The 52,366-nt window shown below is 60.5% G+C and carries 70 protein-coding genes and 1 pseudogene (2 of these 71 cut by a window edge); 32 read left to right on the top strand and 39 right to left on the bottom strand.

Going from position 1 to position 52,366, the window contains the following annotated elements:
- Both MB02_RS03955 and MB02_RS03960 read right to left on the bottom strand, forming a co-directional pair.
- Positions 1-254 carry the 5' portion of a DUF6306 domain-containing protein gene (locus MB02_RS03955; protein ID WP_067532862.1) on the bottom strand. The gene continues 238 nt to the left of window position 1, outside the view, so 254 of the gene's 492 nt are visible here — the first part of the coding sequence; it begins with the start codon at positions 252-254; its stop codon lies beyond the left edge, outside the window.
- Complete coding sequence (locus MB02_RS03960) at positions 251-1,099, bottom strand: LysR family transcriptional regulator (RefSeq protein WP_067532865.1); 849 nt, start codon at positions 1,097-1,099, stop codon at positions 251-253. Before MB02_RS03960 ends, MB02_RS03955 begins: the two co-directional genes overlap by 4 nt.
- 126 nt (positions 1,100-1,225) lie before the next feature.
- Between MB02_RS03960 and MB02_RS03965 the strand changes: the two genes are divergently transcribed.
- On the top strand, positions 1,226-1,588 hold the full coding sequence (locus MB02_RS03965) for a hypothetical protein (protein WP_156495405.1): 363 nt from the start codon (positions 1,226-1,228) through the stop codon (positions 1,586-1,588).
- Between the two features lie 9 nt (positions 1,589-1,597).
- Here MB02_RS03965 and MB02_RS03970 read toward each other — a convergent pair whose 3' ends face one another.
- Positions 1,598-1,918, bottom strand: coding sequence for a DMT family transporter (locus MB02_RS03970; protein WP_067532872.1), 321 nt, complete (start codon positions 1,916-1,918; stop codon positions 1,598-1,600).
- Positions 1,919-2,160: 242 nt separating this feature from the next.
- Between MB02_RS03970 and MB02_RS03975 the strand changes: the two genes are divergently transcribed.
- From MB02_RS03975 to MB02_RS03985, 3 genes are read left to right on the top strand one after another with little or no spacing between them, the layout of a single operon-like run.
- Positions 2,161-2,802, top strand: a complete 642-nt coding sequence (locus MB02_RS03975) for a peroxiredoxin (protein ID WP_067532875.1) — start codon at positions 2,161-2,163, stop codon at positions 2,800-2,802.
- A 5-nt stretch (positions 2,803-2,807) separates the two neighbouring features.
- On the top strand, positions 2,808-3,458 hold the full coding sequence (locus MB02_RS03980) for a carbonic anhydrase (RefSeq protein WP_082825954.1): 651 nt from the start codon (positions 2,808-2,810) through the stop codon (positions 3,456-3,458).
- Between the two features lie 35 nt (positions 3,459-3,493).
- Entirely contained in the window at positions 3,494-3,865 is a 372-nt protein-coding gene (locus MB02_RS03985; protein ID WP_235829415.1) for a hypothetical protein, read from the top strand.
- An 81-nt stretch (positions 3,866-3,946) separates the two neighbouring features.
- Here the strand turns inward: MB02_RS03985 and MB02_RS03990 are convergent, their stop codons facing one another.
- Positions 3,947-4,348, bottom strand: a complete 402-nt coding sequence (locus tag MB02_RS03990; RefSeq protein WP_328585412.1) for a YybH family protein — start codon at positions 4,346-4,348, stop codon at positions 3,947-3,949.
- Here MB02_RS03990 and MB02_RS03995 point away from each other — a divergent pair.
- The 3 genes from MB02_RS03995 (at position 4,277) to rnk (ending at position 7,426) form a co-directional block, all read left to right on the top strand.
- A complete protein-coding gene (locus MB02_RS03995; RefSeq protein ID WP_156495406.1) occupies positions 4,277-5,434 on the top strand; it encodes a DMT family transporter in 1,158 nt (385 codons plus the stop codon). The two genes, MB02_RS03990 and MB02_RS03995, sit on opposite strands and share 72 nt — an antisense overlap.
- Before the next feature lie 175 nt (positions 5,435-5,609).
- Entirely contained in the window at positions 5,610-6,647 is a 1,038-nt protein-coding gene (locus MB02_RS04000) for a rod shape-determining protein (RefSeq protein ID WP_067532878.1), read from the top strand.
- Positions 6,648-7,000: 353 nt separating this feature from the next.
- Positions 7,001-7,426: a nucleoside diphosphate kinase regulator gene (rnk, locus tag MB02_RS04005; RefSeq protein WP_067532881.1), complete on the top strand. Its 426-nt coding sequence runs from the start codon at positions 7,001-7,003 to the stop codon at positions 7,424-7,426.
- Between the two features lie 39 nt (positions 7,427-7,465).
- Here the strand turns inward: rnk and MB02_RS04010 are convergent, their stop codons facing one another.
- Genes MB02_RS04010 through MB02_RS04025 form a run of 4 tightly spaced genes read right to left on the bottom strand, consistent with a single transcriptional unit; the run spans position 7,466 to position 9,925 of the window.
- Entirely contained in the window at positions 7,466-7,930 is a 465-nt protein-coding gene (locus MB02_RS04010; protein WP_067532884.1) for a hypothetical protein, read from the bottom strand.
- Positions 7,931-7,941: 11 nt separating this feature from the next.
- Positions 7,942-9,153 carry an NO-inducible flavohemoprotein gene (gene hmpA / locus MB02_RS04015; RefSeq protein ID WP_067532887.1) on the bottom strand — a complete coding sequence of 404 codons (1,212 nt, stop codon included), beginning with the start codon at positions 9,151-9,153 and terminating at the stop codon, positions 7,942-7,944.
- 47 nt (positions 9,154-9,200) lie between these two features.
- A complete protein-coding gene (locus MB02_RS04020) occupies positions 9,201-9,479 on the bottom strand; it encodes a DUF1971 domain-containing protein (RefSeq protein WP_067532890.1) in 279 nt (92 codons plus the stop codon).
- A 2-nt stretch (positions 9,480-9,481) separates the two neighbouring features.
- Positions 9,482-9,925: a group III truncated hemoglobin gene (locus tag MB02_RS04025; RefSeq protein WP_067532893.1), complete on the bottom strand. Its 444-nt coding sequence runs from the start codon at positions 9,923-9,925 to the stop codon at positions 9,482-9,484.
- Positions 9,926-10,004: 79 nt separating this feature from the next.
- Between MB02_RS04025 and MB02_RS04030 the strand changes: the two genes are divergently transcribed.
- A complete protein-coding gene (locus MB02_RS04030) occupies positions 10,005-10,427 on the top strand; it encodes an Rrf2 family transcriptional regulator (RefSeq protein WP_067532896.1) in 423 nt (140 codons plus the stop codon).
- A gap of 50 nt (positions 10,428-10,477) precedes the next feature.
- Here MB02_RS04030 and MB02_RS04035 read toward each other — a convergent pair whose 3' ends face one another.
- Positions 10,478-10,741 (bottom strand): hypothetical protein, encoded by a 264-nt coding sequence (locus MB02_RS04035; protein ID WP_156495407.1) that lies wholly within the window; start codon positions 10,739-10,741, stop codon positions 10,478-10,480.
- A gap of 26 nt (positions 10,742-10,767) precedes the next feature.
- Between MB02_RS04035 and MB02_RS04040 the strand changes: the two genes are divergently transcribed.
- Positions 10,768-11,118 carry a hypothetical protein gene (locus MB02_RS04040; protein ID WP_067532902.1) on the top strand — a complete coding sequence of 117 codons (351 nt, stop codon included), beginning with the start codon at positions 10,768-10,770 and terminating at the stop codon, positions 11,116-11,118.
- A 414-nt stretch (positions 11,119-11,532) separates the two neighbouring features.
- On the opposite strand, the gene MB02_RS04050 is transcribed toward MB02_RS04040, so the two are convergent.
- Positions 11,533-11,844, bottom strand: coding sequence for a hypothetical protein (locus MB02_RS04050; RefSeq protein ID WP_067532908.1), 312 nt, complete (start codon positions 11,842-11,844; stop codon positions 11,533-11,535).
- An 833-nt stretch (positions 11,845-12,677) separates the two neighbouring features.
- On the opposite strand from MB02_RS04050, the gene MB02_RS04055 reads away from it, so the two are divergent.
- The 7 genes and pseudogenes from MB02_RS04055 (at position 12,678) to MB02_RS04085 (ending at position 16,916) form a co-directional block, all read left to right on the top strand.
- The gene (locus MB02_RS04055; RefSeq protein WP_156495408.1) at positions 12,678-13,064 is read left to right on the top strand and encodes a hypothetical protein; all 387 of its coding nucleotides are present in this window, start codon (positions 12,678-12,680) and stop codon (positions 13,062-13,064) included.
- Between the two features lie 235 nt (positions 13,065-13,299).
- On the top strand, positions 13,300-14,949 hold the full coding sequence (gene ybaL / locus MB02_RS04060; protein ID WP_067532914.1) for a YbaL family putative K(+) efflux transporter: 1,650 nt from the start codon (positions 13,300-13,302) through the stop codon (positions 14,947-14,949).
- Complete coding sequence (locus MB02_RS04065; protein ID WP_170304625.1) at positions 14,909-15,247, top strand: hypothetical protein; 339 nt, start codon at positions 14,909-14,911, stop codon at positions 15,245-15,247. The genes ybaL and MB02_RS04065 overlap by 41 nt, the downstream gene beginning before the upstream one ends.
- Positions 15,248-15,700: 453 nt before the next feature.
- Positions 15,701-15,748: pseudogene (locus MB02_RS18150) on the top strand (hypothetical protein); the annotation flags it as partial.
- A 202-nt stretch (positions 15,749-15,950) separates the two neighbouring features.
- On the top strand, positions 15,951-16,190 hold the full coding sequence (locus tag MB02_RS04075) for a hypothetical protein (RefSeq protein ID WP_067532924.1): 240 nt from the start codon (positions 15,951-15,953) through the stop codon (positions 16,188-16,190).
- 36 nt (positions 16,191-16,226) lie between these two features.
- A complete protein-coding gene (locus MB02_RS04080) occupies positions 16,227-16,487 on the top strand; it encodes a ribbon-helix-helix domain-containing protein (RefSeq protein WP_067532927.1) in 261 nt (86 codons plus the stop codon).
- Positions 16,488-16,490: 3 nt separating this feature from the next.
- Positions 16,491-16,916: a putative toxin-antitoxin system toxin component, PIN family gene (locus MB02_RS04085; protein ID WP_067532930.1), complete on the top strand. Its 426-nt coding sequence runs from the start codon at positions 16,491-16,493 to the stop codon at positions 16,914-16,916.
- Positions 16,917-17,173: 257 nt separating this feature from the next.
- Here MB02_RS04085 and MB02_RS04090 read toward each other — a convergent pair whose 3' ends face one another.
- Genes MB02_RS04090 through MB02_RS04125 form a run of 8 tightly spaced genes read right to left on the bottom strand, consistent with a single transcriptional unit; the run spans position 17,174 to position 22,636 of the window.
- Positions 17,174-18,301 (bottom strand): tyrosine-type recombinase/integrase, encoded by a 1,128-nt coding sequence (locus MB02_RS04090; RefSeq protein ID WP_082825956.1) that lies wholly within the window; start codon positions 18,299-18,301, stop codon positions 17,174-17,176.
- A complete protein-coding gene (locus tag MB02_RS18155) occupies positions 18,205-18,522 on the bottom strand; it encodes a helix-turn-helix domain-containing protein (RefSeq protein WP_067532936.1) in 318 nt (105 codons plus the stop codon). Before MB02_RS18155 ends, MB02_RS04090 begins: the two co-directional genes overlap by 97 nt.
- 2 nt (positions 18,523-18,524) lie before the next feature.
- Positions 18,525-18,836, bottom strand: coding sequence for a DUF736 domain-containing protein (locus tag MB02_RS04100; RefSeq protein WP_067532939.1), 312 nt, complete (start codon positions 18,834-18,836; stop codon positions 18,525-18,527).
- Entirely contained in the window at positions 18,833-19,054 is a 222-nt protein-coding gene (locus MB02_RS04105; RefSeq protein ID WP_067532942.1) for a DUF2274 domain-containing protein, read from the bottom strand. Before MB02_RS04105 ends, MB02_RS04100 begins: the two co-directional genes overlap by 4 nt.
- A 15-nt stretch (positions 19,055-19,069) precedes the next feature.
- Positions 19,070-20,371 carry a TrbI/VirB10 family protein gene (locus MB02_RS04110; RefSeq protein WP_067532945.1) on the bottom strand — a complete coding sequence of 434 codons (1,302 nt, stop codon included), beginning with the start codon at positions 20,369-20,371 and terminating at the stop codon, positions 19,070-19,072.
- Positions 20,368-21,348 carry a P-type conjugative transfer protein TrbG gene (gene trbG, locus MB02_RS04115; protein WP_067532948.1) on the bottom strand — a complete coding sequence of 327 codons (981 nt, stop codon included), beginning with the start codon at positions 21,346-21,348 and terminating at the stop codon, positions 20,368-20,370. Before trbG ends, MB02_RS04110 begins: the two co-directional genes overlap by 4 nt.
- Positions 21,345-22,145 carry a conjugal transfer protein TrbF gene (gene trbF / locus MB02_RS04120; protein ID WP_067532951.1) on the bottom strand — a complete coding sequence of 267 codons (801 nt, stop codon included), beginning with the start codon at positions 22,143-22,145 and terminating at the stop codon, positions 21,345-21,347. Before trbF ends, trbG begins: the two co-directional genes overlap by 4 nt.
- A gap of 5 nt (positions 22,146-22,150) precedes the next feature.
- A complete protein-coding gene (locus tag MB02_RS04125; protein ID WP_235829416.1) occupies positions 22,151-22,636 on the bottom strand; it encodes a hypothetical protein in 486 nt (161 codons plus the stop codon).
- Here MB02_RS04125 and MB02_RS17925 point away from each other — a divergent pair.
- Entirely contained in the window at positions 22,635-22,784 is a 150-nt protein-coding gene (locus MB02_RS17925) for a hypothetical protein (protein ID WP_235829417.1), read from the top strand. The two genes, MB02_RS04125 and MB02_RS17925, sit on opposite strands and share 2 nt — an antisense overlap.
- Positions 22,785-22,909: 125 nt before the next feature.
- Here the strand turns inward: MB02_RS17925 and MB02_RS04130 are convergent, their stop codons facing one another.
- From MB02_RS04130 to MB02_RS04140, 3 genes are all read right to left on the bottom strand, one after another.
- Positions 22,910-23,509, bottom strand: coding sequence for a S26 family signal peptidase (locus MB02_RS04130; RefSeq protein ID WP_067532954.1), 600 nt, complete (start codon positions 23,507-23,509; stop codon positions 22,910-22,912).
- The gene (locus MB02_RS04135) at positions 23,502-23,756 is read right to left on the bottom strand and encodes a helix-turn-helix transcriptional regulator (RefSeq protein ID WP_067532956.1); all 255 of its coding nucleotides are present in this window, start codon (positions 23,754-23,756) and stop codon (positions 23,502-23,504) included. Before MB02_RS04135 ends, MB02_RS04130 begins: the two co-directional genes overlap by 8 nt.
- A 175-nt stretch (positions 23,757-23,931) precedes the next feature.
- Positions 23,932-24,264: a DUF736 domain-containing protein gene (locus MB02_RS04140; RefSeq protein ID WP_030540676.1), complete on the bottom strand. Its 333-nt coding sequence runs from the start codon at positions 24,262-24,264 to the stop codon at positions 23,932-23,934.
- A 295-nt stretch (positions 24,265-24,559) separates the two neighbouring features.
- Between MB02_RS04140 and MB02_RS17610 the strand changes: the two genes are divergently transcribed.
- Positions 24,560-24,709 (top strand): hypothetical protein, encoded by a 150-nt coding sequence (locus MB02_RS17610; protein WP_156495409.1) that lies wholly within the window; start codon positions 24,560-24,562, stop codon positions 24,707-24,709.
- Here MB02_RS17610 and MB02_RS04145 read toward each other — a convergent pair.
- The 8 genes from MB02_RS04145 to MB02_RS04180 all read right to left on the bottom strand — a co-directional run bounded on the left by MB02_RS04145 (position 24,706) and on the right by MB02_RS04180 (position 32,744).
- Positions 24,706-24,960 carry a hypothetical protein gene (locus tag MB02_RS04145; RefSeq protein WP_067532967.1) on the bottom strand — a complete coding sequence of 85 codons (255 nt, stop codon included), beginning with the start codon at positions 24,958-24,960 and terminating at the stop codon, positions 24,706-24,708. The genes MB02_RS17610 and MB02_RS04145 overlap by 4 nt on opposite strands.
- A gap of 150 nt (positions 24,961-25,110) precedes the next feature.
- Positions 25,111-26,895, bottom strand: coding sequence for a ParB/RepB/Spo0J family partition protein (locus tag MB02_RS04150; protein WP_067532969.1), 1,785 nt, complete (start codon positions 26,893-26,895; stop codon positions 25,111-25,113).
- A gap of 102 nt (positions 26,896-26,997) precedes the next feature.
- Complete coding sequence (locus tag MB02_RS04155; protein WP_067532972.1) at positions 26,998-27,402, bottom strand: DUF2958 domain-containing protein; 405 nt, start codon at positions 27,400-27,402, stop codon at positions 26,998-27,000.
- On the bottom strand, positions 27,399-28,385 hold the full coding sequence (locus MB02_RS04160; RefSeq protein WP_067532975.1) for an ArdC family protein: 987 nt from the start codon (positions 28,383-28,385) through the stop codon (positions 27,399-27,401). The genes MB02_RS04155 and MB02_RS04160 overlap by 4 nt, the downstream gene beginning before the upstream one ends.
- A 457-nt stretch (positions 28,386-28,842) precedes the next feature.
- Positions 28,843-29,613, bottom strand: a complete 771-nt coding sequence (locus MB02_RS04165) for a DUF2285 domain-containing protein (protein ID WP_067532978.1) — start codon at positions 29,611-29,613, stop codon at positions 28,843-28,845.
- 271 nt (positions 29,614-29,884) lie between these two features.
- Positions 29,885-30,655: a sulfite exporter TauE/SafE family protein gene (locus tag MB02_RS04170; RefSeq protein ID WP_067532981.1), complete on the bottom strand. Its 771-nt coding sequence runs from the start codon at positions 30,653-30,655 to the stop codon at positions 29,885-29,887.
- A 48-nt stretch (positions 30,656-30,703) separates the two neighbouring features.
- Positions 30,704-31,354, bottom strand: coding sequence for an AraC family transcriptional regulator (locus MB02_RS04175; protein ID WP_067532983.1), 651 nt, complete (start codon positions 31,352-31,354; stop codon positions 30,704-30,706).
- 1 nt (position 31,355) lies between these two features.
- Complete coding sequence (locus tag MB02_RS04180) at positions 31,356-32,744, bottom strand: aminotransferase-like domain-containing protein (RefSeq protein ID WP_067534086.1); 1,389 nt, start codon at positions 32,742-32,744, stop codon at positions 31,356-31,358.
- Positions 32,745-32,831: 87 nt separating this feature from the next.
- Between MB02_RS04180 and MB02_RS04185 the strand changes: the two genes are divergently transcribed.
- From MB02_RS04185 to catB, 6 genes are all read left to right on the top strand, one after another.
- Positions 32,832-33,425: a LysE family translocator gene (locus MB02_RS04185; protein WP_067532986.1), complete on the top strand. Its 594-nt coding sequence runs from the start codon at positions 32,832-32,834 to the stop codon at positions 33,423-33,425.
- An 11-nt stretch (positions 33,426-33,436) separates the two neighbouring features.
- Complete coding sequence (locus tag MB02_RS04190) at positions 33,437-33,820, top strand: nuclear transport factor 2 family protein (RefSeq protein ID WP_082826001.1); 384 nt, start codon at positions 33,437-33,439, stop codon at positions 33,818-33,820.
- Positions 33,810-34,211, top strand: a complete 402-nt coding sequence (locus MB02_RS04195; protein ID WP_235829418.1) for a GFA family protein — start codon at positions 33,810-33,812, stop codon at positions 34,209-34,211. Before MB02_RS04190 ends, MB02_RS04195 begins: the two co-directional genes overlap by 11 nt.
- A gap of 16 nt (positions 34,212-34,227) precedes the next feature.
- A complete protein-coding gene (locus MB02_RS04200; protein ID WP_067532989.1) occupies positions 34,228-34,686 on the top strand; it encodes an RES family NAD+ phosphorylase in 459 nt (152 codons plus the stop codon).
- A gap of 48 nt (positions 34,687-34,734) precedes the next feature.
- The gene (locus MB02_RS04205; RefSeq protein ID WP_067532992.1) at positions 34,735-35,046 is read left to right on the top strand and encodes a cupin domain-containing protein; all 312 of its coding nucleotides are present in this window, start codon (positions 34,735-34,737) and stop codon (positions 35,044-35,046) included.
- Between the two features lie 239 nt (positions 35,047-35,285).
- Positions 35,286-35,924, top strand: coding sequence for a type B chloramphenicol O-acetyltransferase (gene catB, locus MB02_RS04210; protein WP_067534093.1), 639 nt, complete (start codon positions 35,286-35,288; stop codon positions 35,922-35,924).
- A gap of 53 nt (positions 35,925-35,977) precedes the next feature.
- On the opposite strand, the gene MB02_RS04215 is transcribed toward catB, so the two are convergent.
- Genes MB02_RS04215 through MB02_RS04235 form a run of 5 tightly spaced genes read right to left on the bottom strand, consistent with a single transcriptional unit; the run spans position 35,978 to position 38,884 of the window.
- Positions 35,978-36,583 (bottom strand): DJ-1/PfpI family protein, encoded by a 606-nt coding sequence (locus MB02_RS04215; RefSeq protein WP_067532994.1) that lies wholly within the window; start codon positions 36,581-36,583, stop codon positions 35,978-35,980.
- A 24-nt stretch (positions 36,584-36,607) separates the two neighbouring features.
- Positions 36,608-37,255, bottom strand: coding sequence for a LysE family translocator (locus tag MB02_RS04220; RefSeq protein ID WP_067532997.1), 648 nt, complete (start codon positions 37,253-37,255; stop codon positions 36,608-36,610).
- Positions 37,252-37,803 carry an RBBP9/YdeN family alpha/beta hydrolase gene (locus tag MB02_RS04225; protein WP_067533000.1) on the bottom strand — a complete coding sequence of 184 codons (552 nt, stop codon included), beginning with the start codon at positions 37,801-37,803 and terminating at the stop codon, positions 37,252-37,254. Before MB02_RS04225 ends, MB02_RS04220 begins: the two co-directional genes overlap by 4 nt.
- Complete coding sequence (locus MB02_RS04230; RefSeq protein ID WP_206598568.1) at positions 37,800-38,240, bottom strand: PaaI family thioesterase; 441 nt, start codon at positions 38,238-38,240, stop codon at positions 37,800-37,802. Before MB02_RS04230 ends, MB02_RS04225 begins: the two co-directional genes overlap by 4 nt.
- Positions 38,237-38,884, bottom strand: coding sequence for a 2-hydroxychromene-2-carboxylate isomerase (locus tag MB02_RS04235; RefSeq protein ID WP_067533005.1), 648 nt, complete (start codon positions 38,882-38,884; stop codon positions 38,237-38,239). Before MB02_RS04235 ends, MB02_RS04230 begins: the two co-directional genes overlap by 4 nt.
- A 73-nt stretch (positions 38,885-38,957) precedes the next feature.
- On the opposite strand from MB02_RS04235, the gene MB02_RS04240 reads away from it, so the two are divergent.
- The 3 genes from MB02_RS04240 to MB02_RS04250 are packed head-to-tail and all read left to right on the top strand — an operon-like array spanning position 38,958 to position 40,722.
- A complete protein-coding gene (locus tag MB02_RS04240) occupies positions 38,958-39,464 on the top strand; it encodes a cupin domain-containing protein (protein ID WP_067533008.1) in 507 nt (168 codons plus the stop codon).
- Positions 39,461-40,177 carry a 2OG-Fe dioxygenase family protein gene (locus MB02_RS04245; protein ID WP_067533011.1) on the top strand — a complete coding sequence of 239 codons (717 nt, stop codon included), beginning with the start codon at positions 39,461-39,463 and terminating at the stop codon, positions 40,175-40,177. The genes MB02_RS04240 and MB02_RS04245 overlap by 4 nt, the downstream gene beginning before the upstream one ends.
- An 8-nt stretch (positions 40,178-40,185) precedes the next feature.
- Positions 40,186-40,722 (top strand): AAA family ATPase, encoded by a 537-nt coding sequence (locus MB02_RS04250; protein WP_170304626.1) that lies wholly within the window; start codon positions 40,186-40,188, stop codon positions 40,720-40,722.
- A 100-nt stretch (positions 40,723-40,822) separates the two neighbouring features.
- On the opposite strand, the gene MB02_RS04255 is transcribed toward MB02_RS04250, so the two are convergent.
- Positions 40,823-41,596, bottom strand: coding sequence for an SDR family NAD(P)-dependent oxidoreductase (locus MB02_RS04255; RefSeq protein ID WP_067533016.1), 774 nt, complete (start codon positions 41,594-41,596; stop codon positions 40,823-40,825).
- A 273-nt stretch (positions 41,597-41,869) separates the two neighbouring features.
- On the opposite strand from MB02_RS04255, the gene MB02_RS04260 reads away from it, so the two are divergent.
- A complete protein-coding gene (locus MB02_RS04260; RefSeq protein ID WP_067533019.1) occupies positions 41,870-42,727 on the top strand; it encodes a helix-turn-helix domain-containing protein in 858 nt (285 codons plus the stop codon).
- 128 nt (positions 42,728-42,855) lie between these two features.
- Positions 42,856-44,076, top strand: coding sequence for a cytochrome P450 (locus tag MB02_RS04265; RefSeq protein ID WP_082825959.1), 1,221 nt, complete (start codon positions 42,856-42,858; stop codon positions 44,074-44,076).
- A 60-nt stretch (positions 44,077-44,136) separates the two neighbouring features.
- Here MB02_RS04265 and MB02_RS04270 read toward each other — a convergent pair whose 3' ends face one another.
- The gene (locus tag MB02_RS04270; protein WP_206598569.1) at positions 44,137-45,453 is read right to left on the bottom strand and encodes a spinster family MFS transporter; all 1,317 of its coding nucleotides are present in this window, start codon (positions 45,451-45,453) and stop codon (positions 44,137-44,139) included.
- Between the two features lie 211 nt (positions 45,454-45,664).
- Between MB02_RS04270 and MB02_RS04275 the strand changes: the two genes are divergently transcribed.
- Positions 45,665-46,567 (top strand): NAD-dependent epimerase/dehydratase family protein, encoded by a 903-nt coding sequence (locus tag MB02_RS04275; protein ID WP_067534098.1) that lies wholly within the window; start codon positions 45,665-45,667, stop codon positions 46,565-46,567.
- Between the two features lie 43 nt (positions 46,568-46,610).
- On the opposite strand, the gene MB02_RS04280 is transcribed toward MB02_RS04275, so the two are convergent.
- From MB02_RS04280 to MB02_RS04290, 3 genes are all read right to left on the bottom strand, one after another.
- Positions 46,611-47,465 carry an alpha/beta hydrolase gene (locus MB02_RS04280; RefSeq protein ID WP_067533025.1) on the bottom strand — a complete coding sequence of 285 codons (855 nt, stop codon included), beginning with the start codon at positions 47,463-47,465 and terminating at the stop codon, positions 46,611-46,613.
- Between the two features lie 8 nt (positions 47,466-47,473).
- Complete coding sequence (locus MB02_RS04285) at positions 47,474-48,565, bottom strand: Zn-dependent alcohol dehydrogenase (protein WP_067533028.1); 1,092 nt, start codon at positions 48,563-48,565, stop codon at positions 47,474-47,476.
- Positions 48,566-48,654: 89 nt separating this feature from the next.
- Positions 48,655-50,592: a flavin-containing monooxygenase gene (locus tag MB02_RS04290; RefSeq protein WP_067533031.1), complete on the bottom strand. Its 1,938-nt coding sequence runs from the start codon at positions 50,590-50,592 to the stop codon at positions 48,655-48,657.
- A 254-nt stretch (positions 50,593-50,846) separates the two neighbouring features.
- Here MB02_RS04290 and MB02_RS04295 point away from each other — a divergent pair, with 254 nt between their 5' ends.
- Together MB02_RS04295 and MB02_RS04300 are read left to right on the top strand one after the other, a co-directional pair.
- A complete protein-coding gene (locus tag MB02_RS04295) occupies positions 50,847-51,641 on the top strand; it encodes a hypothetical protein (protein ID WP_067533034.1) in 795 nt (264 codons plus the stop codon).
- A protein-coding gene (locus tag MB02_RS04300; protein ID WP_067533036.1) for an SDR family oxidoreductase crosses the window boundary here: on the top strand, positions 51,638-52,366 show its 5' portion. It continues 57 nt past the right edge of the window; only the first 729 of its 786 coding nucleotides appear in the window; the start codon lies at positions 51,638-51,640; its stop codon lies off the right edge, out of view. The genes MB02_RS04295 and MB02_RS04300 overlap by 4 nt, the downstream gene beginning before the upstream one ends.

Here is a 52,366-nt window from a genome sequence, read left to right on the forward strand (position 1 = left end):
CCACCAAGACGCCTGATCTGCCTCGTGAGCATGGCGCACCAATGCGCCTCGTCCTTGCGCACGTGCCGCATCAATTCCGTGTAGCCTACCGGATCCTTCGCCTTGCTGCTGTCCAGCGCGACACGTGCGCCCGCGCGCTCGGCTTCGAGCAGTTCGTTGAGTGCCGCCAGGATCTCGTCGCGGTCGGCATAACCCATATAGGCATCGGAGGCTTCCGAGGCGTAGCAGACCGGAGAAGAAGGCTTGTTCGTCATACCGCAATTTTCGCTGCATCATGAAGGCCAGCCCGAACGCGGTCCATGACGCCTGGATCCGCTTTCGTGGAATGCACGACATAGGCGGAGTAGGAGAATTCGGGGCTTCCGGAAACCAGAGTCAGCCGTCCTTCTTCAAGATAGCTGCGAATGAAACCTTTGCGGAAATAGCCGCTGCCACCGGTCGCCAGGATGTATTCCAGAGCCAACGGACCATAGCTGATCGAAAGCACGGAATTGGGCTGATCAGGAAAGGCCGCGTGATAGTTGGCGGCGAACTCGTCCCCCCAATCGATCTCGACATGATCTTGCGGCTTCAGTTCGGTTGTCGTCGGCGTTGTCCTGGCTAACACCAGTTTTTCTTCGAACAACAGTTCGGCTATGACGCCGGGCCGGCTCGGAGCCGCATAGATGATCGCAAGATCGAGAGAGCCATCCTGCACTTGACCCATCAGACGCTCTGATGTGTCGATCTGCGTGCGAATCGCAATCTCGGGGCATTCGCGTCGCATCCACAAGAGCCAGTGCCGCAAAAGGGGATTCCACAAGCTGAGCTCGGCGCCCACCGATACCACGGTCTCGCGGCCGGGCGGCAAGGCAACAGCGCGCTGCGCCCGCGCCCAGACCTGAACTAGCGTGGTGGCGAAGCGCTGGAACTGCTCACCGGCTGGGGTCAGCTTGGCGCCTGCCTTGTTGCGAATGAAAACAGGCCCATCGAGTTGATCTTCGAGAACACGGATACGCGCGCTGACGGCCGTCTGGGTGAGATTGAGATTGGCGGCAGCCCCGACGAAGCTGCCGGTCTTCACTACCTCCAGGAACGTGCGGGCAATCGCGATATCCACGCACCATAATCCTTCATATCAATGTTCAATAATATTCGTTTGCCGAATGAATAGTAGCCGGACGAAGATGCGCAGACAAGGAGGCAGCGATCATGCTGATACGCTCGTCATGACGCGGATATATTCATGAAGCCCCTAGGCCCATTGCGCCCGGAGCCGGGTCCATCGGTACGGGAATCCTGGTCCCTCGCCATATCGCTGGCGATGGTTGCAATCGGCTGTGCGCTCGGGCTCAATGTCTTTCACGAGAGGGGAGCGTTAGGCGATGAACTCCATTTGGCTGCGCTGATTTTCGTGATTGCCGTGCCACTTGGGGCAATCATTGCCGTTGTGCAGGAACGCCGGGCTTACATGCAGGTGCACAAGAGCATTGGTCAGACGACTTACACATATCGTATGTATAAGGAATGGCCTCATGGCCCGCGACTCGGCAAGGACGTCAAACGGGTATCCCGCAAGCCCGCCCAACGCCTCAGAAGGCGGAAATAATGCCTGCAACTAACCGGGAGTGGCGAGCTTCATCAGGATGAACCCGCTCACGATAAGCACGGCGGCAACGATCCGCATCGCTCCCAGCGGCTCGCCGAGCACCACTGCTCCGACGATGAACGCTCCGACAGCACCGATGCCCGTCCAGGTCGTATAGGCCGTACCAAGCGGCAGGGTCCGCATCGACCAGGCGAGCAGGCCGAAGCTGAAGAGCATCGCGACGAGCATGACCGCTGTCGGCAAAGGGCGCGTGAACCCGGTCGATTGCTTCATCGCATAGGCCCAGACGATTTCGCATAGACCCGCAAGAACAAGAACGAACCACGCCACGGCAGCCTCCCATAGTGCCGCCGGGCCGTCCCGGACTTGATCACTTCGACAGAAGGCGGGAACGTGGTCGCCGCGCCAGGCAGATAGCAACGGATGTGACGCGCTTCAATGGGGGCTTCGCTGACCACAAATGTGCGAGCACAATACAGCAATATCTTTGCGTTCAACTATAGATAACATTCGCTTGTTTGATGGACCTGACCAATTCACATTGCGTGCCAAGCTTACGAAGGAGTCTTCCAATGGTCATCCAGCTCGGGCAGATCGCCCCTGATTTCGAACAGGACAGCACGCAGGGCCGTATCCGCTTTCACGACTGGCTCGGCTCGAGCTGGGGGGTACTGTTCAGTCATCCCAAGAATTTCACGCCGGTCTGTACCACCGAGCTTGGCGAGGTGGCGAAGCTGCGCCCCGAATGGGACAAGCGCAACGTCAAGCCCATCGGCCTCTCGGTCGATCCGGTCGAGGCGCATCACAAGTGGGAACTCGACATCGAGGAAACCCAAGGGGCGGCGCTCGACTTTCCGATGATCGCGGACCCCGATGCGAAAGTTTCGTCACTATACGATATGATCCATCCCGAAAGCGATCCGACCGTCACAGTGCGGTCGGTATTCGTGATCGATCCTTCGAAGAAGGTCCGGCTCATCCTGACTTATCCGCCCAGCACGGGGCGCAATTTCACGGAGATCCTGCGTACGATCGACAGCCTGCAACTGACCGATGCAAGCAGCATAGCAACGCCCGTCAACTGGTCGCCTGGCGAAGAGGTGGTGATTTCTCCCAAAGTTTCGGACGAGGAAGCTCAGCGCCTGTTTCCGCAAGGCTTCAGAACCCTGAAGCCATATCTGCGGATGGTCGACCTGCAAGCATCCGGGAATTAGCTGCGTTGGACGAAGGCACATCGGATGCGGATGTCAACCAGACGGACAGCAGCTCCGGCAAACTGTTTGCCCGCAATCGCGCTTGGGCGGAGGCTAAAGTCCGCGTCGACCCAACGTTCTTCAGCCGGCTGGTTGGTCAGCAACGGCCGCGATATTTCTGGATAGGCTGCTCCGATAGCCGGGTGCCTGCGACCGAGATTGTCGATCTCGATCCCGGAGAGATGTTCGTTCATCGAAACGTCGCCAATCTGGCGGTCGCGGACGATCCCAGTTTTGCGGCTGCGCTGCAATTTGCCGTGGAGGTTCTTGAGGTCAGCCACATAATGATTGTCGGTCATTACGGGTGTGGCGGCATACAGGCGGCGATGGATGGCGAGACCGACGATCACATCGGGCGCTGGCTCTCACCGATCCGCGGGCTGTACCGGGACCACGTGCACGGCCCGACCGGTGATCGCGGCGACGCGGAAGCGCTTTGCGAAGCCAATGTCGCTGCGCAGGTTGCGACCCTCGCCGTCAATCCGATTATCCGGAAGGCGTGGACAGGTGGTCACGATATCACGCTTCACGGTTGGGTCTACTCGATAGGCGATGGCCTGCTGCACGAGGTCTGCGCCCCGGTTCAGAAAGTGCCAGGCGGCTCTCCGGATGTATAACCTTAGCCGAGATAGAAGGATCTTTGGCAATCGACGTGATTAATCCCAACCGGTCCGCCTTGAATGCGGCCGTCAGGGCGTGCGCTGGCGCCAGCGCCGCCGATCGCCAGCTTGATGCCATCATCGCAAGCGCCGTCTTTCCAGCTCTCACCAGTCTGCCGGCGTTGGATACAGCAGTCTGGCGTCATGAAGACGGCACACGTGTCAGGGCTCTGCGCTATTCGGGCTCGCGCGCCGCTGCGACAACACTTGTGCCGGCAGGCTGCTGGCTGGAAGACGGAGTCAGCGGCATCGCCAGGGTCTGCGGTGCCGAGGGCGAGTGGGACGGAATTCATTCGGTCGGGGAAATAGCAATCTGCATTGCCGCCTTGAAGGCGAGGATCAATGTGGATTCATTCCCGGCCTGAAATACAGGAACTCCAGCGATCACAAGATAGGGTAGGGTCTCGATTTGAAGCTCGGCTTCCAACCTTCTCCGGACCCTGGTTTCAGCTTTTTGGCATCAACAGGTTGGCATCACGCGCAAGGCGCCAGCTTCCGTCAGCTTCTTTTCGGAACAAGGTCAGGGTGTACCCGGCGCGCTGCACCGTCTCGCCGGTTGGCAAGGTGATAGCCAGGTCGATACGGTTGCGTGTGAACGCCCAGGTTCCCAAGACTTGAATCTCAACGATGTCGTTCGTCCCGTCAATCTGCGGCCGCGCTCCATCGGACTCACCAGCGGTTGCCTCGAATGCCTCTCGGCCAAATGGTTCTTGGCCGGGAACCATGAAAATCACGTCTTCGGTCATGAGTGAGAGGACGGTGGCCGTGTCACCCGATTGGCTTGCCTCCATCCAGGTTGCGACGACCTGTCTGATCGCCTGTTCGTCTTCCGTCATTTTGATCTCCATCCACGCACACGCCTCGGATTAAACAGTAATTTCGCGCAACCCAGAAAAACTAGTGTTGCCATGGGCTTCCCGCTGTTAACCGGCCCCTGTCTCCAATTAGTCAATCACAAGTTTGCAATGGCCGCAATGATCCATCGATCTATAATATTGCTGAAAAGCCTATGGTCGAAGGCTTATATTCTTCTGACCATCACTGCGTTGTGCTGGGCTGGCAACGCGATTGTGGGGCGCGGCGTGCGCGAGTTGGTGCCGCCTGTCGCGCTTGCCTTTTGGCGCTGGAGCATTGCCCTCGTTCTCATCCTGCCATTTGCATGGCCGCACCTTCGCCGTGACAAGGACGTCATCCTGGCAAATCCGCGCATTCTGATATTGCTTGGCATGTTGGGCATCGGTGCGTTCAACACGCTGCTCTATACCGGATTGCAGGACACAACCGCATTGAACGCGATGCTGGTCCAATCGGCCCAGCCCGTGCTCATCCTGCTCATCGGCGCAGCCATTATGGGAGATCGACCGGGCTGGCAGCAATTTTGCGGTGCGACTGTGGCGCTGGCGGGCGTCGTTACGATCATCGGACGTGGCGATCTATCAATTCTGTGGAACCTTCGCCTCAATACTGGCGATCTGATCATCGGTGCCGCGGTGATATTTTGGTCACTTTATTCGGTGATGTTACGGCGGCGGCCAGCTCTTCATCCGCTGAGTCTGTTTGCCGTTACGCTCCTGGTCGGGATTCTCGTCATCGCTCCGTTTTATGTATGGGAGATACTTTCCGGCCGGCAGATCATCGCTCAATTCGGTAGTTGGCTGGCAATCGGCTATGTGAGCATCTTCCCCTCGCTGATCGCCTATCTCTTCTTCAATCGCGGCGTGGAGTTAATCGGTTCGGCCGCCACCGGGATGTACATGAACGTCTTGCCGCTTCTCGGAGCCGGACTGGCGATCCTGTTGCTTGGAGAGGAACTCTATCTGTTCCATGTCGCGGGCATGGCGTTAATCCTAGGCGGCATCCTTTGGGCAGGTCGCGGCCAAGCCCCTCTGGCGGCCGCTCCCGCGAAGCCGGTTGACCTCTCCGGGCGCATATGATGAGCGGCTTATGCAGACCCGTACCGGTCCGCGACAAGTGACTTCCGGATCGGGCCAAGCCTCATTCGTCGCCTGGTCGACCAATTGGATCGCCGGTCACCGCAACCCATAGGATATTCGTGGATACAAATGTTTCCAGGCGACATCACAGGTGAGCCCTTGTATCGAGAGTAGCATGTTCCGGTTTTTCTCAACCTCACGACAAATCGGACCCGATATCGCAATAGATTTTGGGACCGCAAACACCCGTGTCGTTCTCCGCAACGGTGGAATCGTATTTGAACAACCCACTGCCTCGTGCTTCTCAAGCAAGGGCGGCAGAGAGCTTTTTGTGTCAGCCGGCAGCGACGCATTCGCTATGCTTGATCGTGTTTCTGATGGGCTACATATCCGGCGCCCTCTGGCGCGGGGCGTCGTGCAGGATCTGGGCGCCGCCAGCGTATATCTGCAGTATGTCGTGAAAACCGTTATGGGGCGTTTGCGGCTCGGCCGTCCAAGCGCGATGGTCGGCATTCCGGCAGATGCTACGAAAGCAGAAGCTTCTGCCCTGCGCACGGTGCTCAGCGATGCGGGCTTTGGCAGGATCAGTCTTGTGAAAGAGACATACGCCGCCGCAGTCGGTGCCGGTTTAGACATCAGTGCTGCACGAGCATCGATGATCATTGAATGCGGCGCTGGGACCACTGAAATTGCCGTGTTCTCGATCGATGGCGAATGTCTTATTCGCTCCGTGCGCGGAGGAGGTCAGTCGCTCGACGAGGCACTGATCGAACATATGCGTGCCAGGCATCATTTCCTGATCGGCCTGCGGACCGCCGAACGGCTCAAACACGCCATCAGCCGACAAATTTCTCTGCGAGAAGGCGATTCTTCCGGAATTGGTGCCGACCCTTCTAATCATATGGTCGAAATCAAAGGAAGGGATCTGCGAACGGGTTTACCCGCTACCCGGCTGCTACCAGCTTCGGAGTTCCAGCTGGTATTCAAAAAGCATCTGGTTCCGATTGTCGAAGCAACCCGAGGTGTCCTCGCCACAATCAAGCCTGATCTCGCTGCGGACCTTCTATCCGGCAGCATCATTGCTACGGGCGGCTGCGCCTCAATCTCACTGTTGTCCGAAATGATTACAAGCGATACTGGGCTTCCGATAGAGGCGGTCAACGATGAAGCTCTGTGCGTATCAAGAGGGCTCGAAACCCTGATGGCAGGTTAATCACTGCCGGCTGCCTCTAACGATCTCGCCCCTATCCCTTCCGGGAAGCGCGTCGAGAACGGACCCTCTCGGACGGCTACAAACTACTTTTCGCTTCGCAAAGGCTGCTGGATGAACGTCTAGCCGCTATCGCGTTCATTCGGCCACAATTGACTTCTGGCAAGGCCTATCCCATCTTTCCAGCAATGCAGGTCAAGGTTTCCTCTTTGCGTTTTCGTCATCTCGGCGGACAGCTTCTCACGGGCATGTAACCCCGGGTTCTGGCGCGGTACGCCCTGAACTCGGGGCAGGACTCGACAGAACCTTGCATTGGACACGCAGTTCAGTGCGCCCATTCCGGGAAAGCCATCACCATGACACGCAAGACGACGCCAAAGCGACCATCCATTCACATGATCGACACACAAGCCGATATCCTGACCGACCTAGCCATCGGTGCGCAGGAACGCCTGCCGCAGGTCAGCGAACTTCTACTTGAAGAAATCGCGCGCGCGAAAGTTCACAGCGCCGGGCGGATATCCAAAGACGTCGTCACCATGAATGCCCAGGTGGAATTCGTCGACGAGGCGAGCGGTGCAACGCGGATCGTGCAACTGGTCTATCCTAGGCATGCCGACATCGCGGCAAACCGGATATCCATTCTGACGCCGGTCGGCGCCGGACTGATCGGGCTGCGTGAGGGCCAGTCCATTCTCTGGCCGGACCGCGTGGGACATGAGCGTAAGCTTACCATTGTAAAGGTACATCAGAGTGCTTACGACGAAGAGGTGACGCACTGATGCGCTTGCCAGCAGGTCGAGCCGCGGCCCCGATGCTGGTCAGAACAGGCCGTGGCTTCCCGCAGCGGCGCCCAGCAGCGTCACTACCGCCAGCAGCAGCAGAATTCGATGCATTCGCTCCATGCGCCTGAAATCCCTCCCCGGGTCAGGCGAATTCTGCATGCGCCGGTGTAGAAACAGCGGCTCGACCAGGAACAGCATCGCGAAGAAGATTGCCCACAACCCGACCATCGCGTGCATCCACCAGAATTGCGGATAGGTGAAACGATCCCACATTTGCGCGCGATGGATCATCCAGAAGCCGCTGGCGCCGGCGAGCAGAACCCAGGTCCGGGCTTGCGGCGCAAAACGGCCTTCGATCCGGTGGAATTCGGCAAGCCGGTCATCCGGCGCCGTCGAGCCGCGAATGGACGGCATCACCACAAGCGTGACGAATGCCACCCCTCCGATCCAGAAGAGGACTGAAAGGACGTGGATCGCGCGCGCTATGATGATGTCGTCCATCTGCCTCTCCCTCAGGCGGCGAGCAGTTCGTCAGCAGGTCCGAAGAACTCATAGTGGATGCGATCGGACGCGACGCCCGCCAGCGACAGGGTGGAAACCGCATGGCGCAGGAACGGCCGCGGTCCGCAGATATAGTAATCGGCCTCGGCAACAGGCGTATTGGCGACAAGCCATTCATCGGTGATGATCCCAGCTTCGTCGTAATCCAGGCCCTTCACCTCGTCGGCCAGCGGCGTCTGGTGGAAGTCAACAACCTGCACCGTCTTGCTGTTCTCCGTTAGTACGCGAATGTGGCCACGCATGGCATGCGTTTCCCTGTCGTGCGTCCCGTGAATGTACTGCACCGGGACTTCAGCGCCGCTCGCCACAAGAGCTTCGAGCATCGCCACCATCGGCGTCAGCCCGACCCCGCCCGACAGCAGCACGACCGGCCGCTCGTTATGTTCGCCGAGGAAGAATTCGCCAGCCGGCGCCGCGACTTTCAGGATCATCCCAACCTCGGCTTCGTCATGCAGCCATCCCGAAGCCAGGCCTTGCGGTTCGCGTTTGACAGAAATTCGGTAGGTCTCACCGTTCGGCGCGGAAGAGATCGAATAGTTGCGCTTGACCGGCGGATGGCCGGGAATCTCGAACCAGAAGGTGAGATACTGGCCTGGTTTGTGCTCCATGACCGGCCCGCCATCGGCGGGGCGCAGGATGAAGGAATTGATGACACTGCTTTCCCGGATGACGTCGTCCACACGGAAGTCGCGCCAACCGTTCCAGCCACCCGTCGTTTCCTTCTGCTCGGTATAGATGCGGTCTTCGCGTGCGATCAGGATGTTGGCGAGGAACCAGTAGGCTTCGCCCCAGGCTTCCAGAATCTCCTCCGTCGCGGCATCGCCCAGCACGGCCTTGATCGCCCCCAGCAGGGCTTCACCGACATGAGGGTAGTGGTCGGGGAGGATCTGCAAGCCGACATGCTTCTGCGCGATCCGCTCGACCGCAGGCGCCAGCGCGCCGAGATTGTCGATATTGCTGGCATAAGCGAGGATCGCGCCCGTCAGTGCACGGGGCTGCGAACCGGCATCGCCGTGGTGCGACTGGTTGAACAGGTCGCGGATTTCCGGGTTTTGGAACATCCGCGAATACATCTCGTGCACGATATCCAGACCATGGGCTTCGAGGGCCGGAACGGTGGCCTTGACGAGCGCAATGGTGTGATCGCTGAGAGGCTGCGACATCAAAATCTCCTGTGATTGAACTGGGAACTGGAAAAGGAATGCGCGGATCAGCCGCCGGGCGGCGGCCGATCGTAGAAATCGACCTGCATCTTCATGGGGCCAAGCGGCGTCACGAAATGCGGCTGTTGCGGCAGGATGAGGCCGGGTTTGTCGGGTGTCAGCACGACATCCGAAGGCGGATCGAGATAGGTGAGTTGCAACTCTCCTTCGATGACGCGGATCAGCCCCCAGACGCCAGCCTTGGTATCGTGGCGGGCGCGCAAGGCGGCCGGAAGTGTATCCTGGTCGAACACCGGCGTGGACCGATATGGGCGGATGTCGGCCATCGTCATGCGACCTTGCGGCTGTCGCCCGCGTCGGGCCGACGGTCCAAGCGAAAAAACATGGCCAGTTTCAGGCTCTCGGCGATCCGCGCAGCCTTCTCCTGGAGGGCGAGAGCCGCGACCGGCTCCATCTGCTCATCGGTCGCCTGCTTCCACAAGCCGAGCCAGCGGTCGAACAGTTCGGGCGTGATCCTGCTCCTGTGCTTCATATGCGCGGGAACAGGTTGTCCCTTGTAGCGCCCGCTGGTGAGCATCACCGATGACCAGAAGGCGGTCAGCTTTTCGAGATGGTGGGGCCAGTCATCAATGGCGTCATTGAAAATCGGACCGAGTTCGGCGTCCGCCCGCACCCGAGCGTAGAAGGCATCCACCAATCGGGCGAGGCCTGCTTCGTCGATCTTTGTGGTGCTGGTCACGACTCGTACTCCATTCATGCATTGGAGATACATTTATAGAGGCCGTTTGAAAGATGCAACGAAAATGCATATTAATGTGACGGGGTCGATTGAGAGGTTTGATGGAGCGAACATGAAGCTGACGCTGTTCACGGATTATTCGATACGCGTGCTGCTTTACCTTGCGGCAAGGCCCGACCGGCGGTGCTCGATCGCGGAGATCGCACGGGCTTATCGCATCTCGCAAAACCACCTCATGAAGGTGGTGAACGACCTCGCCCGATCTGGCTATATCGATAGCGTCCGCGGCCGTGGTGGCGGCATCCGCCTCGGCAAGCTGCCCGAAGAGATAAATATCGGCGCACTTGTCCGGCACACCGAGGAAGGCTTCGACCTTGTCGATTGTCCAAGCTGCGTGGTCGCGCCCGCTTGCGGCATGACCGGCGTGCTCAGGGAAGCCGTTTCTGCTTTCCTTGCCGTGCTGGACAAGTATTCGCTCGCGGACCTCATGCAAAAGCGCGGCGATCTCGCGCGGCTTCTGTCGTCGGCTGAATGATTATAGAACTTCGGTCCCTACGGACGCTCCAACAGAACAGGGCAAGGCTCCTATTTCTTTCCAAACTGGCCTTTGGCCATATCCGCCAAATCGTCCATCGGATTCCCGTCGCCATCACGGTCGAGCAGGCCGATCAGACTTGATGGGTCGTTCTTGATCGCCTCTGCAAACTGCCTCAGAAAACCCTCGCCTCCGATCTGCTGGACAATGGACGAAAACGTGCCGGTATCGAGACCGGTCTTAGCGGCAACCAGCTCCACCGTATCTCCACCCGTCTGATGCGTCTGCCCGTAATATTGGACGGCCAAGCGCAACCGGCCAGCCTTTCGGCTACACTTGGATGGTTCACGCCAGTGGCGCCAGCCCGAAAGGTTATCGTTCGGTCCGCCTTAAACTGCTCGATCCAGCGGAAACCGACGCTTTGAATATTCCGCTGTGCAGCCTTCAACCCGATGGCAATCAAACCAATCGCGGCACACTCTTCATGCAGTGCGGGGAGGGCGACAAAGCAACCATCGTCGGACCGGACATGACAATCGACCTGATTGTGCAGCGAGATCCGGATCCCGGCACTCCGATTGACGAACCGGTACTTTTTGGTCTCGCGGTTACGCTGCCCATGTCCGGAGTGGTCGGCCTTTATGCACAGGTAGCACAACGACTCGGCATCGCTCCGCGCCAGCAGATATAACGCAGGATCATCGATCCGGATTTTCTTACATCAACATACCCCAAACAACGAGGCATAGCGCCAAGGCCACTCCCAGCGCGGAGACAACAACAACCTGAGTAGGGTGTAGCCTATCGAGATAATGGTCTCGGCTTAGCTGCCTATATTGTCGCGTGATCTCGGGATTCGATGCAATCATTGCCTGATCCATAGCGGACGCCTCCCGTTTCAGATAACGGAGGACCTCCTCTAGTTGCTCATCATTCAAACTCGGATAGCTTGCAATGATGCCTTCAATCTCTCGTCGGCGGTTGCTTCCATCGACGGCATTATTGGATTCTTGTTTCATGTGCTGTGCATTCTCGAAAATGCAGGGTAAGCCTGTGACCGGCTGCCCGAAACGCCTCTTCATTCAGGGTATGCCCGCGTGGGGATTCACCCTGCTCGCGCAATGGCGCGAAGAAGAACGAGAAGAAGGGCGATTGCGATCAAGACGATCGCGAACTGGACCTTTTCCATTGGGCGAAGTCGGTCAATGTAGTGCTCCCTGCACAATTGCCGATATTGCGGGCACAGTGTCTCGTCGGAAGTGATAATGTCGATATCGCGTCCGGATGCTTCATTCCTGAGATATTGCAGAACCTCGCCAAGCTCATCGTCGCCAATTTCGGGATAGCGGGCGATGATGCGACTTATTGCTGTTCGCGTCGGCTCCGGATCGAAACCATCTGTATCGAAATTTTGCACTGCTCTGCTCGCATGACGAATAACAGTCCGTGACCGCGGCCACGGGATGAATCGTCATACGAACGGAGGCGCTCTGGGATTGAGCGGAGTATGCCGCGCAACAGATCGAATCGGCGGACCAGTTGACCACTGCCACGAAATACCGTGACCACGGTCCGCAGCGGCGATGCTTGGCGCGAGGGATAAAGACGGTGTGAAGACAGGAGGCGCAGGGGTATCCGAACGGAGCTTTTGCTGAGCAGCCGTCTGTTCTCTGCAACCCAGTGCGACATCTGAGGTAAAGGCGCTGAATGCCGACCCCGATTGGGAAGCGCTCGGCGCGTCACTCGGAGCAAAAGCATGAAAGAATACGACCAGCAAAAGCGCTAGCGCTACACAGCGCCAGATCGCCTGTAACTTGTCGTATCCGGTAATCATGATCCTGATGCGTTAGCGCATTGCTCCGCCCATGGTCCAGCCTTTCAAGAAGCGTCCATGGAAGCTGCGAATATGCGCAGAACTGAACTCATCCGTAGAGCTTCGTATCAGCGTTTCGCATCGGGCTTGGCCCCGCTGCTTTCCGCGTCAGGCAAGGCTTTTGGACGTTCTTCCTTGCCAGCTGGCTTGCTGTGATCTTTTCTCTTTGGCCTCCGTTCTCCCGAACGATAACCCAGGATGGCAGCCAGATGATGATGCATTGCCTTACCTCTTTACAATCCAGTGCTCGAAACTGCGTGGAATAGCGGGCAATATGTGGCTTCGCCACGGAGCCCACAGCAGCACACGCGTTTACAGCAATGCCGCATCCTGATAGATTTTCTCGGCTTCAACAACTCTGGGGATTGTTACACCGCGTGCGAACGACAAGCGCCTTAAGAAATCCTAACGGCCTCGCATTCCTGTCGGCAAGCTGGGTGTTGCTGCTGGTCATTTTCGTCTTCGCGCTGATTCCGGCAGGTTCTGCCCAATCCAAAGCTTTCGGTTCGGCATTCGATCCTTCGACAAGCGTCGTTTCACTCAAGCAGACGCCCAAGCAGCTTGGCGAACGGAGAACTGTCGTCGAACCAGACAACCAGCCTGACAGTACAGTTTGGGTTGGCGTCCCCAGCATTGTAAGCTTCCAGCAGATCGATCGCATCGACGATCACGGCTCGCGCTGGTCAATTCCGCCGCTTGCAAGAAATCTTGCGGCAGGAATGCCGACTTTCTCCCATCACGTGCGGGCACCCCCAGCCAACTGACATCTTCGACTGTGTCCGGACTCCGGAAGACGCCTCGGATGTGCCCGAGGTGTCAGGAGTTGTGTGTGGAAGTGGCTGATGAATGGCAAGAAAAGACGCCCGCCATGGTGGTTCAAGCTGACCATCCTTGTCGGCATGGCCGCAGCCGTAAGCCTCGTGGTGGCGGCGGTCGCCCTAATCGAATGAACTGAAGGCCGGACCTCGCCCATCGCGGCAGACCGGTCATGGAGAACGAATGGCGCATCACTCACCGCTGATCGCAACGATCGTGGCAGGTCTCGTCGTGGCCTTCCTCATGGGCGCTCTCGCGCACCGTCTCAAGGTGTCACCGATCGCGGGCTATCTTCTCGCTGGCGTGCTTGTCGGTCCGTTTACGCCGGGCTTTGTGGCCGATGTGGGGCTTGCCAACCAGCTTGCTGAAATCGGCGTTATCCTGCTGATGTTCGGCGTCGGCCTGCACTTCTCACTGCGTGACCTGCTCTCGGTGAAGAAGATCGCGGTGCCCGGCGCCATAGTACAGATCCTGGTCGCCACCCTGTTGGGTATGGGACTGGCTCATGCGCTCGGCTGGACCATCGTCGCCGGTCTTGTCTTTGGCCTTGCCCTATCTGTGGCCAGTACGGTCGTGCTGTTGCGCGCTCTGGAAATTCGCAGTCTGGTCCAAACCGAACGTGGACGCATCGCCGTTGGCTGGCTGATCGTCGAAGATCTCGTCATGGTGCTGGCACTGGTTATGCTTCCTGTGCTTGCTGGCATCGCCAAGGGAGACGGGCAAGCCGGTGCGAGCACCATTCTGCTTCCATTGGCCATCACGTTTCTGAAAGTCGCGGGCTTCGTCGGGCTTATGTTGCTCGTCGGACGTCGGATCATACCCGCCACTCTGCATTGGGCCGCGCATACCGGATCGCGCGAACTGTTCCGGTTGGCCGTTCTGTCCATTGCCTTGGGCGTTGCGTTCGGCGCTGCCTATATTTTTGATGTTTCCTTCGCGCTCGGCGCCTTTTTCGCCGGCATGATTCTGGGAGAATCGCAGCTATCGCGAAGGGCGACCGAAGAAACCCTGCCCTTGCGGGATGCGTTCGCAGTGCTCTTCTTCGTATCGGTCGGCATGCTGTTCGACCCGTCCGTGGTGATTGATCGACCACTTCCCCTGCTGGCGACAGTCGCCATCATCGTGCTGGGAAAGTCCTTGGCCGCATTCGTGATCGTTCGCTCGTTCGGACATAATAATACCAAGGCGCTGACCATCGCGGCCAGCCTGGCGCAGATCGGCGAATTTTCCTTCATTCTGGCGGCACTCGGTACCCAACTCGGCGTCTTGCCGCCTGACGCACGCGATCTGATTCTTGCGGGCGCGATCGTCTCGATATTCCTCAATCCCTTCATTTTTTCCGCCGTTGTCGCGCGGCAGGGAGATACGGGAAAGATCGAACCCTTGTCGCAGCCCGAACCCGCCAAAGGACACATCATCCTCGTCGGCTATGGGCGGGTCGGAAGTCTGATCGCCGGAGAACTGAAGAAGGCCGGCAGATCGCTTGCGGTCATCGAAGAGCGGCCAGACCCTGTCCGGCAGGCGAAAGCAGACGGCATTGAATGCCTGAGCGGTAACGCGCTGGACCCGCTGATATTGCGGGCGGCGGGCATCGACGACGCCAGTCATCTGTTACTCGCGATTCCCGAGGGGTTCGAAGCCGGTGCGATATGCGAACACGCACGCAAGCTGAACCCCGATACGCATGTGATCGCACGAGCTCATTCCGACGCGGAGGTCGAGCATCTACAGCGACTTGGTGTTCCGGACATCGTCATGGGTGAGCGAGAAATAGCAGCGCGCATGCTTTCGCTTGCCGCTCATCAGCTCCAGTCGTCGCCAGGGAAAGGATGAACCGTCCGCAATGCAAAATCACATCGTTCATGACCCGAACGGGCCGGACCTTGAATTCGAGGGAGAATTGCTTCTGAAAGAAAATCACCACGACACCGGCTTCGTCGAAATATACAAAACGGCAGGCTCTCAATATGTGGTGAAACAGAACCTCTCATCCCGCCCAGGTTCTGTCGTCCTTCACGAGGTCCGGATTTACGAGACCCTGCGGGAAACAATCGAAAGCCTTGGTTTTGGAAAGGGCGCGAAGTCCATTGCTGCTCTGCTCGATTGTCCTTTGACCAAACAATTGGATTGATCGGCTTACAATGCCCACAATCACGACCCTGGATGTGCGTATAAGCGGTATGCTGGCCGAGTTCGTCGCCAGCAATATAGGTGAAGGCGGCGCCTATACGAATGTCCGCCATCTTGTCCGTGCTTCCATCCTTCGGATTAACTCCTGAAACGTGGTTGGCTTCGAATTTGGATGCCTTTTTCAAATCACGGGTGCATGTTTTGACCGGATGTCGCCTTTCGGGCCGGGCCTTCGGTTTGCACCGGAGCTGACGCCCAGGTTAGCTCGAACGCCGACGAAGCAAGGGAAGCATCCGCACGAGAATCTCATCCTTATCGAACAAATGATGCTTGAGAGCACCAAAGACATGGAGAGCAAGAACGACGTAGTTCGCTTTGACCAGGCAAGCTCTATTACGAACACAAGGCGGCGGACAACATTCTCGGGCAGCAGATTCTGACATCTCTAGGGCTTCTGCATTTCGGCTGGTTCGGCGGCGAAGCGATTAAAATCGCCTATGGCTTGCTGGGCATAGGGCTTGCCTATCTGGCGGTTGGCGGCGTCAATATCTGGCTGGCGCGGCGGCGGGACAAGGGGCGTCCGGCAACCCATTGCGAACGCCTCTGGACCGCAACCGTCTGGGGACAACCCGTCGCAGTGGCATGCGCCGCGTTGGTGGCGTTGTTTAGCTTCCCTGGTCGCGCCCTTGATCTGGACTTGGAATATGATCAGCATTGCGGCGCTTGGCGCGGCCACCCTGTTTCCACCCGCAACGCTGTCACGGACCGGGCGTGCTGGAACGAACGGACTGTTGATCGCCCTTGCCGTCATCCATCCTCTCGTCATGGAAAGCGGATACAGAACGGCCTGGATCGTCGATGGCATTCTCGGACTCACTGGGCTTATCTTTTCGGCGACGATTATCGAAGCAAGGCCTTCCCTTGATAAAAACTGCGCGAATTGATATATGTGTTTAGACACATAAACGCATAGGTGACTTATGGGCGAGCTGGCTCGGTGGAGTTTGAAAGTATCGCGGGAAACGGACATTGCACTTCGGACTTTGCTTGCCACGCGCGGCGGCAAAAAGGGCGATATGTCCCGGTTCGTGGAAGATGCGGTCAATCGAGAAGTGCTGCGAGAAACCGTTCGGGATATCCAGGCTCGCAATGCAGATGCTGATCCGGATGAGTTGGAGCGGCTGATCGATGAAGAGGTCGGCGCCAGTCGGCAGTCTTTCTGGTCACAGGGCCATCACTAACACGTGCGCGTCATTCTCGACACCAATGTACTGTTGAGTGGACTCATATCCCCCAACGGGATCCCTGCCCGACTAATCGAAGCATGGCTGGATCGCAGGTTTGTGTTCGTCAGCCATGCGCTCCAAATCGATGAGATCCGGGATGTCTCCCGGCGAGACAAGATACGCGCCCTGGTCCGCCCCGCCGAGGTTGGGCGATTGGTGAACCAAATTGGACTGGTGGCGGACATGCCCGCCGACCTGCCCCATGTGAGGCGCTCGCCCGACCCACGGGATGATTTTCTCCTCGGCCTATGCGACGCCGGGAGAGCCGATTGGCTCGTCACGGGAAACAAGGACGATCTGCTCGCGCTCGAACGACATGGATCGAGCCGCATCGTCACCGCCGCCGCTCTGGCTGATGAACTGCGCATTGGCAAAGGGCGATAGCTTCAAATTCAGCTCAGATAGGGCATAAAGTCCAACCCTATGCCGTCAGAATCAGCGGATCGCAACTGGACGTGAAACTGTGCCGTGGCCTGTTGGAAAACGTTGGTTTTCGGTGTTGCTCGATGTTAAGTTCGAAAGTGCAAAGACGCAGCTAGATGCCTGTATAAAATGGGAATTTCTTCTCGAAATTCCCTTCTCTTAATCAGCGGGTCCTAGGTTCGAGCCCTAGTGCGTCCACCACTTTTCTTCCTTTACAATCAAGAGTTTACGTCGAGGCCGGCGACAAGCTTGAGCCGCGGACGGCTCTCACTGTGACCATTTTTGTGACCTAGGCTTTCCAGCTTTTCCGGGCAGTTAGACTTTTTCGTGTCTGTGACCGGATTAATCAGCGGGTCTGTGCCCGGTAAAATCAGCTGGTCGGCATAGGGCTGGAGGTGCTTCACCGACATGTGCGCATAACGCCGCACCATCGACTCCGATTTCCATCCCCCCAGCTCCTGAAGCACCCAGGTGGGCACATCATTCTGCCGGAGCCAGGTCGCCCAGGTGTGCCGCAGATCGTGCCAGCGAAAATCCTCGATCCCGCAGGCCTTCAATGCGCCGCGCCAGGTCCGCGTATTCGCATTGGCAAGGCGCTTGCCCCGAAATGTGAACACATGAACCGGATGCTTGCCCTTCTGCCGCCGTAATACGCCAAGGGCCGCCTCGTTCAGGGGCACGCCGAGCGCCTCCCCGTTCTTGGTCTCGCCATATCCGATCGTGACGATGCGCCGGGTCATATCGACCTGATCCCATCGCAGATGGAGTATGTTGCCCTGACGCAGGCCGGTCGACAAAGCGAACAGCACCACCTCGCGCTGGTGTTCAGGAAGCCGACCCATGAGCTCAGCGGCCTGATCATGGGTGAGAAACCGCACCCTGACCCGGCCACTGCGCGCATAGGTCTTGAACGCCGGCACATGCGCGATCCATTCCCATTCCCGCATCGCCTTCCGGAAGATCGCGCGGATGAGCGCGACATAGAGATCCTTGGTGCGATCGCTCTTGCGGGCGAAATGGCGCGATATGAGCCGGTCGATCATGTCCCTGCTCACCTGATCCAATGTCTTGCCACGCAGATGCTTGGTGAACCACCGGATCCGGCTCACATCGTCCCGGTAGGACTTCTTGTGTGCCTTCTCCTTCAGCCACCGCAAAGCCGCCTCGTCCCAAGTCCGTTTCGGCTTCTGCTTCAGCCTGGCAAGGTCCCACAGCTCGGCCTTCAACTTGTCGTGAAATTCGAGCGCCTTCAGCCTGTCGGTCGTTCCAGTAGAGCGTCTAATGAGCGTTCCGTCAGGTGCTGTGAGCTTGACGTAGTATTTTCCTGCACGTTTCCAGAGTGCCATAATGCCTCCTTTCGTTGGGCACCTGACTGCATTCGTGCAGGCGCAGAGTAGCCCGAGCGAATCCACGCGACAAGTTCGCCTTCCAGAAAGCGCCACTGGCGCCCGACGCGGGCCGCCGGAATGCGGCCCTCGGCCAGCAAATTGCGGATGGTGTTGGGGTGCACCTTGAGCAGCGCCGCCGCTTCCCGGATGGTCAGAACGCGCTCGGCTTCCTCGCCCATGGTCAGACCTGCAGCACCAATTGCGCGGTCATGCCTTCGGCGTCGGGGAACAGCATGGCGCTGAGCGGACAGAAGGGATCGTCGATCCGCACCCGCCAATATTCACGGGGAGGCTCGGTGCGCGACAGGCGCTCCCAGGCATCGCCGATATGCTGCCAGCCCAGCATGACCCGGAACGCCGGAGCGTTGTCGTTGACCCGGTTATCATTGGGCACCAGACGGATCGCGCGCTGGATCGACAGGGTGTTGATCTCCCCTTCCCATCCGCCCTGCTTCGAGCGCCGGAAGCGACCGATCGTCCGCTTGCGGGTCATGTCCCCGCCTCCATGTCCTTGCGCGCCTTGGCAAAGGCACGATCGCTGGCCAGAAAGCTCTCGAGCATGGCGGGCACAAGGTCCGCCACTTCGGCCTTGTCGCCATAGGTCCGGTTGTAGATCGTCGCATAGTCGCCGAGCGCCTGGGCGAGATCGGGCGTGATGGTGATGGCCAGTTTGACCGGTGTCCGGTCGGGCAGTTTGGCGAGCTTGAGCATCGCGGCTCTCCTTGTCTAGCGAGCGCCCGCCCAGGGCCGCAGCACGATGTCCTTGTGGACGATCACGCGCAGCGGCCATCCGGGACGGACGGTGATGGTGGGCTGGATATTGAGGTTCTTCGAGACGATCTGCTGCCCCGCCTGATTGGCGGATTGCTGGGTCGATTGCCGGATCGCGCGGACAAGATCGCTCTCGTCGCTGCCGAGCGTGAGTTCGGTGCCGACGCCGAGCAGCGTCGAGAGCGCGACGCCCTTGAGCAATTGCCAGCTATGGAAGTCGACCTTGTCGGCGAGGCCCGCATAACCGGCACTGTCGGTGGCAGGCAGATTGTCTATCTGGACCGAACTGCCATCGGGCAGGATGATCCGCTGCCACACCAGCAAGGCGCGCCGCTGGCCGAAAGCCACGACGCTGTCATAGCTGCCGATCAGTCGCGAGCCTTGCGGAATGAGCAGGATACGCCCGGTCACGGTATCGAAGACCGGTTCGGTCACTTGCGCCACCACCATGCCCGGAAGATCGGAATTAAGCCCCGTCATCAGGCTGGCGGCGATGACGCTGCCCGCCATCAGTTGATAGGGCGATGCCGGGATCTGCAGCGCATGGGCATTGGTGATGCCGGCCGACGCCTGGCTCCCGACAAAGTCGAGCTTGCGCTGTTGGTTGTTCTGGTCCCGCTCCGGATCGAGCGCGAGACGCCCCGCCTGCTCGCTCTGGCCTGGCGCTGCGCTGCCTGTGGGCGTGCTGTCCGCACCTGTGACCGGCGCCGCTGCACCCCGCCCAGACGACTGGACCATGACGCCTGCTTCGCGGGCCTGCGCCGCCTGGGCAGCGATCCGCTGACGCTCAGCCTCGGCGGCCTGCTCCTCCATGGTCATAGACGGCGGCATGGCGCCCCGATCGGTTGCCGGATCGATACCGAGACCACGCTGGTGCTCGAGGATCGGTCGACCCAGATCGCCGGGCAGCGGATCGCCCAGCACCGGAACACCGGGCGGCAACTCGCCATAGGTTCCCGGCAGATTGGCGACGGCATCGGCGGGCGTGCGCCGGTCCGCAACAGCCTTCTCATCACCGGTGGCGACCACCTGCAACGTCTTCGGCCCCAGCGCCATCCAGGCGACACCGGCGATGGCGAGCGAAGCACAAGCGGCTCCGCCGATGATCACACCGCGCCGGAACCTGACGACGCGCCGGGGGGCGGCGCGCAGGACGAGCCTTTCCGCATTCTGCTTGGACGGTTCAGGCGGCTGCGCTGTGGATTCACCGCCAAGACGCGGGTCCGGACCCGCGTCATCCTTGTCAGGCTTGCTCATGGGCGTGGCCTCCCCTGCGCCGCATCGGTGCGGGAAATGCGCACGACAGCCTGCGGGTCTTCGCCAAGCCGCAGCTCAGCGGCGCCAAAGAGGCGATCGACGATGTAGTGATTGCCGCTGACACGGTAGTTGACCAGCTGGCTTTGCCCGAGCGGCCCGACCACGAACAGGGGCGGCGCCTCGCCCTGGTCGAGCCGGGCCGGAAACTCGATATAGACCTTGTTGCCATCATCCCATGCCCGGACGGGGCGCCAGGGCGGATTGTCGCCGGTAATGGCATAGCGGAAGCGCAGATCGGTGAGTGCGACATTGTCCGCCACCGGCCGCGCCTCCTCGGCACGTTCGTTCTGCCTCTGCAAGGCCAGCAGCCGATCCTGCGGGTAAGTCCAGCTGATCGCCGCCATCGCGGTCTTGTCGGTGCTTTCGAGCGCCAGATGATAGGCGCGCCGGTCGGTGGTGATGACCATATTGGTCGCGAGCCCCGAGGCGAAGGGCTTGACCAATATGTGCGCCCGGGCGGTCTCACCGGCGCCGCTCGAGGTATCACCGATGACCCAGCGCACGGTATCGCCTGCCGAAACCGCCACGAGCTTCTCGCCGGGCTGGAGCGCGATGTCGCTCACCTGTCCCGGGGCGGCATAAAGGCGATAGAGCGCGCCGTCGGTCCAGGGGTAGACCTGCACGGCATTGATATAGCCTGCGCTCGACGGTTCGCGCGTGGCCGCACGGTTCGCCGCTTCAACCCGCGCCGTAGGAGGTCCGACCTCAGTCCTGACCGATGGCGGCGGGAGAAGCTGGCCCGGCAAGGGCAGCGGCACGGGTGTTTCGACGATCTCGATGGGCCTGGCTGGTTCAGCCTCAAGCACGGCAGGCCGGAATTGCGCGCTGTCCAAAGCGATCGCAGGTGGCGGCGTCTTCCCGGCACAGGCAGAAAGCAGCACCATTACGGGAAGAGACAGGGAAAGACGGGAGGTCATGGACGGGCTCCTTTCTGTTCTGGGTCGGCAGCCATCGGGGGCGCGGCGGCAGGGACTGGGGGCGCAGCAAGGTCAGCTGCTTGCCCCTGACGCCGCGGAGACGGGGATGGCTGGCCATCGAGTTCGCGGGCCCAGTCGATCGCATTGACGAACAGGCCGAGCGGGTTCTTGCGCAGGGCATCGGCCGTTTTCGGCGGTTGCATCGTTACGGTGAGCATGGCCGTCCAGCGTTCGGTCTTCGCCAGACTGCCGCGCTCATAAATGCTCTCGGTCCATTTGACCTGAAAGCTGCTATCCGAAGCGCGCACCACGCTTGTCACCTGGACCGAAACGCTGCGCTGACCGATTCCGGCGAAAGGATAATTCGACCGCGCGTACTCGTTGAGGAAGATCGCCGCCCGGTCGGTGGCGAAGTCATAGGCATCGAGCCAGTTGCGCTTCACCAGCACCGGATCGGTCGATACCGAGCGGACATTCGATATGAAGCGCCCCAGATGCCAGGCGACCTGCCCGTCGGTGGGCTGGTAGTTCTGGATTGCCGGGGCAACGCTGCGCGCTTCGCCGAGACGATCGACTTCCACCACATAGGGCGCGACGCGGCTTTGCATCGACTGCCAGACATTCGCACCGATCAGGACGCCGGTGAGACCGAGGCAGGAAAAGGCGACAAGCCGCCAGTTCCGGGCCTGGACACGGGCCGAGCCGATACGCTCATCCCAGAGTTGACCTGCACGCTGATAGGGTGTCTCGGGCTGGGGCGTCACCCCATAGCGCTGGATCGATCGCTTGAAGATCATGGGGTTTACTCCTTCTCGCTGAGGTTGGGATTTGCGCCGCTGCCGGGCCGGTCTCCGTCGCGCAGCGCCTGCATCGCCATGTGCCGGCGATGACGGGCGGTTTGCTCGGAGCGCAGGCTCTGCGCCCAGGCAGGCATGCCGGCAGGCGATGTACCTGCCCCGGCCGCCGGCCCTGTGCCGGACGCGGGCCGTGTCGATGAGGTTTGCCCGGCGTTCCAGGCGGCCTGCCGGCCCTTCTCCACACTGGATCGAAGCGGCGTTGCGATGCGCGAAGCGGCCGCTTTTGCGCCTTGCGATGCAGCGCCTCCGGCAGCGGTGGCCAAACCGCCAAGGCCGGCACCGATGCTTGCGCTCCCGGCGGTTTCCTGACCGAGCCGGTAGGCGCTCGAGGCAGCCGAACCCATCGCGGTTCCGGCCCGGATCGCGCCCATGCCACCCCGTCCCGCCATCATCGCGCCGCGCGCACCGAGCATAGCAGCGCCGCCGGACATGATCGCAGCGCCCGCCACCGTGCCGACAGCAGCACCGGCGCCGAGTTGCGGTGCGCCGGAAACAAGGTCCGCTGCAATGCGTCAGTCCGGCACTTTCCGCCTGCATGACGGCAGCGATCCAGGCTTGCGGCACGGCGAAACGCTGTGAGGCTTCGACAATGATCGGCCGCCAGCGCTCCACTGCCGGAGTGATTTCCACGACCGGCTCGGGCGTTTGCGCCAGGCTGGCGGACGGCATGACGAGGGCCACCAGAAGCGGCGCGGCGAGGCGGATCAGCGCAGCCATAGCGGCATCGCCTTTCCGATCAGCGCATCCTCATCGACCGGCCCGAAATAGCGCCCGTCGAAGGAATCCGGCGCATCCATGAGCAGCAGAACCCGGCCGCCACGGAGCCGCTCGCAACCGTTCCACCATGGGAGCGGACGGCCCCGTGTGTCTGCGCTGCGGCGAGCGGCAACCCATGAGCCGTTGATGAAAATATTGCGCCCCAACGCACAGACGTCATCGCCGCTTTCGGCCGCGATGCGCTTGAGCAGGGGCACGTTGGCAGGCAGGTAGCGACGCTTCGCGGCCATCGTCCGGACGTTGCGCGGTGTCCTTGCCAGCACCATGTCGCCGGTGTGAAGCCGCGCATGGGGATCGATGCGCCAGAGCCCGACCGGAGCGCTCGCCGAAGCGTTCCAGACCAGACGCGGCGCGGGGCGGACGGCAAAATCGAGCACGGCCGCCAGCCCCAGAAGGGCAAAGCCGATCATGCTCGCTGCCAGCACCGGACGGCGCCGGGCGCGCAGCTGGCGTGCGAGCGGCGGGTCCCATTCGAGCAAGGGCGCAGGCGCGGGGCGCGGCAGGCGGGATACGCGCGGTTTACGCATCGCCCGCCTCCTTCCCGGAAACCCCGGGATGCAAACCGGCGAGGGTGCGGCGCGACCAGTCGTCGAGGTCGTCGATATGATAATTGACGCGGCCGCCATGCCGCCGGTAGCGCGGCCCCTCACCCCGCCAGCGCATATTGGCCAGCGTCTTGGCCTGCATGCCGAGATAATGCGCGGCCTGCTTGGCGTTCAGAAACGGGCTGCCCTTGCGGGCCTTTCCGGCCCGGTCGAAAACGTCGTCATCCATATAAGCGATCCTTTCCTGACCCAGGCGGACGGATCGGGACCGCCCGCGATGAGGCAGGAAAATGCGGGCGCGGCGCAGCGCCCGGCAGGGTCGATTCCGCGTGCATCGCTTTTCGACCCCCTCGCCGGACAGCGAAGGCCCCGCGCCGATGGGGACGCGGAGCCTCGCGAGGCGATCAGGCGGCTTCGTTGACGATCACCGCCAGCACGTCGTCATCGTCCTGACCGGCAGCGCGGCCGAGATTGGCGTAGATCGGCCATTGTGCGATCTGCGGATGGAAGATGCGCAGCGAGATATAGGGCTTGCCGGTCTCGCGCGAGGTCTTGACCCAGCCCGCGCCCAGCTCGTTCGCGCCGCTGAAGATGCGGAAGTCGGGCTGGCGTTCATGCGCCTTGGCGGGGTTGGGGACGATCTCGATGCCGACCGGATTGCGGCGTCCGAGCAGCGCGATTGACCCACGCATTTCGTTGGTTTCGGGGTTGCGGGAAACGATACCGAGAGTGGACATGGAATGCTCCTTCATCTGTTCGCCGGAGCCGATCCCCGGCGATGCCGGGACCGTGATGGGCGCGGGAGAAGGGCCGCACCCAAAGGGCCGCAGCGCAGCGAAGGACCGGACTGGCCGGGCTATTTTACAAGCGAAGCGGGCGCGAGGAGCCGCGTTTACGCGGCGGGGAAAATAGGCAGGCCAGCCCGGTTGCGCGGCCTTGGCCCGCGCCCATAGGTCAATGAGGCAGCCGGGGCCGCTTCCGGCCCTAACAGTTTGCGGGGCACTGCCTGAATCGCGCCGGTGGCTCCCGAACATGAGCCTGAAACCTGTGCGTATGGATCGCGAATGCTCGGATTCCATCCTGGCCGGCGACCAGGGCGATGCCGCGCCCGAAAGCGTCGGCAGCGCCGGACTGGGCGTCAAGCGGCAGCGGCGAATGGAGCCGTGCGGACTCACCGCCTAGCGCGGAAGCTGGTAGCGAATTCGCAGGGTCGCGCCCTGCCCCGATGGCGGCGCATGGACGATCTGATCGCCGCCGCGCATTGCTGTGCGCATAACCGAACAGCAGGCGGGCATGCGGTGATCGGGGCCGGGATAGCCACCGACATTGCGATGCAGTTCGCCGGAAATCACTTCGATAAAGGCAAGGCCGCGTGCCTCGGCCCGCGCGATCTGACGCTCCAGTTCGATGCGGAATTCTTCGCTTTTCGGCATATGCCCTCCCCGTGCTCAGGCGATAGGGCAAAGCCCTGCCGGACAAAAGACATGCCGCCCGCGCGCGATCCGAAGGATGCGCGGGCGGCGAATTTTTCAGCGGTCGCAGCAACGAAACCGGGGGCAGCGATGCGCTGCCCCCTTGCCAGATTATTCCGCTGCTATGGCGTAAGGATCGATCTGCGGCATCGGCACCGGCAAGCCTTTGATGAGCGGCTCGACCTGCTTCCATTTCGCCAGTGTCGCAAATGGCCTAACGGTATAGCTGCTGGCCGGGAAACGCAGCCATTTGGGCACCCAGCCCTCAACCGGTTTGCGGCCATTGGCACCGTGCAGGCAATCGCGGATGATCGCCTTTTGCGTCTTCACCTTTTCCGCGACATTGCCGTCCGCGATTCCCTTGCCCGCCACTTCGCGCAGCAACGCATTGACCACCTGCCGGTCACGAATGAGGTCGAACAGCGCATCGTCCGGCGTCCAGAAGCGCGCCATATCCACCTTCAGATAGCCGCCGACCGCTTCGACGATGGCGCTGCCCGCCTGCATCGTCTCGCCCATGACCACGGCGAGGATTGTCATCACTTCATGATCGCCAAGGCCGATGAGCCGCGCGAAGATTTCTGTGAGATCGTCGCCGCCTCCGGTTGCATTGGGCGCGTCGGGCGGGAAGTCCAGCAAAGCCAGAACCATGCGGCGTTTCTCGTCGAACAGCGTTTCCGCGGCGCTGGTTTCAACACTTTCGGCAATGGCTTCATTGCGGACATGCTGGTCCTCCACCCGCACATTCCAGAGCGGCGAACCGGCAATGACATGCGCGACCATGAGCCGCAGCGCGACGGCGGGATGATCGGTCAGCACAGCCCGCGCGGCGGCGTGGCGGTGCAGATCGATATAGGTCTGCAAGGGACCGGTCGTCTCGCTGCGCTGGTCGCGCGCCGCCTGCCGGTCGGCTTCGGTCCTGCCGTCTTGTGCTTCGAGCGCGCGGGCTTTCTTCGCGTCCCGGCCCGACAGCCAGCCTTCATGGCATTCGACTTCGCCCTGATGGCTGATGCTGATGAAGACCTTGCCGCCCTTGTCTCTGGGCGTGCGCTCATATTCCCATGAATGGAAATATTGCCCCGGCTCCATCACCTCTACCTCGCTCCAGCCTTCGGCCAGAAAGGCGTCGCGCTTCGCTGCGATGGCGGCATTCTGCGCGCGCCAGAACTGGTCGCTGTCGGCGAATACGCCATCCTCCCCGAACAGGTCGGCAATGATCCGCCCCTTGTAGGTTTCGAGCGGAAACAGAGCGTGTTTCGTGGAAATCGACACGCCGCCAAACAGCCATGACTTGAGCTGGTGCCCGGTCGGGCAATAATCGTCCTCACTGTCGAACAGCGCCAGCCATGCCTTCTGCTGCGCCTTGGTGGCGAGGGTCAGGTGGCGAATGCTGGCGGCGTTGATCTCGCCTTCGCGATAGAGAGTGCGGATGCGGGGAAGCAGATTGCCGAGCGCCAGAACGCGGCGGGCATGAAGATCGGTCAGCCCGAAGGTCTGGGCGATCTGTTCGACGCTGCGCCCTTCTTTCTGGATCAACCGGGTAAAGCTTTCCCATTGCGCCACCTCGTCGGGATCAAGACGGGCAATATTCTCGATCAGCGAGGCTTCGAGCGCGGCGGCATCGTCGCCTGCTTCCATGATCGCGTATGGGAGCGCGTCGGCCTCCCCGCCTTCCCTGGCTGCAAGTGTTGCGGCATGGAAGCGCCGCGCTCCGGCGACGATGGCGAACATGCCGTGCCTGCCCTCGTCTTCGCCCGCGCGCACGATCAGGGGCACGATAACGCCGCGCGCCTTCACCGTGGCGAGAATGTCGGACACGTCGGGCGGCTTTGTCCCGTGCCGCATATTGGTCTTGCTGACGAACAGCTTGCCAAGATCGATATTTGCCAGTTGCATGAGAATTCACTCCTTTTCTTGGGGGTGGACCGGCTGCATCCGCTGCGTCTTGCAAGGGCTCGCGGGTGCAGCCGGGATAAGCGCCTTCAAGAGCGACGCGGCTCATCCGTGCGGGTTTGCCCGGAATTGCGTGGGGTCGAGGCCGAGCGAAATGGCGGCCTCGCACAGCCAGCGTTCGCGCTCGACGATGCGGCCCTGCCGCCTTGCGGCTTCGGCATAGACAACGAGCGGGAAGCGGGCGGAAAAGGTGCGGTCACGCTCGATCCGGCACCCATAAGGAAGCCGCAAGGCTTCGATCTCGGCGAGACTGAACGAACCGAGTTCCGGGCATCCGAAACCGAGGTCGGCAAGCCCGAACAGCGTGTCGCCATCGGCATCGAGTTCCGAGGCCAGCCACGTAGCTGCGCCCACTGGATTGAAGAGTTTGAGCAGCGGCACCTGCCGGGCACCGCGCGCCTCGCCCTGTGCCAGCAAGCGGCGGCGAAGATCGTCGGGGAGCAGGATCATGCCGCCTGCCTCCCCAACTCATCGCCAGTCATCGCCTCGCCGTGGCCAAGGATATAGTCCGCCGCCTTGCTCGCCTGCCCCGCCGCGCGGAAGATCGCGCGATTGTCCTCGCGCAGCACTTCGAGCCACGATCCTACATAATCGGCGTGCCGCACGGTCGGTGCGATCCCCAAGGTCGCGCAGATGAACGCGGCGGAAATCTCGGCGCACAATTCCTCGCGCGCATAGGCTTTGGAGCCGAAACGGCCGGACAGGTCGCGACCGAGCCGGTGCCCTGCTCCGCTCCAGTGCGAGAGTTCATGAAAGGCGGTACGGTAGAAATTCACCTGATCGCGAAAGGCGGATTGCGGCGGCACCGCGACATAATCGCCGCCGGGCGAATAATAGGCCTGCGCGCCGCCGATGCGGAAATCAGCACCCGTTGCCGCGATCAGGGCCTCGGCATGAGGGATGATTTCACGCTCGGGCAAAGGTGCGTTCTGCGTGACCAGCGCGTTCAGGGCTTCTGGGCGCAGGCCTTCGCACTGCGCGACATTGAAGACGGTAAAGCGTTTCAGGAACGGCACCGCGCGGGCGTCGTCTCCACTCTCATGGGCGCGCGCTTTCTCCGCTTCGGGAATGAAGCGGTCGGCATAGACCACGGTCACACCCTTCTCGCCCTTGCGCACGGCCCCGCCTGCCTGCAGCGCCTGCCGGAACGTAAGCCAGTTTTGCGAGGGATAGCCCGCACTGATCGCCGCGCCCCAGAGCAGCAGCACATTGATGCCCGAATAGGCCCTTGCGGTGAGCGCATTAACGGGAAGGCCCGGCCCACCACACCGGCTGGAATCCCAGGGCTGAACCCATGGGAAGCGTCCGGCTTCCAGCTGTGCGATGATCTTCGCGGTCACCTCGTCGTAAAGGCTGACGCGCGTCTGCGCTGCTTCCTGACGATCCCTGTTGCCGACCTCGCCGCCTGCACGGCGCTTGCGGGAAACTCCCATGATCTGCCTCCTTCACTGGCCAAAACCCGCCGCAGTTCCCGCCGGGTGTGGCGGGTGGGCGGCAGAAGCGACCGGAAAGGCCCGCGCGAAGCGGCGGGCGGCACCCAAGCCCGGGGCCCCGGCGCGGTCACGCGACGGGGTGGGCGCAGGGGCGAAACGAAGTGGAGCAGCCAAGCGCAAGCGCCAGGCTTGCCGCCAGCCGCGACGGGCCTAGGAGGAAGCGCCGACCACCCGGCACGCCCAGAGGGACTGCCCCAAAGCAGCGCCGGCGCGCAGCCTGCGCGCGCCGCCTACAGACCGGGGCCGCATGCGGCCCCGGCATGCGTCAGCGATCGTCACCTGCGGCCGTGACGGCATCGCCGGCCCGGTGGCACCCCAGCGTCAGCAAGGCGCCATAGAGCGCGGTCGCCCGCCCAGCGGGCGAGACGCCATGAACATGGAGCAATGCTCCAACCGATCACCACAACAGCTTGCGCCATCCGCCCCGGATCAGACCATCTGCGGTTTGCAGCAAGCGCCTGACATGGGTTCGCTGGTAATCGGAAGGACCGTACCAGTCGTGCCGAACGGCTTTGCGGCCATAAAGAACCGATGCAATCTCCCGGTGACTGGCCCCGGCCTTGCGCCCATCCCAGGCCTGGAGCGCACGCGCCCAGCGCCGCGCGCGCCGCTCGGGCGGGAACAGGCTGCGCGGGAAGCGGCCAAGGCGATGGAACGCCGCGAGACGGCGCAGCGACAATATGCGGATCTCGAAGGCGTGGTCGCCGGCAACGAGAAACTCCAGCGACACCGGCCCGGAAAGGACCGTTCCGCTGCAGATCTTCATACGGATACAGCGCGAACCTTCGGCGATCAGCACATATTCGCCCCGGCCCGGCACCTGAAGGACCACCGCCGGGTAAGGCAGGCAAGCAAGGTCGAACGGCGCGCTCCCCGCCTTGTTCGCATCTGAAGGATGGGCGCGCACGATCAGGACTGGCGGGTGATGCGCGGCACGCCAGAAGACATGACCGGCAAAATCCGCACAATCCTTGAAGATGGCCAGAGGCAAGGGTTCCGTACCGGTCCAGTCCCACAGGTCCCCATTCAGCAGGCAAATGGGTGGCTCGGTGCGCAGTAGTAGCCCACCGGCTTCGCGAAACAGCTGGCAATCCTTGCCGATGGCACGGCGCAGACATTCCCATGCCCATGTGCTGTCAGGCGATCGTAGCGCGCACGGTCGCGCCATTCGGACGCATTCGCGCCCGACGGAATGTTTCCGTTCATGGATCCTCTCCCTGCCGACCTTGGTTCAGGATGGTCGGTCCGGCGAGTGCCCCGATTGCGGGCACTTGCCCCAAGTCGCTCATTTGCAAAGTCATCCCTGGATGCTTGGGAGTCATCACAGAAATGGCAGTCTATTGTCTCACGGATAAACGGGACAAATGCCGCAAAAGACCGATTAAAACACCTTCTTTGACTATAAACACGTCCGAATTGAACGTCTCGAACACCTCGCTTCAGATCCAATATTTAAATGCGTAGACGATGGACATCACGGACCCCGCCGTCAGGACGACGCCCCTCACGACATTAGCAGGCAAGACGCGGACCAGATGGCCGCCTGCGTAACCACCGACGATGGCGCCGAGAAGCATGGGGAACGCCGATGGCCAGTGCACGGCCCCGCGCAGCAGAAAGAACAGATTGGCTGCAATTGCGACGACGCTCGCGAGGAGATTCTTCACGGCCTTGATGCGGCGTATGTCATGCGGTTCGGACAGGCTGAGGATCGCTGTCAGGATGATGCCAAGGCCTGCGCCAAAGAACCCGCCATAGATTGCCGTCAACGCCAGCAGCCCTGTTTCCCGCCGCTTTGCGCCATGGTGCCTGCTTTCCCTGCTTTCCCTGCTGTCCGCCGTCCTCGCAATGCGCGGCGCCAGCGCGAACAGCAGCGTTGCGCCTGCGATCAGTGCAGGAATCGGCATGGTGAAAAGGCGGTCAGGAATAATGAGCAAAAGACCCGCGCCAGCCAGGCCTCCGGCGGCAGAAAGCAGGAGTAGCAGGTAAAGGTGACAGTCAAGGACCGGCAGGCTCCGTCGATCCGCAAGCACCGCCAGCAGATGCCCCGGCGACACGGCGATGGCATTGGCGATATTGGCCGCTACGGGAGGTAGTCCTGTAGCCAGCAGAAGTGGAAAGGTGATCAGGGTCGCGCCGCCGGCCACGGCGTTGACGATCCCACCGACCACGCCTGCAAGGATCAGTATTGCTGTTGTCCAGTCGATCATGCCCGCGAGCCTGAACCAAGGACGCGAGCAAGTCTGGAATGTTTGTGATCAGCAGCAGCCTTTGCGGTAGGCTCCCGGCGTCGTCCCGAAAGTCTGGCGGAACAGGCGACTAAGGTGGCTCTGATCGGCAAAGTCGAACCGGGCGGCGACATCTGCCAGCGAATGTCCCCGAGCGATCGCCTGGCGCGCACCGTTGAGGCGGCACATGATGCGATGGCGATGCGGGGGGAGACCATGCTGCTGCACAAAGGTCCGGCTGAAATGCTCGCGCGAGACCCCTGCCGCGCGTGCCAGCGCCTGTATTGGGACTGGACCATGTTCGGGCCCGGCGCTTTGCGTGCCAGACCGCTCTGATCCGGCCAGCGAGGATCCTGACAAGGCCAGTGATTGCAACAATGGCCGAATGCTCGCGACAGGAAGGCGGCGGGGATAGGTGCCCAGGTCAAGGTGCGCATAGACATTCAGGCAGCGCCCTTCGGCAGTTGCGCTATCGATAAAGCGATGCGGCAGACCGGCGGGGAGGTAGAGGCATTCGCCCACGGTCACTTCGACGATCCCGTAGCGGGTTTCCGCCCGGCGCTTCCCGCTCTGTACCAGACAGAGCTGGGCAGTCTCGTGAAAATGAAGGCGCAAATCCGGCAGGGCACTTCCCGCGCATGAAGCCAGTTCGATCGCTCCGACCCGTCTGTAACTCCACATTTCAGACCAGACCGCGCGCCGCGTTGCCTCCGGCGGTCGCCAGCATGGCAGCGATATCGCGAAGCGCCTGTTCGAGCACATCGCGCGAGCGAAGGCCGCCAAGACACAGACGGACGCCCGAGGGCGCTACGGCATCGACAATCGGCCCGTCAGGCGGCGTCAGCGCGATGGAGGCACGCAAGGCGCGGGCGCTCAGCCGTTCGGCATCGAGCATGGGCATCGGCATCCAGACGTGGAGGCTGCGCCCCGCCCCCGGCACCGCCATCGCCTTGCCGAAGATCGACGACGCCAGCTGCGTCCTCGCCTCGCTTTCGGTAATTACATCATCGGCGATCCTGTCGGCCGTTCCGTCCTGTTCCCACTGGCTGAACACCAGACCGCCCAGCGAGGGTGGGCTGTAGCCAAAGGCACGGATGCCCAGCAGCAGTCGATCACGAATGTCTTCATTATCAGGCGGCAACAGGAAACCGAGACGCAAACCGGGCGCGACCGCCTTGGAAACGCCCGCGACCATCAACGTCCGTTCCGGCGCGAGATCGGCAAAGCAGTCCGCCGCCCCGGCATCGGCAAAGACGCGATAGGCATCATCCTCGACGATCATCAGATCATGGGCACGGGCGACCTCGATGATTTCAGCGCGGCGCGCTGCATCGAGGGTGATCGTGGTCGGATTCTGCAAGGTCGGGACCAGCACCAGCACCTTGGCACCGGTCTCACGAGCGCAGCGGGAGAGCGCTTCGGGATCGATGCCGCGCTCATCCATGGCAACACCCTGCAGGCGGTAGCCCGCATGGTCGGCCAATGTCCGGATGCCGGGATAAGTCGCGGCTTCGCACAGGATCGTATCACCCGGCCGCGCCAACGCCGCGAAAGCGAGTGCAAGGCCATGCTGCCCGCCGTTGCACTGAATAACCTGATCCGCCGTCGCGCGCGTCACGCCATGACGGCGCTTCAGCCAGGATGCCCCGGCCTCGCGGATCGAGGCCAGGCCTTCGGGCGGCGCATAGTTCACTGCCGCCCCGAGATCGGCGCGCTGGCGCACGCGGGACAGCCCCTCCCCGATCCAGCGCTCGGCAGGATCGAGCGGTGGCACATTATGCGCCATGTCGAGCGGACCAGTGTCATGCGGTGACGAATGCGGCCTCGCGCGATCGGCTACGAACGAACCCCGGCCCACATGGCTGGAAATGAACCCCCGCCGCTCCGCCTCGACATAGGCCCGGCTGACCGTGCCGACACTCAGGGACAAGCGGTGCGCCAGATCGCGCTGCGGTGGCAAACGGTCGCCGGGCACAAGGCGACCATCGCGCACATCGCCCTCCAGCGCGGTCACGAGACGCTCGTACACCGGCGCACTGCCCTTCGAGATATCCGGCTGCCAGTTCTTCATTGCCATTCCCGATCTATATTGCACCGGTTCAATATCACATTTGACTCATAGTTCAATGATGATCATTCAGCTTCGCAGGAGAACATCATGGACACGACTCTGCTTGCCCCGCTTGCGCTGTACAGTTTCGTCTGCACCGCCACGCCCGGCCCCAACAACATCATGCTCGCCTCGTCGGGGCTGGTGTTCGGATTCCGCCGGACCATCCCGCACATCTTCGGGATCAATTTCGGTTGCGCGCTCATGCTGGTGCTCAGCGGGCTGGGTCTGGGGGCGCTGTTCGAGGCATGGCCGGTGCTGCGCTGGGCAGTGCGGATCTTCGGCGCCGTCTATCTCGGATGGCTGGCGGTAAAGCTGTGGCAATCGGAAGGCGTCGAACGCCGCGAGGGCGCGCATCCGCTGACTTTCTTTCAGGCAGCCGCCTTCCAGTTCGTCAATCCCAAGGCCTGGGCGATCACCATGCCCGCCATCGCCAGCTTTACCGTGCCCGGTCGACCGCTCGCCCTGCAGCTCGGCGTTATCGTCGCAGCCTTTGTGCTGGTCGGCCTGCCTTCCATCGCAACCTGGGCGGCGATGGGCGCGGGGGCCCGCGAGCTGCTCGAAAGCCGCAAGGGCATGATCGCCTTCGTGCGCGTGATGGCGGTTCTGACCGCGCTCACCGCCCTGCTGTTTCTGATATGAAGGATAACGCGATGAACCGGAAAGATATGGAGACGTTCGCGGCGAACTGGATCGCCAACTGGAACGCACGCGATCTCGATGCCGTTCTGACACATTTTGCCGAGGACGCGCGCTTCATCAGCCCATTGGCTGCGGAGCTGACGGGTTCGCCAGTTGTCGAAGGCAAGGCCAGTTTGCGCTCATATTGGTCAAAGGCGCTGGAGGCTTCGTCCGAACTGCATTTTACCCTGATCGCCGCCGTCTGTGATATCGAGCGCCAGGTGCTCGGCGTCCACTATGTGGCCCGGCGCAACGGCAAAGCCCGGCGGGCGCTCGAAACGATGCGCTTCGTGAACGACCGACAGGTCGAAGGCGAGAGCTTCTACAGCGCGCAGGAGATGCCGCATGATGACTGATCCCATCGAAGGTGGATGCCTATGCGGCGCCTGCCGCTACACCAGCACCGGCGAGATCCTCAATATTCGCGCCTGCCATTGCCATCGCTGCCAGAAGGCGACTGGCGCGGCATTCTATGCTCGAGTCATGGTGCCGTTGGAGAGTGTGGCCATGTCCGGCCCAGTTGGCTGGTTCGGATCCGAATCGGGCGTGCGCCGGGGCTTTTGTCAGAATTGCGGGACGAGCCTGTTCTCGGAAAGGCAAAGCGCCAACACGATCGGGCTGAGCATGGGGAGCCTCGACACACCCGACCGTTACGCGCCACAAGACCATATCTGGATGAGCAGCAAGCAGGAATGGCTGCGGCTCGATGATGGCAAACCCCAATATGCCGAAGGTCCGCCAGCATGATAGGCAAAGAAAAGCCATGAAGCTCTGGCGCTTGACGCGCGAACCTTATGTGGCGCTCGACGGTTCAGGACCGATGAAATTCGGCGGCCGCTACTCCTCGTCTGGACGCCCCGTCGTCAACTTTACCAGCGAGGCCGCTCTCGCGGTTCTCGTCGCACTTCGCTACGCGCAGGAAGATCAGGAACTGATGGCCGCTGATTATCTGTTGGGGTGGGCCGAGGTCGATCACGTTCCTGAGCGAGTACCAGTCACTTTTGCCCCGGACGAGAAAAAGGCATTCGTGGACCGCTGGCTGGAAGAACGCCGCTCACTGTTGGCAGCCGTCAGCTCCGCCGTTCTGCCGGAAGCGGACATCGTCCTCATGAATCCCGATCATCCGGACGCAGCTCGGATAAGGCCGCTGACCGTTCGCCCGTTCAAGATCTCGGAGTGCCTCCATCGACCACCCATGCTCGACAAATATCGCCGAGAGTAATCGCATCCCCTCTTGAGCGGAATAAGACATGACAGAAAGAGGATAGCAATGCAGGTCATTCGCGCCTGCGAGTATACAGGCACATCGCCATGGGACGCGCTGTCGATCGAGCGGATCGACGATGCGACCGTGCGGTTGCACTGGACCGACAAGCCCTACCGCTGGCATGTCAACGACGGCCCGGAAGTCTTCGCCGTCCTCGACGGGCGTGTCGACATGTATGTCCGAACCGCCCGAGGCGAACAGGTTTTGCATCTCGAAACAGGCGATATCTTCCACGCCGAGCCGGGTGATGAACATGTCGCCCACCCTCTTGGCGAAGCGCGCGTCCTGGTGATCGAGCGGGCCGGAAGCGACTGATCCAGGTCAACGCGCGTCCCCAGGGTGCCATGCCTGTGCCGAACACTTGCTTTCCGATGACAATCCAGAGCATATTGGCTGCATGAAGTCCGCAGACTGTACCATCTGAATCCTCTCCCGCGTGGGTTGCGCGAGGAGCTTACGCGACGGCTAGGTCATCGACCTGCCGTTTCCGTTTCGTGTGCCCTTGCGCATACGGAATGACATGGCTTGCATGGCCATATTCAGTGGTACTTTTCATGAGCAATTTCTTCGAAAGCCCGTTCAAGGGCATCACTCTCGATCGTCAGGTCACCAACCCCGGCATCGCCGTCGGGCGATACAGCTACTACTCGGGCTATTATCATGGCCACAGCTTTGACGATTGTGCCCGGTTTCTTCTGCCCGATGACGGCGCCGACAGGCTGATCATCGGTAGCTTCTGCTCAATCGGGTCCGGGGCGGCCTTCATCATGGCTGGGAATCAGGGCCACCGGAACGACTGGATCAGCACCTTCCCATTCTACTGGATGCCGGAAGTCCCAGCCTTCGAAGGCGCAACTAACGGGTATCTGCCAGCAGGTGATACGGTCATCGGCAACGATGTGTGGATCGGCTCGGAAGCCGTGATCATGCCCGGCGTGAGGATCGGCGACGGGGCCGTAATTGGCACGCGCGCACTGGTGACCAAAGACGTTGCCCCTTACACGATCGTTGGCGGCAATCCCGCGAAAGCCATCCGAAAACGTTTCAGCGAAACGGATATCGAAAGGCTGCTGGAACTAAAATGGTGGGACTGGACTGACGAGCAACTCAATGAAGCGATGCCGGTCCTTACAGCCCCATCGGTGAGCGAACTCTACGATCATTGGCGAGAGGTTGTTCAAGGTACGATTTAGTCACGCCGACGGTGGCTGCCCTTCGCAATGCGCCAGCGGACGAGCAGTCACCGTCACTTTGCGTCGACGTACGGATCGACAACAGCCATCGCCCGTTCGACGTACACGTCCTTTTCGCCGACCGGCGCGACATAGTGGATCGCTTCGCGCGCCTGTTCCACCGAACCCCCGCGCGCGATCATCCAGGCCGCGAGATAATGCGAGGAGAGGCAGCCGCCCGCTGTCGCGACATTGCCATGCGCGACGAAAGGCGCGTCGATCACATTCACGCCTGCCTCGATAACCCATGGCTTGGTCGTCAGATCGGTGCAGGCAGGCAGATCACCAATCAAGCCGAGCTTCGCCAGCAGCAGGGTGCCTGAGCACTGCGCACCGATCAACTGGCGCTCGGGATCGAGCCGAAGTCGCGCCAACAGCGCGCCATCGCGAGCCACGTCGCGCGTGCGGATACCGCTGCCGATCAGGACGGCGTCGGCTTCTTCCGCAAATTCAAGCGGACGCTGACGGCGGATCGTGACACCGTTCATCGATGTCACTTCGTCGTCGGGTGACGTGATCCATGCATTCCAGCCAAGCGGCCTGAGGCGATTGAGGATCGTCGACGCGATGAACGAATCCAGTTCGTTGAACCCGTCGAAAGTCAGAACGGCTATCTGCATGTCTCTCTCGATATAGAAGCGGCGCTATCGCTGCGCCGGATGGAAGGCGATGCGCAGGCCCAGCGCGATGAGCACGCCGCCGGTCAGGCCATCGAGCCAGCGCGCTACGGCCCCTTGCGCAAACCAGTGCCGCAGCGGACGGCTGCCAAGGATCAGGAGCGCAAACCAAGCCATGCCAAGCGTGGCATGAAGCGCCGCCAGCAACAGGCTGAAGCCCATTACCGATGCTCCCGCCGGAACGAACTGCGGCAGGAAGCTCACATAGAAGACACCCATCTTGGGATTGAGCAGATTGGTGAGCAGGCCCTTCATGAACCAGTTGCCCGATCGTGATGGAGCGGATGGCAACGCCGGACTTGCTGCATCGGAGGGCGCACCCGACTTAAGAGCCGCACGAACCATGCCCAGCCCCAGCCATAGCAAATAGGCGGCGCCTGCATATTGCAGGATCGTGTAGAGCATGCCTGACAGCGCGAGCAGCGCGCCAAGCCCCAGCGCCACAATGAGCCCCCAGGCAAAAACGCCCGCAACTACGCCTGCCGCCGCCGCGAGAGCCTGACGCGGTCCCTCGACGGCGAGTGTGCGCAGGACCAGTGCCATGTCGAGGCCTGGCGTGATGACGAGAAGCCCGGCGGCCAGCGTGAACCCGGCAAGCGCAGTCCAGATGGTCATGCCCCCTTCCCTTCGATTTCAGCGCGAAAGGACGTGAGGATATCCCGGCCCTCCGGCCAATCGCCCAGATTGCTGCCCGCGTTGATATGGCCGAGCGGACCCAGTGTGATCAGCCGCGAACCCCATTGCCGGGCACGTCGATTGCCGTAATCGACCGTCCCGTAAGGATCGTTCGCGCTGGCGACGATCAGGCTTGGAAACGGCAGGGGCTGCTCCGGCACTTGCGCGAAAGTCCGCGCTTCATCCGGAAACGCCAGCCCAGACGGGTCGGGCACGGCGACGAGCATCGCGCCGGCTACCGACGCTCCGCGCGCGGCGGCCCAATGCGCCACCAGCAGGCAGGCAAGACTATGCGCGACCAGAATGGGCGGGCGGTCCAGCGTCCCAACCGCTCGATCCAGCGCCTTGCACCAGTCGGCAAGTTCCGGCCGGTCCCAATGGGACGGTGCGAAGCGGGTCATGCCGGGATCGGTCCGCTCCCAATGGCTTTGCCAATGGTCCGCTCCCGAACCGCCTATGCCGGGAAGCAAGAGCACAGGGAGCGTCATGGCCGTGCCGTTTCCATGCGCATGAGTGTTTGCTGGCCGGAAGCGCACAGTACCTCCTCTCCCTCGCGTATCGCATGGACCTTGAGATCGCAGACCGTCAGCGCGCGTCCAGCGCGCAGCACTTCACCCGTGGCGCGCAGGCGTTCTCCCGCCGCCGGACGGATAAGATTGAGCTTGTATTCAACCGTCAGGACATCGTCGCCATCCCCGAAAACCGAGTAAGCGGCATAACCGCCCGCCACGTCGGCAATCGCGCCGACCACGCCGCCATGAAGGAAGCCGTTCTGCTGGCAAAGATCAGTCCGGAACGGCAGATCGAGAACCACCTTGCCATGGCTGGCGTGGATCACCTCGGCCCCGATCAGCCCCATGAAACTCTGACGCGAGAAGCTCTCGCGAACGCGTTCGAGCAGAAGCGGGTCATTGGCCCCGGTCACGATCCTGTCCTCCGGGACACGCCATAATCGAGGGTGCCGAGGCGTTGCATCTCAGCCGTCTGGAACAGTTTGGGATCGGCCAGATAATCGCGCACCATGTCCAGCGTATCGAAGCCCCAGAACAGGTCCTCCCCGATCGCGAGAGTGGGCACGCCGAACACGCCGCGCGCGATCGCCGCCTCGGTGTTGGCTCGGAGCCCGTCCTTTACATCCGCGCTTGCGATCCTGTCCTGCGCAGCGGAAAGACCAAGTTCACCGCCAAGCCTCTCCAGTTCGGCGGCATCGCTCAGATCCCGGCCTTGCGCAAAAACCGCCTCGAACACGGTATCTACAGCGTCCGTGCGGGCGTCGAGCGCAATCAGCAGCCGCAGTGCCTCGACCGAACGAAACGGATGCGTATCGGGAAAGCGCAGCACGATACCGTTCCTGTCAGCCAGCCATTGGCACATGCGATAGGTCTGCGCCCGCTTGGGCGGCACTTCCGCCGGGCCGATCAGGCCCCAGTGGTTGAGCAGCGCGCCCAGAAGCACCGGGACCGGGCGTATCTCCAGCCCGAAATCGTCTTCACGCAGGCGCTTCCACATCAGGAAGGCGAAGGGCGAGACGGGATCGAAATAGAAATTGGCCGGGGTCTTCGTGCTCATCTGGTTGCTCCTTGGGCCTCATCATTGTATCAAATTGTGAGTCGATCAAATCAAACATTGTATTGGTTCAATCATGGCCGTTATCACACCCCCCGTTCTTCATCTCGATACTCTCGACCTGCAAAGACAGGCGCACGGCGATCTCTACGAAGCGCGTATGGCCTCCTTCGCTTCGCCGCTGGGTGCGCACATGCTGGGCGGAAGGCTGGTCGTGGTGCCGCCGGGCAAGCGGGCGTGGCCGTTCCACGGCCATCACGCGAATGAGGAACTGTTCGTGATCCTCTCCGGCAGCGGCCGCCTGCGCTATGCTGATGGCGATCATGCGCTACGGGCGGGCGATGTCGCGCTATGCCCGGCCAGCGGCGCGGCAAGTGCGCACCAGATCATCAACACCGGCGATACAGACCTGCGCTATCTCGCCATCAGTACGATGAACGAGCCCGACGTGATCGACTATCCCGACAGCGGCAAGTTCGCGGTCATGGCAGGCGCCGCGCCCGGCGGCGACAAGGCGAGCCGGTCGGTGGACCATGTCGGGCGCTATGCCGATGCGGTCGGCTACTGGGACGGCGAGACATGACCAGGTGGCTCGCCACCGCCTCCGGCGAGTGCATCGCCACGCCGCCCGCCCTGCTCCTGCCACCGGGCAAGCTGGTTGATCCCGGCAACCCGGAATGGGCAGCATTTGCGCGGAGCTGGGACGATCTGCCGCGCGACACTTGGATGGCCGACGGCGGCACCTATCGTCGCAGACGCTATGCCGCCTTTGAGGTGGCAGGCGGGAAATGCACGCGCCTGCCGCATCGCGCGCACTACCAGGAGCGCGATCACAATCCCTTGAATGGCGGCATCGAACGCTGGTTCGCGCCGATGGCCGAAGCTCGAACCGGATCGCCGCTTTTTCAGGCGCTGGTGCTGGGCACCGCCGCCCTTATCGCGGATGCGAGCGCGCAGGGTCCGAACTTCTGGGCGGTCGAGGCGCATCAATTTCGCATCGAAGCGCTGTCGGGACAGCCCGGCCTCCCCACGCCGGAGGGCATGCATCATGACGGGCGCGACTGGGTGTTGATCCTGCTTGTCGGCGGCAGCGATTACGCCGGCGGTGAAAGTCGCGTAGAGGATGCATTTGGCGCTTGCATCCTCGAACACCGGCTAACCCGTCCCGGCGAAGCGCTGCTGCTGGATGACCGTACCGTCCGCCATGGCACCACGCCGATCGAGTCCGCGACACCGGGCGCGCCCGCATGGCGGGACACGCTGGTTCTCACATTCGCGCAAGCGCGGGAAAGTTGAGGGACAGGATGGATCGCTTCTTCGTCGTAACCGGCGGTCCGGGATCGGGCAAAAGCACGCTCCTTGCGGCGCTGGCCGAACAAGGCTTGCCGCATATGCCCGAGGCCGGACGAGCGGTGATCCGCGACGAGGTGGCCGCCGGCGGAACCGCTCTACCATGGGATGACCGCGACGCCTTTGCCGACAAGATGCTGGCGCATGACCTCAGCTCCTATGAGGAGGCACAGGCGAAAGACGGCATCCTGTTCTTCGACCGAGGCATTCCCGACATCATCGGCTACCGCATATTGTGCGGGTTGGGCATACCCGGCGACCTCACACGCGCGGCGGAGAGCAACCGGTACAACCGACATGTCTTCATTGCGCCGCCCTGGCCCGAGATCTATGCCAAGGATAGCGAGCGCAAGCAGGATTGGGACGAGGCGGTGGCGACCCATGACATAATGGCGCGCGTCTATCAGGAACTGGGATACACCCTCATCTCCCTCCCCCTCGTGTCGCCCGATGAGCGCGCAACTTTCGTGCAGCACTGGATTGAACGGTAGCAGAAGGCACAAACGATGACTGTTTCGAGCGGGTGACTGCCATCATTGGCATTCACCACATGCTCCGGGAGGAGGCGCGCGATGAATACCCTGTGATCTGTCAGATCATGATAACGCCGCCATCGACATTATAGCTTTGGCCATTGATCCAGCGGCCATCCTCGGACAGCAGCATGGCAACTACCCCAGCAATATCCTCGGGGCGCCCGAGCCGGACGCTTGGCGTTTTTTCCAGCATGGCAACCTGGAAATCACTCTTGGTGCCGTTTCGTTCTTTCATGGATTCAGTAATGGTCAGCCCTGGCGCAACGCAATTGGCGGTAACGCCGCTTTTGCCCCAGGCCGACGCCACGTGCCTCATCAGAGCCATCAGCCCGCTTTTCGCTATGGCGTAGGCTGGCCTGACAGGCTCGCCAGCATGGGCTGCCCCTGAACTCGTATAAACGAGACCTCCACCGCCATTCGCGATCAGGTATGGCAGGACCGCACGCGTACAAAGGACGTGTCCGCGCAAGTTAACCTGCATGGTCCGGTCGAATACCGCCATCGGTTCGTCCAGTATGTCCGTATCCTTGACGAGCGTCGCCATATCGGCGCCATTGATGTGCGCGCCGTCCAGCTTGCCGAACTGCTCGGCCGCCTTGTCAAATGCGGATTTGACCAGTGCCTCATCGGCCAGGTCAACCAAGGTCGCAAACGCCTCGCCACCTTTTGATCGGATCTCTTCGGCAACATTTTCAGCAGCGGGCAGATTGATGTCCGCAAGGCAGACTTTTGCGCCCTCCTCCGCCAGGCGGCGCGACGTCGCTGCACCTATGCCCGTACCTGATCCGACAACAATGATGGCCTTCCCCGCGAGACGCTCTCCAAGCATTCGTAATCCCTTTGTCTGTGTGGGGCCGTTTGAACCCTCTTCGATATGCTTAGGCCATGCCAGCGTGCCGCCCAAGACACATGCAAGCACTGAACTACAGATTTCCGCGTGGCTGGAACGGCAGTGTATCATGCACGGCTCGCGGTAATCTGCTGGCTTGGCCACTTGAAGCAATTTCATGCATAAGTTATCCTGAAAAAATCAGGAGTTTCGAGAAAAGAGCCTTTGACTAGCAGGCAGAAGATCTGCGGTAGGGGTAGATGGAGAGGTTCCGTGGCTCAAAAGAAGCCCAAATTAGGTTTTAGTGATGCCCGTTCCGCAACTCAGGGCGGTGTTAAATCCTGCCTTCGAGCATTGGACATCGTGCACTATTTCACAATGTACGATGCGCCTGCGCGGACAATCGATATCAGCGAGGCACTGGGCATACCCAACTCCAGCGCAGACGAAATCCTGCGCACTCTCGCCGCAATGGGGTATCTCACGTTCAATCGCGAGACGAAGCGATATGTCCCTTCATATAAACTGGTTGCCACTGGGCGCAGTATCGAGCGTAATTTCTTCGGCGGCAATTATATCGGGGATTTGTTGAGCGAGATAAAGGCAGAGACGGGCGCCACGGTCTTCGTCACATTCCAGAACGACTGCTGGGTGGAAAATGTGGCGGAGATGCGGGGCCGTTGGTTGACCCCCAATGACGAAATCGATTTCCCAACTGAGGTGATCCTTTACGATCGGGATCGTTGGCAACCTGCAACGAACTTCGCTGCAGCAATTCTGGCCCAGCATTCGAATATTGAAATCATCAAGTTGGTCACTCGTGCACAACAGCTCGGGCTTGGTCCAAGCGGGCCGTCGCTGATGAAGTATCTTGTAGATCGCATCGCACAAATCCGCGCCAAGGGCTTCGCGCTTTGCCGTCGTAATGACATCGTGCTGGATTCCATTGCCGTGCCCTTGCAGCTTCCCAATGCGGTCTCCCCCCATGCGGTTGGCATCGTTGGAGAAAAGCTCTTCGAATCCGAAGGTGACATCAAACAGATGGCATCGGCCATGCAATCGGCTGTCATGCGGCATCGGGATCGGTTGTATCAGGCGTCTGTCGGCTCGCCTGCCCACGGGCACTGCTAGGTCGGACAAAACACACCCTTTCTGCCACAAGCCGATCATCAGAGGCAGAAGGCTCTTCATTAGGCAGCTCACGCACGCATAAGGAAAACCGTGAGGATCGCATTCATGATCCCTTTCGGAGAGTTGCCTTGGAATCTGACGTACGCATACCCGATCATGTGCCTGCCGAACGAGTTGTCCACTTCGACTTTCGCAACGACGAAGCCATCCGGCACGATCCCTACAAATATATCGCGGATCTGAAGAACTGCCCGGACATCTTCTTCTCACCGGACCTGGGCGGCTATTGGGTCATTCGTCCGTCAGAGGCGATTGCGGAAGTCTTTACTGATCACGAACGGTTTACGGCAACTTCTCTCGCCATTCCCAAGCGCGATGCCTCTATCGTGCTCATACCGAACAATTTCGACCCGCCCCGCCACACGGCCTATCGCAAAGCCATGGCGAACAACCTGTTCTCACCGCGCGCGCTGGCCACAATCGACCCCGATACGCGTGATTTTGCCCGCCAGCTGTTCGATCACTTCACACCCGGCAAATGCGAATTCGTTTCGGAATTTGCCTATAAGTTGCCGATCGATATTTTCCTCAATCTGATGGGAGCAGACCTGTCTCTCCGAGACCAGTGCCTGTCATGGATCAAATTGATTTTCCGGGGGCGTTCTGCGGAGGAGACAGGGCAAGGTTTCATCGAAGCCTATGCATGGGTCACCACCTGGCTGAAGGAACAACTGGCCGATCCTTCCCGTAACAAGGGCAGCATGTTCCAGGCGTTGTTGCGCATGAAGATCGACGACAAACAGCCTGATTTCGAGGATATGCGGTCAATGACCTTGATGCTGTTTTCAGGCGGGCTCGACACGATCACTTCCCAAATGACGCATATCATGCATTTTCTGGCCGAAAGTCCGGCTCACAGGCAGCGATTGATCGACCATCCCGAGGATATTCCAGTTGCTCTGGAAGAAATGTTGAGACGCTTTGGCATCTCGTTCATCGGGCGTAGCGTGGCCAAGGATCACGTGTTTTATGGCGTGCAGATGAAAAAGGGGGACGTCGTGTGCGCCGGTACGCCGATCGCCGGTCTGGACGCAGACCAATGGGACAACCCTCTTGAAGTGGACTTCGACCGTGGCGGACGTCGCAAGGTCAAGCATCTCGGCTTTGGCGCTGGACCACACTTGTGCATCGGGGCCTATCTGGCGCGCAAGCAGCTAACCGTCATGTTGGAGGAACTCCTGCCTCGTATGCCGAACCTGCGCATCGCGAAAGACACAGTCATCGAAAACCAGGCAGGCGCGACAATGATGCTCAAGGCATTGCCGCTCGAATGGGACGTTACAGATTGACGCAACGGCAGTCCGTGGGGCTATTTTTTCTCAAATGGCCCCACGGTTTACCTCGTTCGATCAGGCTGCGGCTTGCTCCTGGCGCAACAGGTGGCGTGCCGCGATAATCCAATGGGTCACGCTCCACAGCATCAACAGCGACAGGCAGATCAACGACAATTGCAGACCGCGAGCAGGATCGCCGGTCATTGAATTGAACATGTCGCTCAAGATGCCTGCAAAGATCGGGCCCATGGCAACGCCAATGACATTACAGCCCACGACATAAACCGCGCTGGCAGTCGCTCGCGTCGCAACGGGCGCAAGGCTCTGCGTCACCGCAATCGAGGGAGCCGTCCAGAAGGCAACCAGGATCATCGGCGGCAAGAGCAGCCATAATGTCGTCATGCCGCTGGTCGCGGAAAATGCCAGGATATGCAGTGGAATACTCAGCGTCAGACCAATGATGGGTGCCCACAGCATGGCATGCATGCCACGTGCACCGAGTCTCGATGCGAGCCATCCGCCAAACCAGGTCCCGAACAGGCCTGCAGAACCGGTCAACACCGCCATACCGAGGCCGACCTCCGACAATGACATGCCATGGACACGGATGAGATAGGATGGAAGCCAGGCAGCAATCCCCATCTGGACGAAGCTGGCCCCGGCACTTGCCAATACGACCTGAACATAGGCCGGCCTGTGCCACAAGGCCGACACTGCATCGCGAAAGCTTACCTTTCCGACATTGTCCGGTTGCGGAGTACTTTCAGACTCCCCACGCATCGGCTCTCGGGCAATCAGCAGAAAAGCGAGCGCCACGATCACTCCCGGCAGCCCGACAATCAGGAGAGCGGCACGCCAGCTGTAATGTTGGGCGATATAACCGCCAACTGCGAGGCCGAGCATCATCCCTATCGGAATGCCGGTGGCGAAGATCCCCATGGCGGCGGGTCGCCGATCAGCTGGATATATGTCGGACAACAGCGAGTGAGCCGCCGGCGTATACCCGGATTCGGCCATGCCCACTCCCATGCGGGCGACGAATAGCTGGGCATAGTTTCGTGTCACGCCGCCAACCGCAGTCAACAGGCTCCACAGGATTGTGATGACGGCAATCATCCTGACTCGATTGATGCCGGTATCCACCCACCGGGCGATGGGAATTCCCATGAGAGTGTAGAACAAGCTGATCGAACCGCCCGTCAGCAGGCCCAACTGCCAGTCCTGAAGGACAAATTCTTCCTTTATCGGTTCCTGCAGGATCAGGACAATTTGCCGATCAAGGTAATTCAGCGAATAGATCAAGGTCAGCATAATCAGCATCAGGGTACGCTTGCCACTGCTGGCATTGCGCACTGCGTCCGACAGAGTCTCACCAAACTCTTCGGCGCGCATTTTCATCTTCTCCATGGGCATCCCGCTCTTGCATTTATGCGTTGAAGGCATGGAAGGTCTTCCATTTCTCCCGGATCGGGACGTCCGACAGCAATGCCATAGGGTCAATCTGAGCCATTCCATTTCCGGTAACGTGGAAGGTTCACGCCTGAAGTGGCACAACCTAGTTAGAACGGTGTTCACGACATCGACAACAGGAAGGGAACTGGCAGTGAACGTTCTGATATTTGGTGCTTCTGGCTATCTCGGATCCCATATTGCGCAAAATCTGAGCCGTGCCGGTATGGATGTCACCGGAATATCGCGTTCTGCCGCAGGCGACCTGATCGTCCAGTCAGCTGGTGCCACGCCCATGCGCGGAGACTTGTCTGAGCCACAAGCATTGCTTGATGCTGCAATCGAACATGATGCGGTGATTTACACCGCGCAACTCGACATGCAGGAAGAGTTCGACTTTCTCTCTTCGCTGACAAAGAAGCTGTCCGGTGCGAAGAAGGACCTCATCTTTACCAGCGGCACGGGCATCCTTTCACAGCGCACCGACGGTGAATGGAGCGAGGACACCTTCGCGGAGCATGACGACTTCGTACCATCCAGGTACATTGGTTTCCGCCATGTAACGGAGAATCTGGTTATGTCGGCAGGGTGGACGGGCGCGGTCCGCGCCATGGTTATCCGCCCTTCCATGATCTGGGGTAATGGCGGCTGCGGTCACATGGCCCGGTTTTACAAGGACGCATGGGAATTTGGCGAAGTCGGCTATCTCGGACGAGGGCTCAATCTCTATTCAAATGTTCACGTGGAAGATCTCGCCGAGCTATATCGCTTGGCGCTTGAGAAGGGTTCAGGAGGCGCGCTTTATCACGCAGTAGCAGGCGAATTGAACAATCGTACCATCGCCCAGGCTGTTGCCGCCGATGCAGGCGTTCCATCGCGGAGCCTCGATTTTGATGAAGCCGTCGAACGATGGGGCAAATTCTACACACTTATCGGCATGGGCGTTTGCAGCCGCAGCCGGGCGCCGCGAAGCAGAAAAGAACTGGGGTGGTCCCCGGTCCATCTCGATCTGCTCGACGATGTGGGGCATTCAAACTACGGTAAGGGCTCGAATTGAGCTAGTCCCGAGCCGACCTGCGACTACCACCTCTGATGAAGGATCAGGGCAGGCAAGCGGCCGCAAATGTCGCAACAGCGGCAATTGCATCATCTGCCTCTTGGGTGCCGGGTGCCATCATCGGCCAAACGTGACCAACCCCGGGCGCAACGTGCAGCGTGACTCGCCTGTCAGCCATCGCAAGCTTGCGCGCAAAAGCGATCGCTTCGCCCAACAACACTTCGTCTCCACCGATCAGTATCAAGGCAGGAGGAAAGTCCTGGGGCTCGACATAAAGCGGAGAAACTAGCGGATCTTCGGGAGAATGCCCCTGAAGATACAATGCCGCACAGTCTTCAACTGCCTGACGGGAAAACAGCTGATCGCGCCCGCCGTTAAGATCGTAGGTTTCATCACTGGCCCCGAAATCGAGCATTGGGGAAACCAGCACAGTCCCGGCAGGAGGTGCTCCTATACGACTGGCCGCGATACTCAGGGCCGCAGCCAACCCTCCCCCGGCGGAGTCGCCACCCAACAGGACCTGGCCCTCTCCGGCCAGTTCGCGATATACCGTGACGGCATCGTGCAGTGCGGCGGGGAACGGATGCTCTGGCGCCAGACGATAAAAAGGGAGGATCACTTCGGCTTCCATCGCCCGGGCCAATTGCGTGGCATACGGAACCCAGGCGACAGGAGACCCCATCCGATACCCGCCGCCATGAAAATAAAGCATGCGCCGCGTCGGATTCTCCGCAGCAACAACGAGGCAGCGCACACCGGCTATATCCCGTACCAATTCTGAAGGGACAGGCGCGTCACCCCCAGCCATCCTGCGCTTCTCAAGCAAATCGTCAGGCGCCGGATACCCTTCGCGAACGTCCGGAAGTTTCCATGCGGGGAGGCTGGGGATCGTGCTCATGATAAAGCTCAGTAAACGAAAACGCCGCGGGCAAGCTTACCCGTTTCCAGATCTTCGAAAGCCTGTTCGAAATCTTCAAGATTGTAACGGGTAGTGATCAACTCATCCAACATCAGCGAACCGTTGGAATAGAGCGCAAGATAGGCAGGAATGTCATGATGCGGTCTGGACGAGCCGTAACGGGCCCCCATCAGTCCGCGGTCGACTGACAACAAAGGGAATACCGGCATCTCGACAGTCGCGTCAAAGGCAGGAGTCCCTACCATCACGCAATTACCACCCCATGCCAGCGAGCCAATGGCGTTCTGCAATGCGACCTTGCTGCCGGAGCATTCGAAGCTCCAGTCCGCCCCACCAGTTGCGGGTTTGACAGGATCGGCAAGCAGTTCCTTGATCTTCGCCGGTGCGTCTTCTTTCGATGCATCGATGAAGTCGGTGGCGCCAAAGCTGCGTGCGGTTTCCTCTCGAGAGGCCATCAGATCGACCGCAATGATCCGGGCCGCGCCTGCAAGACGCAAGCCCTGGATGACGTTCAGGCCGATTCCACCTGCTCCGAAAACGGCCGCCGTTTCACCAGCTTCCACCTTTGCCCGGTTGATTACCGAGCCCACCCCGGTCAACACACCGCACCCGATCAGGCAGGCGACATCGAGAGGGATAGCCTTGTCGATCTTAACTGCCTGCTGATGCTTCACTACAGTGAATTCGGCAAAGGTAGATGTCGCTGCGAAGTTCGATACTGGCTTACCGTCAAGATCGAAGGGCTGCGTGCAATTGCCCAGTGTATGACGGCAATGTGTGGGATGCCCGGTTTCGCAATGTGCACAATGGCCGCAATAGGCCAGAGTATGCAACGCGACGTGATCACCCGGCTCAAGACCGGTTACTTTCGACCCGACCTTTTCGATCACCCCTGCACCTTCATGACCTAGAACAGCCGGTGCCGGCCAATCGATCTTGCCGTCGACGACACTGATATCGCTGTGGCAGATGCCGCTGGCGACGATCCGGACAAGCACTTCGTCATCGGCCGGCTCTCTCACTGTCAGCTTGTCAGTGAAGGCAACCTTGCCTTTGCCTTCATAAATCAGTGCACGCATGCCTTGCTCTCCCAAAAAATACAGGTCCGCTTTGGCATGCGCCGTTCACCAAGACACCGCACGCCAGCAGGAAACTCAAACTAACAGAATTACGACAGTTCCAGATCGTCCCAGTCGACAACGGTACACAGACGATGGAAATCCGGGCTTTCCCAAGGAGCATTCACCTGCAGACGGTTGTGCTGGCGATTGACATAGTAGTTCCGCTCGACACCGCCTTCCTTGGTCAACTGCACGAGGTTCGATGCCTCCCTATCAAGGGCTACATTGTAATCCTCAAAGGGAGTGTTTTTGACTTCCACGCGTTGTTTGCCCTCTTGCAGCATCTTCATCATGCATTGCCCGGCAAAAGACGCCCAGACCATGTACCATGCGGGGAGACCAGTCCCCCCCGAGAGCGGCTGCGAATTCGGCCCATAAACCATGAACATGTTCGGGAAGCCCGGCATCATCATGCTGCGGTAGGCGCGCGGTCCGTCGCCTGAATCCCAGACTTCATGCAGATCCTTGCCCTCACGACCGATGTAGCGTGCTGGAAGCAGGTATTTCACAACTTCGAAGCCAGTGGCCGATATTATCACATCGACATCCAGCGTCCGTCCATCCTCCATCACGATGCCGTCCGGACAAAGCCGGGCAATGCCGCCGGTGACCAGATCCACGTTGTCACGAGTCAATGCCCGGTAGAAACCGTTATCGACCACAGGCCGACGCGAGAACGGCGCGTAATCCGGCACCAATTGGTCGATCAGCTCCTGATCCCCACCCGTTTCCTGCTTGATATAGCCCGTCAGGAAATCACGCAGTTGATCGTTGGCCTGATTGATCTTGCCTCCCTTGGCCTGCCAGTCAGGGTCCGGGATCTGGATGCTATGGATGTCGAACAGGGCGGCAGTGGCCATGTAACGCCACCAGTTCCAGTACCCGGGCAGATTGTCCACCAGCCAGGAAATCTCCGGTTCCATCGGGGCACCGTATTTTTCGCGCGGACTTATCCATTGGGGCGTACGCTGTACTGCATAAACATGGGCAGCTTTCTTGGCGAGCGCTCCCAACATCTGGACACCTGTGGAACCATTGCCGATCAAGGCAACCCGTTTCCCGGTGAGGTCCAGATCCTGCGGCCACCGCGAGGGATGAACGATCTGCCCCTTGAAGCTTTCCATGCCCTCGAAATCAGGCAGTTTGGCATTTGCAAAGGTCCCGCATGCCGTGATGACAACGTTGGCTTCCAGCGTATCCTTGCCTTCCGGGGTCTCGAATTCGAGTGTCCAGAGATTGCGCCCTTCGTCGAAAGTCGCCTTCTTCAGATCACTGCAAAACCGGGTATTGTCTCGCACGCCATACTTGCGGGAGACATGGTCCAGATATTCGCGAACCTGATCCCCTCTTCCGAAATGCTCCTTCCACGGATATCGTTTTTCAAAGCTGAATTCGTAAGTGATCGATGGCGTGTCGACCCGGATTTCCGGATAGCGGTTAATGATCCAGGTCCCCCCTGCACCCGCCTGACGTTCCAGGACCACATAGGGAATGCCCAGCACCTTGCATTGAACCGCTGCGGCGATACCGGAAGGCCCGCTACCAATGATCGCCACCTTAAAGCCCTCAGGAATCTCGGGCTTTTCACCCTCCCATTCTGCCGCAAACGGATAATCGCGGAATCCAGGCAAATCACGACGTGCCTCGAATTCAAGATCGCTCATTTCCTTGTGCGTGGCGACTGTCATCAATTCGCGCAGTTTGTCGAGCGACGGCTCTGCGGGCATTTCGGCAGAAGCATGATTTTTCAACCACTCAACCGCCTTGTCGATCAGTGTCTCGCGTTGTTCCCGGGTCAAGTCCTTGGCAACGGGCAGATCCGCAATGTCGGAAGCGCCTGTCATCTGATAGATCGAAACCCTGACCGCATCGAGATCGGCCAATTCAACCGCGCGCCGAATGAAATCATGATCCACCTGCGCCGATCTGGCCATCATCTGGCCTGTCGCGCCTTCCACCAGCTCGGTTTCTTCCGCTGCCTTCATTTCTCATATTCTCCTTGCCGGCGCGTATCTCACACCGGCGCAAGCCAAGCATTGACCATATGCGATGATATGTTTCGGAAAGCTCCCTTGCCGCCAACGAACAAGATCGAAAACAGGGGATCTGCTCATTCCGAAGTACCGGAACTTTTCGCGCCAGCTTTGACTGGCGAACACTGGCAAGCCACGCCTTGCGGCACAACCATAGCGTCGGCAGGTCGGCCTGATCGCGCCACACATGGCAAGGGAGATATTGGATGGAAAGCAACGAAGAACATTACAGTCACGCCGTAATTGCGCGGCAGGATCGCGTGATCCGGCTGGGGACACTTCTCTTCACCATGATCGAGGCCCGTCCCGGTTACGAAGTGGCCTATAACAGGTGGTACGAGCGCGACCATTTCTATAGCGGTTGCATGATCGGAGAATACACCCTGTCAGGAGCACGCTACATCGCGACCCGCGATTGCAAGGCGTTGCGGTACGGTTCCAGTTCGGACCTTTCCAAAGGCAGCTTTCTTGCACTTTACTGGATTCTCGATGAACATCATGCCGACTGGGATGAATGGGCGGTAGTCCAGGTAAACCGGCTCCACGAACAAGGGCGAATGTTCAAGGAGCGCGACCATATCCTGACCGGCTTCTATCGTTACGAACAGGAATATAATGCACCGGGCAGCACAATGCCCGTGGAACTTGCTTTGGACCGGCAATACGCGGGGCTGGCCGCTTTCATCGTCGACCTCGTCCCCGGCAAGACAGAGCAGGATGCCCGAGCTTTCTTCGACTCAGTCGATTGCCCGGGCGATGTCAGTCTGCTTTCCTGTCCTGTGCCGTTGGATGCCCGCAGCCCGGCTGACGTCCCCCTGTCTGCCGGCAATCACGTCAACTTCGTTTCCTTCTCAGTAGAAAACCCCATGGACGTATGGGCGGAGCGCTATGTTCCGTTCGGCAAGCTGATCGAAGAGTCAGGCATCGGCACCGTGCGCTTTGCATCGCCGTTCCTTGCATCCGTCTTCGGAACTGACACTTACCTGGATCAACTGGGGTGAGCAGCGGTTTACTGACAGGCAGGACAGTCGTCATAAGTGGCGTCGGCCCTGGGTTGGGCCGAAAACTTGCTCTGCAATGCGCAGAGCAAGGCGCCACTGTGGCCTTGGGCGCACGTTCGGCCGGTTTTATCGAAAGTGTTGCATCTGAAATCGAGGCGACCGGAGGACACGCGCTTTCCGTCCCGACCGATGTAACAAACTCGGATGATTGCAAGCGCCTGATTTCAAGTGCTGCGGACAGGTTCGGGCGCATTGATGCTCTGGTCAACAGTGCTTTCCGTTTCGAAGCCGGGCCATTCGCTGATGCTGATCTACAGGGCTGGCGCAGTGCAATGGATGTCGCCTGCTTCGGTGGGCTTGCACTCGCCCAGGCAGCTTTGCCCCATCTCAGGCAATCCAGGGGATGCATTGTCAACATCAGCACAGTCGGTACCCGGATCGGCACCGAAGGGTCCGGTGGCTACAACATTTCCAAGGCGGGTCTGAACATGGCAACCCGCCAATTAGCACGTGAACTGGGGCCTGAGGGTATCAGAGTGAACGGCGCGCTGATGGGGTGGATGGCCGGGGAACCTCTGCGCAAAGGGTTTGCGGCCCGGGCAGAGGCACGTGGTGTTTCGACCGAAGTCCTTGAACGTGAATTGAAAGAGACAATCCCGCTGCGGCGAATTCCTCGCGACGATGAATGCGCAGGAGCTGTGATTTTCCTCCTGTCCGATCTTGCA

It is taken from the genome of Croceicoccus estronivorus (assembly GCF_001625325.1).
GTDB classification, from domain to species: domain Bacteria; phylum Pseudomonadota; class Alphaproteobacteria; order Sphingomonadales; family Sphingomonadaceae; genus Caenibius; species Caenibius estronivorus.

What these genes read in the sequence shown, in the direction of transcription:
- trbG (WP_067532948.1), bottom strand. Translation starts at nt 21,348, where the DNA reads ATGACCTCCCGTCTTTCCCTGTCTCTTCCCGTAATGGTGCTGCTTTCT.
- MB02_RS03975 (WP_067532875.1), top strand. Translation starts at nt 2,161, where the DNA reads ATGGTCATCCAGCTCGGGCAGATCGCCCCTGATTTCGAACAGGACAGC.
- MB02_RS04160 (WP_067532975.1), bottom strand. Translation starts at nt 28,385, where the DNA reads ATGGGAGTTTCCCGCAAGCGCCGTGCAGGCGGCGAGGTCGGCAACAGG.
- MB02_RS04195 (WP_235829418.1), top strand. Translation starts at nt 33,810, where the DNA reads ATGATGACTGATCCCATCGAAGGTGGATGCCTATGCGGCGCCTGCCGC.
- MB02_RS04150 (WP_067532969.1), bottom strand. Translation starts at nt 26,895, where the DNA reads ATGCAACTGGCAAATATCGATCTTGGCAAGCTGTTCGTCAGCAAGACC.
- MB02_RS04165 (WP_067532978.1), bottom strand. Translation starts at nt 29,613, where the DNA reads ATGGCGCGACCGTGCGCGCTACGATCGCCTGACAGCACATGGGCATGG.
- MB02_RS04255 (WP_067533016.1), bottom strand. Translation starts at nt 41,596, where the DNA reads ATGCTTGGAGAGCGTCTCGCGGGGAAGGCCATCATTGTTGTCGGATCA.
- MB02_RS04175 (WP_067532983.1), bottom strand. Translation starts at nt 31,354, where the DNA reads ATGTGGAGTTACAGACGGGTCGGAGCGATCGAACTGGCTTCATGCGCG.
- MB02_RS04235 (WP_067533005.1), bottom strand. Translation starts at nt 38,884, where the DNA reads ATGAGCACGAAGACCCCGGCCAATTTCTATTTCGATCCCGTCTCGCCC.
- MB02_RS04125 (WP_235829416.1), bottom strand. Translation starts at nt 22,636, where the DNA reads ATGTCCGGCGGCGCTGCTATGCTCGGTGCGCGCGGCGCGATGATGGCG.
- MB02_RS04100 (WP_067532939.1), bottom strand. Translation starts at nt 18,836, where the DNA reads ATGACCCGCAAGCGGACGATCGGTCGCTTCCGGCGCTCGAAGCAGGGC.
- MB02_RS04000 (WP_067532878.1), top strand. Translation starts at nt 5,610, where the DNA reads ATGTTCCGGTTTTTCTCAACCTCACGACAAATCGGACCCGATATCGCA.
- MB02_RS04030 (WP_067532896.1), top strand. Translation starts at nt 10,005, where the DNA reads ATGAAGCTGACGCTGTTCACGGATTATTCGATACGCGTGCTGCTTTAC.
- MB02_RS04250 (WP_170304626.1), top strand. Translation starts at nt 40,186, where the DNA reads ATGGATCGCTTCTTCGTCGTAACCGGCGGTCCGGGATCGGGCAAAAGC.
- MB02_RS04225 (WP_067533000.1), bottom strand. Translation starts at nt 37,803, where the DNA reads ATGACGCTCCCTGTGCTCTTGCTTCCCGGCATAGGCGGTTCGGGAGCG.
- MB02_RS04025 (WP_067532893.1), bottom strand. Translation starts at nt 9,925, where the DNA reads ATGTATCTCCAATGCATGAATGGAGTACGAGTCGTGACCAGCACCACA.
- MB02_RS04130 (WP_067532954.1), bottom strand. Translation starts at nt 23,509, where the DNA reads ATGCGTAAACCGCGCGTATCCCGCCTGCCGCGCCCCGCGCCTGCGCCC.
- MB02_RS04215 (WP_067532994.1), bottom strand. Translation starts at nt 36,583, where the DNA reads ATGCAGATAGCCGTTCTGACTTTCGACGGGTTCAACGAACTGGATTCG.
- MB02_RS04135 (WP_067532956.1), bottom strand. Translation starts at nt 23,756, where the DNA reads ATGGATGACGACGTTTTCGACCGGGCCGGAAAGGCCCGCAAGGGCAGC.
- MB02_RS04270 (WP_206598569.1), bottom strand. Translation starts at nt 45,453, where the DNA reads ATGCGCGCCGAAGAGTTTGGTGAGACTCTGTCGGACGCAGTGCGCAAT.
- MB02_RS04295 (WP_067533034.1), top strand. Translation starts at nt 50,847, where the DNA reads ATGGAAAGCAACGAAGAACATTACAGTCACGCCGTAATTGCGCGGCAG.
- MB02_RS04020 (WP_067532890.1), bottom strand. Translation starts at nt 9,479, where the DNA reads ATGGCCGACATCCGCCCATATCGGTCCACGCCGGTGTTCGACCAGGAT.
- MB02_RS04145 (WP_067532967.1), bottom strand. Translation starts at nt 24,960, where the DNA reads ATGCCGAAAAGCGAAGAATTCCGCATCGAACTGGAGCGTCAGATCGCG.
- ybaL (WP_067532914.1), top strand. Translation starts at nt 13,300, where the DNA reads ATGGCGCATCACTCACCGCTGATCGCAACGATCGTGGCAGGTCTCGTC.
- MB02_RS04105 (WP_067532942.1), bottom strand. Translation starts at nt 19,054, where the DNA reads ATGCTCAAGCTCGCCAAACTGCCCGACCGGACACCGGTCAAACTGGCC.
- MB02_RS18155 (WP_067532936.1), bottom strand. Translation starts at nt 18,522, where the DNA reads ATGGGCGAGGAAGCCGAGCGCGTTCTGACCATCCGGGAAGCGGCGGCG.
- MB02_RS04140 (WP_030540676.1), bottom strand. Translation starts at nt 24,264, where the DNA reads ATGTCCACTCTCGGTATCGTTTCCCGCAACCCCGAAACCAACGAAATG.
- MB02_RS03990 (WP_328585412.1), bottom strand. Translation starts at nt 4,348, where the DNA reads ATGGAGATCAAAATGACGGAAGACGAACAGGCGATCAGACAGGTCGTC.
- MB02_RS04185 (WP_067532986.1), top strand. Translation starts at nt 32,832, where the DNA reads ATGGACACGACTCTGCTTGCCCCGCTTGCGCTGTACAGTTTCGTCTGC.
- MB02_RS04240 (WP_067533008.1), top strand. Translation starts at nt 38,958, where the DNA reads ATGGCCGTTATCACACCCCCCGTTCTTCATCTCGATACTCTCGACCTG.
- MB02_RS04110 (WP_067532945.1), bottom strand. Translation starts at nt 20,371, where the DNA reads ATGAGCAAGCCTGACAAGGATGACGCGGGTCCGGACCCGCGTCTTGGC.
- hmpA (WP_067532887.1), bottom strand. Translation starts at nt 9,153, where the DNA reads ATGTCGCAGCCTCTCAGCGATCACACCATTGCGCTCGTCAAGGCCACC.
- MB02_RS04080 (WP_067532927.1), top strand. Translation starts at nt 16,227, where the DNA reads ATGGGCGAGCTGGCTCGGTGGAGTTTGAAAGTATCGCGGGAAACGGAC.
- rnk (WP_067532881.1), top strand. Translation starts at nt 7,001, where the DNA reads ATGACACGCAAGACGACGCCAAAGCGACCATCCATTCACATGATCGAC.
- MB02_RS17925 (WP_235829417.1), top strand. Translation starts at nt 22,635, where the DNA reads ATGATCGCAGCGCCCGCCACCGTGCCGACAGCAGCACCGGCGCCGAGT.
- MB02_RS04220 (WP_067532997.1), bottom strand. Translation starts at nt 37,255, where the DNA reads ATGACCATCTGGACTGCGCTTGCCGGGTTCACGCTGGCCGCCGGGCTT.
- MB02_RS04285 (WP_067533028.1), bottom strand. Translation starts at nt 48,565, where the DNA reads ATGCGTGCACTGATTTATGAAGGCAAAGGCAAGGTTGCCTTCACTGAC.
- MB02_RS04155 (WP_067532972.1), bottom strand. Translation starts at nt 27,402, where the DNA reads ATGATCCTGCTCCCCGACGATCTTCGCCGCCGCTTGCTGGCACAGGGC.
- MB02_RS17610 (WP_156495409.1), top strand. Translation starts at nt 24,560, where the DNA reads ATGAGCCTGAAACCTGTGCGTATGGATCGCGAATGCTCGGATTCCATC.
- MB02_RS04180 (WP_067534086.1), bottom strand. Translation starts at nt 32,744, where the DNA reads ATGAAGAACTGGCAGCCGGATATCTCGAAGGGCAGTGCGCCGGTGTAC.
- MB02_RS04040 (WP_067532902.1), top strand. Translation starts at nt 10,768, where the DNA reads ATGGTTCACGCCAGTGGCGCCAGCCCGAAAGGTTATCGTTCGGTCCGC.
- MB02_RS04280 (WP_067533025.1), bottom strand. Translation starts at nt 47,465, where the DNA reads ATGAGCACGATCCCCAGCCTCCCCGCATGGAAACTTCCGGACGTTCGC.
- MB02_RS04170 (WP_067532981.1), bottom strand. Translation starts at nt 30,655, where the DNA reads ATGATCGACTGGACAACAGCAATACTGATCCTTGCAGGCGTGGTCGGT.
- catB (WP_067534093.1), top strand. Translation starts at nt 35,286, where the DNA reads ATGAGCAATTTCTTCGAAAGCCCGTTCAAGGGCATCACTCTCGATCGT.
- MB02_RS04190 (WP_082826001.1), top strand. Translation starts at nt 33,437, where the DNA reads ATGAACCGGAAAGATATGGAGACGTTCGCGGCGAACTGGATCGCCAAC.
- MB02_RS04010 (WP_067532884.1), bottom strand. Translation starts at nt 7,930, where the DNA reads ATGGACGACATCATCATAGCGCGCGCGATCCACGTCCTTTCAGTCCTC.
- MB02_RS04090 (WP_082825956.1), bottom strand. Translation starts at nt 18,301, where the DNA reads ATGGCACTCTGGAAACGTGCAGGAAAATACTACGTCAAGCTCACAGCA.
- trbF (WP_067532951.1), bottom strand. Translation starts at nt 22,145, where the DNA reads ATGATCTTCAAGCGATCGATCCAGCGCTATGGGGTGACGCCCCAGCCC.
- MB02_RS04245 (WP_067533011.1), top strand. Translation starts at nt 39,461, where the DNA reads ATGACCAGGTGGCTCGCCACCGCCTCCGGCGAGTGCATCGCCACGCCG.
- MB02_RS04290 (WP_067533031.1), bottom strand. Translation starts at nt 50,592, where the DNA reads ATGAAGGCAGCGGAAGAAACCGAGCTGGTGGAAGGCGCGACAGGCCAG.
- MB02_RS04205 (WP_067532992.1), top strand. Translation starts at nt 34,735, where the DNA reads ATGCAGGTCATTCGCGCCTGCGAGTATACAGGCACATCGCCATGGGAC.
- MB02_RS03965 (WP_156495405.1), top strand. Translation starts at nt 1,226, where the DNA reads ATGAAGCCCCTAGGCCCATTGCGCCCGGAGCCGGGTCCATCGGTACGG.
- MB02_RS04075 (WP_067532924.1), top strand. Translation starts at nt 15,951, where the DNA reads ATGATCAGCATTGCGGCGCTTGGCGCGGCCACCCTGTTTCCACCCGCA.
- MB02_RS04200 (WP_067532989.1), top strand. Translation starts at nt 34,228, where the DNA reads ATGAAGCTCTGGCGCTTGACGCGCGAACCTTATGTGGCGCTCGACGGT.